The organism is Desulfosarcina cetonica JCM 12296 (genome assembly GCF_001311845.1).
Classification (GTDB): Bacteria; Desulfobacterota; Desulfobacteria; order Desulfobacterales; family Desulfosarcinaceae; genus Desulfosarcina; species Desulfosarcina cetonica.
In genome coordinates this window covers 1-54336 of record NZ_BBCC01000020.1, presented here as the reverse complement: position 1 = coordinate 54336, position 54336 = coordinate 1, and the positions used below count along the sequence as shown (strand labels likewise).

The following is a 54336-nucleotide window of genomic DNA, read 5'->3' as shown; positions in this document are numbered from 1 at the left end:
AGCGCCAGATCGCCAAACGCATGGTCGGACAAGCGCGCCAGGCCATGCTGGACGAAATGGTCATCACCAGCGGCTGCATCGAGGCCGTCAATCTGTGCCTGCGGGCCATTGGTGATGCCGGTGACACCGTGGTGGTGGAATCGCCCACCTACCTGGTTCCTGCAGATCATCGAGGATCAGAACAAGTTCGCCCTGGAGGTGCCCACCGACCCCCAGACCGGCATCGACCTGGATCAGCTGGACCAGGCCATCCGCGACAACGCCGTGGCGGCCTGTCTGATGGTGCCCAATTTTCACAATCCCCTGGGATTTGTCATGCCCGATGAGAAGAAAAAAGCGTTGGTGGCAATGATGGTGGAGAAGAACATTCCCATCATCGAGGATAACATCCACGGCGAACTCTATTTTGGCGGGCAGCGCCCCATGACGCTCAAATCCCTCGATCGCAAGGGCTGGTGCTCCACTGCGCCTCTTTTTCCAAGACCCTCTCACCGGGGTTGCGCGTGGGCTGGACCCTGCCGGGCCGTTATGCGGAGCGCGTCCGTCGCCTGAAGATGGACAGCACCGTGGCCTCGCCCACCCTAAACCAGGCTATCGTCGCCCGGTTTCTCAAGGAGGGCGCTTTCGACCGGCACCTGCGCCGCCTGCGCACGGCCCTGAAAAACCAGGTCACCAACATGGCCCTGGCCGTCGCCCGCTATTTTCCCGAGGGGACCCGAATCACGGCTCCGGCCGGTGGATTGACCCTGTGGGTCGAGCTGGATCGGCGGGTGGACGGCCTTAAGGTCTTTCACGAGGCCCGCAGGCAGAAGATCTCCATCTTTCCCGGCGCCATCTGCTCCACCACCGACCGCTACCGCAACTGCATCCGCATCAGCTGCGGCTATCCGTGGGATGAACACGTCGACGCGGGCATTCGCACCTTGGCCGATATCATCGCCGTCCAGTGCCGCCATTGAGCGGTGTATTTTCCGCTGGCGTCGAAAAGAAACGGCCCAGCACCTGCCCTCCGAAGCGGAAACCAAGACCGGTTGGTATTTTATCCTGTTTTTTCAATAGCTACGACGTATCCAACGACCCGCTGCACACCTATTTTTCTTTTACATGCTGAAAAAAAGATGACAGCTCGAAAGACTCCCCACCGCAGGTCAACGCCGCACCAACCACCCCATAACAGACTATATTTACAATAAATATCGATGTTCAGCCGCCTTTGGCATTAGCATTGCTGAGCATGGGCCAGGTGGCCGCGAACGTTTTGCGGCAATGGCGTCGTCCGTTGGCCTGTCCTGCTGTTGATCTTATTCAAGGAGAAAGCGCTCATGAAAGAATCCATTCAAACCATCTTCAATCCGAAATCGATCGCGATCGTTGGCGCCACCACGCGCCCCAACAGTGTGGGTCAGGCGGTCATGCGCAACCTGACTCGCGGTGAGTATCAGGGCGTGCTTTATCCGGTGCATCCGAAATTGAAATCCATTTACGGGGTCAAGACCTACCCGACATTGAGCGAAATACCGGATTCGATCGATTTGGTATTGATCATCGTCAAACCCAATTTGGTGCCCGCCCTGATTGAAGAAGCCGCCAACAAGGGCGCTTCCGGTGCCGTGATCATCTCTGCCGGTTTCAAGGAGATCGGCGGCGAGGGAGCGGCCCTGGAAAAACAGATCCAGGAAATCGCCGTCCGTCACCAAATCCGCTTGGTGGGCCCCAACTGCCTGGGGGTAATCAACACCGATGCCAATGTTCGCATGAATGCCAGCTTTGCCCGCATCATGCCCAGGCCCGGCAACATCGGCTTCATCTCCCAGTCCGGCGCCTTGTGCACCTCGGTGCTGGATTATGCCGAAGGCGCAAGATCGGCTTTTCCAAGTTCATCAGCTTCGGCAACAAAGCCGATGTCAACGAGATCGATCTATTGCGCTATCTGGGCGATGACCCCCAGACCAAGGTGATCTGCATGTACCTGGAAGATCTTTCCGCCGGCCAGGAATTCATCAAGGTGGCCAGCGATATCTCCTGGAACAAGGGCAAGCCGATTCTGGCCGTGAAGTCCGGCACCTCATCGGAAGGTGCCCGGGCCGCCGCCTCGCACACCGGGGCCCTGGTGGGGTCGGATTCCGCCTACGATGCCATCTTCCTGCAAAGCGGCATCCAGCGCGTGGAGGGCGTCAACGAACTGTTCCATTACGCCATGGCTTTTTCCCGGCAGCCCCTGCCCAAGGCGCCGGATCGCCATCGTCACCAATGCCGGCGGCCCGGGCATCATGGCCACCGATGCGGCGATTCGTTGTGGTCTCAAACTGGCCACGTTTTCTCCCGAAACCGAGGCCCAGCTCAAGGTTCACCTGCCGCCCACGGCCAATATCCACAATCCGGTGGACGTCATCGGTGACGCCACCCATGAGCGATATGAAATCGCCCTGAAAACCGTCATGATGGATGAGAATGTGGATGGCGCCATCGTTCTGCTCACGCCCCAGGCCATGACCGACATCCTCGAAACCGCCAAAATCGTTCCCAATGTGGCCAAACAAGTGGACAAGCCGATCCTCTGCTCGTTCATGGGCATTGTGGACGTTTCCGAGGGCGTGGCTTACCTTGAGAGCCACGGCATTCCCAATTACGTCTTTCCCGAGGCCGCCTCCCGTACCATGGCGGCCATGGTCCGCTTTGGCGAGCGCCTGACCATGGGCAACCGCATTCTGCCCACCCTTACCGTCCAGCGGGAACGGGCCAGTGAATTGATCGCGGCCAAGCTCAAGGGCGAAACAAAACGCTACCTGCCTGAAAGGGAGGCGGCCGAGCTCCTGGGATACTACGATCTGCCGCTGCTATACAGCCGCATGGCGGCGACGCCGGCCGATATCGATGCCGTCGCCGACCAGATTCGCTTCCCCGTGGCCATGAAGGTCGTTTCCCGCGATATTGTCCACAAGGTGGATGCCGGTGGGGTGAAGCTGAACATCACCAATGTGGAGCAGGCCAAGCAAGCCTTTAACGAGATTGTCGAAAATGGTTTGAAGTTCAACCCCGAGGCCAAGATTGACGGCGTCCTGATGCAGCAGATGGCCGGCAAGGGCGTGGAGGTCATCATCGGAAGCGTGCACAATCCCAAATTCGGTCCCATCATCATGTTCGGGCTGGGCGGCACGTTGGTCGAAGCCCTCAAGGATGTCACCTTCCGCCTGGCGCCCATGTTCATTGCCAGTGCAGACAACATGATCCGCGCCATCAAGACCTTCAATGTACTCCAAGGCGTGCGTGGCAATCCGCCGTCGGATCTGTTGGCCATTCGGGATTGCATCCTACGTGTCTCGACCCTGGTGGCCGATCATCCGGAAATCAGCGAGTTGGATATCAACCCCCTGATCGTCTATCCCGAGGGTCAGGGAGCCGTGGTGGCCGACTGCCGAATTTTGCTGAAGAGCACCACGGCCTAACCGGCCGGGCGGCCTCGGCGGTTTGCCGGAAACCCGGTTCGGTCCTTCCCCCCCCTTGTCCGATGCCACCCCACCCATCGGGCAGGGGGCCATTTATTTTGAGCCCGCATCATTTTTCCGAATCCGTCAACCTTCGCTGGTGGCGCCGAAATAGATCGCCGAAATCGCCAAGGCCACGCCGGCCCAGGCCAATGCGGTCGTTTCCCGCGCGAAAAAAGCACATCCCACACAAAGGAAAGCGATGGCTGCAGCAAAAGCAGCAATCCGGCAATGGCCGCCGGAATGCGGGGCAGGGAATGGGTGATCAGCAGCCAGCCCACGGTCTGGCTGAATAGCCCCAGGAGGACGAGGGCCACACCGCTTTGCAAATCCGGAATGGCAAAGGAATCACCGGTCCGCAGCATTTCAACGGCCAAAAAGGCGGCCGTAATAAAGGAAACAATCATCAGGCTGAGCACCGCCGATGGTTTGGAGGGGTGGGACTGGAGCTTGCGCAGCGCCACGAGGAAGCCCGTATAGAAAAATGCCGTTGAGAGTCCGTAAGCGATGCCGATGCGGTAATCCGGGCGCAATTGGTCCCATCGGATACCCACAATCATGAACAGGCCGGCCACCGCCAGGGGAACGGAAAGGATGAAGCGCAAGCGAATCCGTTCACGGTACAGCAACAGGCCGGCCACCGGTACCAGAAAAACCTCGAAATTGGCCAGGATGGTTGCCAGCCCCGGCCCGACGTAGGCGATGGCGCGGTGCCAGGAATAAAGATCAAGCGCGAAAAAAAAACCGGCCACCCCGGCCAGGCAAAGATTTCTCCAGCCCTGCCGTAAAGATTCGCGACGGCCCAGCAAAATCCAAAGCAGAAAGCAGCCCCCCAAAAAACCCGATAAAAGGCGGAGGCGGTGGGCGTGACATGGGACAGTTTGACCCATACCGCCGAGAAGCTGATCATTACCGCCCCCAGGGTGGTTTTCCAGATAGCCCGGTTTGGCGGCGGGCATATGGGCAGAGAAGTCCGCATGCGTCTTTATTTCCTTACGATAATGGGCGATCTGTCGAAATCGGTCCAAATCCGGTGACCGCGCGTCGCTGAACGAGGCTCGCATCTCTATCAGATCCCCTCCTCGCTTAGCAAGTGGCCAATGAACCATCAGCAGGAAGGACTGCCTAGGACATGGCCCCCAAAAGCCGGTCAGCGCATGGCATGCGGCTACCCGGGAGCCCTACCCGTGCCCCCTTGACGGATGAGCGTCGGGGTGGTACGCCTTAGAAACTGAATGCTAATCATTTATTTTTGGTTTATAAAGACGGTGAGATCGACTTTCGCCATTGAACCCTAACACAAAGAGGCAACTTCATGGAACGACCCTGCGGAGTGATTCTGACGTTGGCTGCGGTGTTCGCTATGATTCTGTTCTTTGGGCCTCCGGACACGGCGGCCGCGGACCCCACCATCAACCTCGGATGTGCCATTTCGTTTACCGGCGGGCAAAGCCGGACCGGTAAACTTTACCGCGATTCCTACGATATGGCCGTAGAACAGATCAATAAAACCGGGGGCGTGAACGTCGGCGGCAAGCGTTACCAGATGAAGATCATCTACTACGACGACAAGAGTGACCCCACCGAGAGCTCGAAGTTGGTGGAAAAACTGATTTCCGAGGACAAGGTCAATTTTCTTCTGGGTCCCTATTCCAGCGGCATTACGATCCCCGATAGCATCGTCGCCCAACGTTACCGGGTACCCATGATCGAAGGGGGTGGGGCGTCGGGTAAAATTTTCAGCAGGGGCAACAAGTACATTTTCGGCACCCTGCCGCCGGCCGGGCAGTATTTTAAATCGACCCTCGACATGCTCGAAACCTTGAAGCCGGCACCCAAATCCGTGGCGATCCTTTATTCGGACGACAAGTTCGACGTCAGCGTGGCGGAAGGGACCAAAAAACTGGCCAAAGGGATGGGACTGGACGTGGTGCTGTTCGAAAAATACTCTGAGGGAGCCACTGATTTTACTTCGCTTCTGACCAAGATCAAGTCCAAAAACGCCCAAGTGGTGCTATTGTCAGGCCACACCGAGGAGTCTCTGAATTTCACCCAGCAGGCCAAGGAACTCAACGTCTGTCCGAAGCTGATCGCCATGACGGTCGGGCCGTCGGAGGCCGATTTCCGACATTCGCTGGGAAAAGATGCGGAATACATTTACGGCGTGGCGAGCTGGTCGACCCAGATGAACTTCAAGGGATTGCTGTTCAGCGACACCCAGCAGTTCGTCCAGCAGTTCAAAGCCAAATTCGACTACGACCCCGACTACCACAACGCCAGCGGCATCGCGGATGTGGCGGTCTATAAAAATGCCATCGAGAAGGCCGGGTCCCTGGATCCGCAAAAAGTCAGAGACGCCATCGCGGCGACTGACCTGAACACGATTTACGGACGTGTCCAGTTCAGCCCAAACGGCCAGATCAAGGGAACCAGCGTGGTGCTCCAGATCCAGGGCGGAGAAATCTACCAGGTTTTTCCGACCGGCACAAAAACGCCGGTTTACCCGTTTACGTGTTGGACAGACAGATAATCCACTGTCCGCCGGGCTTCCAAAAGGCGCCTTCCGGGTATTGAATCAAACCGGGTCCTGATTTTCCGGGCCCGGCGCACGAGTGATAGAAATGCTTACGGAGAAACCGGTCCCATGCTGTTGCAGATATTGATCAACGGGCTGCTCAAGGGTGGACTCTATGCTTTGATGGCCATCGGGATGTCGCTGATTTGGGGCGTGATGGATATCATCAACATCGCGCACGGATCATTTATCATGCTTGGCGCATTCGTCACCTACTGGCTCTTTACCCTGCTGGGGATCGACCCGTTCCTGAGTCTGTTTTTCTCCGTCGGCCTGCTTTTCATCCTGGGCTACGGGATCCAACGCTATCTGATCAATTACGTCATCCGGGCCAGTGCATTCATCACCCTGATTCTGGCCTTTGGAATCGAGATCTTCATCAACAACCTGGCCCTGGTCGCTTGGACCGCCGATGTCCGCAAGGTGGAAGTCGCTTATGGCGCGGCCAATTTCAGCATCGGCCATTGGGTCACCATCCCCACCGTACGGCTGGTGGCCTTCGGTCTGGTCATCCTCATCAGCCTCCTGTTTTTCTTCATTCTCAACCGGACCCATCTGGGGCGCTCGATTCGCGCCACATCCCAGGATCTTGACGGGGCACGGCTGGTCGGCGTGGACGTGGCGCACACCTACGCGCTGACCTTTGGGCTTGGCATCGGCGCCGCCGGTGCCGCGGGAACGCTTTGGGCGATCCTGTTTCCGATCAGTCCGATGATGGGCGGGATCCTGACGCTGCGGTCTTTTGTGGTGGTTATCATCGGTGGTCTGGGAAGCATGCTCGGACCGATCATCGGCGGTCTGGCGCTGGGGCTCACCGAGTCTTTCGGCAGTAACTGGTTCGGATCGACCTATTCGGACCTGATCGGTTTTACAATCCTGGTGCTGGTCCTGATCATCCGGCCCAAAGGGATATTGGGGGGCACGGACTGAGGTGAAAACCAAAACGATTAAAATTCTTGTGGGTTGCGGGATCGGCTTGGTGCTCGCCGGTGCCTTTCCACTGGTGGACAATAATTTCGTCATCCGTTTCGGCACCGATATCCTGATGTTCGCCGTGCTGGCCAGCGCCTGGAACATCATCGGCGGCTACACCGGCTACGCCTCGTTCGGCAATGTCGTCTTTTTCGGTATCGGTGCCTATACCACCGCCATCTTGATGGAAAAAGGCGGACTGCCCTTTGCCGTGGCGTATCCGGCCGCAGGTCTTGGCGCGGCCCTCTTCGCCGTGATCATCGGGCTTCCCGTGCTGCGTCTGCGGGGCCACTATTTTGCCATCGCCACCCTCGGGGTTGCAGAGGCCATGAAAGCCCTGGTGCAAAACCTGGAGATCACCGAGGGAAACGCCGGAATTTACCTGCCGATGCTCGACTTATCGGTCCGGCATCAATACTGGTTTTTCTATTACATGATGCTCGCGACAGCGGTTTTGACCCTTTTGGCCACCCATCTGATGCTCAAGGCCAAGTTCGGCTATTCCCTGATTGCCATCCGGGAAAACGAACAAGCCGCCGATTCGGCAGGCATCAACACCACCGTCGCCAAGACCGCCGCCTTTGCCATGAGCGGTTTTTTCACCGGGTTGGCCGGCAGCGTCTACGCGTACCAACAGGCGTTCATTCAACCCGGTCCCGTGTTTAGCGTGGGCATGACCGTCAAGATGATCGTGATGGCCGTGTTCGGGGGGATGGGAAGACTCTTCGGTCCTTTGTTTGGCGCGGTGAGTATCGAGGTGATCTCGGAATTCCTGTCCGACTATTTTCTCGTGGCCCATTCCCTGTTCTTCGGTGCCCTGGTGATCCTGGCCATTGTGTTCACGCCCAAGGGCGTGATCGATATGGTCACCCGTCGCCGGTTCGGCATCGCCTATTTTCTTCAAAACATTCGGGAGCACCGGATCTGATAGAGAGGTGAATCAGGTGGCCGTACTTGAAGGCAACCATCTGACCAAACGGTTTGCAGGGCTCATCGCGGTCAATGCGGTCGACTTTCAAATCGAGGAAGGCGAAATCGTGGGGCTGATCGGGCCGAACGGTGCGGGCAAGACCACTCTGGTCAACGTGATTACCGGGATCTATCCACCCTCGGAAGGCGAAGTCTATTTCCGGGGCGAGCGGATTTCCGGCGAGAAGCCTTACCGGATCGGCCGCAGGGGGATCAGCCGCACCTTTCAGGTCGTCCAGCCTTTTCCCGGCATGACGGTCAAGGAGAATGCAGCCATCGGCGCCATGTTCGGCGCTGGCGGCAAGCAAAAATCGGCGCGCCAGGCCCTGGAACGCGCGGAACAAATTCTGGAATTCGTCGGACTGGCCGACCTGAAAGACAAAAGCTCCGATCAACTCAGTGTGGCATCCCGTAAACGCTTGGAGATGGCCAAGGCCCTGGCCATGGAGCCCCAGGTCGTGTTGTTCGACGAGGTTATGGCCGGTCTGAATTTCGGAGAAATTGACCAGGCCGTGGAACTGATTCGCAAGGTTCGGGACACCGGCAAAACCATCCTGGTGATCGAACACGTGATGCGGGCGATAAAAAGTGTCTGCGACCGCATCTTTGTCCTCCACCATGGTGAAAAGATTGCCGACGGCCCCGTCGACGAGGTGTTGAACAACGAAAACGTCATCCAGGCCTATCTCGGAAAACGCTACCGGCAACTGACCGGACAGGGAGAAGACTGATCGTGCTGCTGCAAGTCAACCGCCTTAGCGCCGGATACGGCGACGTCAAGGTGCTCTGGGATATCAATCTGGAAGTGCGGGAAAAACAGATCGTCTCGCTGGTCGGCGCCAACGGCGCCGGCAAGTCGACGCTGCTCAAGGTGCTCTCCGGCCTTCTGCCACCCGATGAAGGCCAGATCATCTTCCGGGATAAGGATATCACCGGAGCCGCGTCCAAGGCAATTGTCGACCGGGGAATCATCCATGTCCCTGAGGGACGACGGTTGTTTCCCCAGATGACGGTGGAGGAAAATCTCATCATGGGCGCATTCAGTCGCCGTCGATCGGGGGGCATCCAAAAAAGCTTTCCCGTATTTACGATATCTTTCCCCGGCTCAAGGAGCGCGCGAACCAGAGTGCCGGAAGCATGTCGGGTGGCGAGCAGCAAATGTGTGCCATCGCCCGGGGACTTATGGGCGACCCGCAGCTGATCCTCATCGATGAAATGTCCATGGGGCTGGCACCGCTCATCGTGGACAACCTGATCGACGTCGTCAAGTCCATCAACAGTCAGGGCACCGGGGTTTTACTGGTGGAACAAGACGTCCAGCTGGCCTTGGACAATTCCCATTATGGATACGTTCTGTCTACCGGGAAAGTAGCCATGCAGGGCGAGTCGAAACGTCTGCTGAAAAATAAAGAGATCAAAGCCATCTACCTGGGGATGTAGCACCGTCGGACGACGGCCTCTCGCGGTTCCCACCCACCAGCCAAGCTTGACGGCACCAGACAACCCATTCAATGCGGACATCAGGCATCAAGGTAGAGGGTCTGGCTGCCGACCCGGATTTGGTTGGGGGCGAACCGCGCATCCTGGGTAATGACGATCTCTTCCAGATGATAGGCCGCCTGCAAGTGCCGCAAATTGCGTTTGTTCAATCCCTGAACACGGGACACCATTCGGGGGTGAGTCACGATGGATAGGTTTCGGGGAGGATCCTGGCCATGCGCCAGGACGCCCTGAATGGCATCCAGGACAATTTCGCTGTATACCAAATGGCCGAACGCCGGGTGGTAGGGACCGGCCAGCAGGCTTGCCGGGTCGGCCAACCCATCCGATGCCTGCAGCCCCATGCGCACCACGGGAATCCGTTGGGCCTTGAAAATCAAAAAGAGCTGTTTGACCAAGGTGACGCAGGCATCCAGGGCCATGGGATGGTACCGGCCGCAACGAAACAATTCCGCCAGTGGACTGCCCGCCAAGACGAGGGTCGGATAAATCCGCACAAAATCCGGCTTCAGGGCGGCCAGCGCATGGGCGGTAGCGATCGCACCGGCATCGTTATCCCCTGGCAGGCCAACCATCATCTGGAGCCCCAACTGATATCCGCGTGCTTTGATCAGCGCGGCGGCCCTGACCGTGTCCATGGCCCGATGGCCCCGCGCGGCAGCCTTGAGCACGGAATCGTGCATGGATTGAACGCCTAACTCGACCGTTGATACGGGATCGTCGGCAATGGCGGCCAAGCTTGCGGGGTGATCGTATCCGGCCGCGTGGAAAAACGCAGGCTGTCCACCTCACCCCGTCGGACAAAGGGAACCGCCGCATTCAGCAGTGCCTTGATCGTATCGGGTGAAAGCCCAAGGAAGTTACCGCCAAAAAAAGAGATCTGAATGGATGCATACCGCTTTTTGGCATGCTTGAGAAAGCGTTTTACCTCGGTATGCAGGGCTTCCGCCGTCGGTGTCTGCGCCGATTTTCCGGTAATCGTTCGCTGGTTGCAGAAAACGCATTGGTGGGGGCATCCCATGTGGGGGATGAAAAACGGAACGATCAGGTGTCGGTCGAGCGGTGCGCGATTGCCATTGGGTTTCATGCTTGATTGGCAGAGGGTCGATCAAGCTGTTCAAGGCCTGAACGGGCGGCCTCCTGTTCGGCCATTTTTTTGCTTTTGCCATCTCCCTCGGCGGAGATTCCGGCTACCGTCATGCGCACCCTGAAGGTTTTATCGTGATCGGGACCGCTGGAGCCCACCACCTGATAGCGTGGGATCTGTCGATAGATCGATTGGACCCGTTCCTGCAACCGGCTCTTGTAGTCGGTTGCATAACGGCTACGGTTGGTGCTGCGCAGACGCTCGCGAAACCGTTTTTCGACGAAATCAAAGGCGGCATCGAATCCACCATCCAGGTAAATGGCGGCAATCAGTGCCTCCATCGCATCGGCCAGGATCGAGTTCTTCTCCCGCCCTTCGGTCAGGGCTTCGCCCTTACCCAGGAGCAGGTGCGGCCCGATTCCGATTTCCCTGGCAATGGCGGCAAGCCGGGTTTCGTTGACCAAGAGAGCCCGGTTCCTGGAGAGTTCCCCTTCGGTCATCTCCGAATAACGCGCCATCAACAAATGACTGATCACCAGGTTCAAGACGGCATCGCCCAGAAATTCGAGCCGCTCGTTGCTCTGCATGTCCGCTTGCGGTTGCTCATTCACATAGGAGCTGTGGCAAAGGGCGTGCGTCAAGTGCTCCGGGACTTCAAACCGGTAGCCCAGTGCTGCTTCCAGCTCTTCCCGCAAGGCAGTTTCCATGTTGGTAGCGTTCATGCGCATGCTTTCAGACAGGCGACCAGTGATGTATACAAGGCATAGGGCACATGCAGCCGGCCATCACCGACCCCCATGCAAATCCCTGGCGTGGCATCGCCATGAAAATCCGATCCGCCGGTAATCAACAGATCGTGTTTATGGGCCAGGCGGCAGTATTCGGCGGTAAGCGCGGAAGAATGATCGGGATAATAGGCCTCGATCCCCTGCAGGCCCATTGCTTTGAGGGTCAGTAAGAATTTCTCGAAAAGATCCGAATCGGTAATTCCATTGAGAATGGGATGCGCCAGCACGGCAATGCCGCCGGCCTGACGGATGGCATCAATGGCTGCGTCCATCGGCGCTCGGTATTTGTGGACATAGGCCGGTTTGTTTTTGCCCAGAAAACGATCAAAGGCATCATCGATGGACGTGGCGAGTTTCTTTTTGATCATCAGTTGGGCAATGTGCGGTCGTCCGGCCATGGCATCGCCCACCACCGCAGCCAATTCATCCATGCTCAGGTCCATGCCCAGGGCATTGAGCCTTGCAATAATCTGGGGGTTGCGGTCTTCCCTGGCCTGCTGCAATTGATCAAGCAAGCTGCTGAGGACCGGATTGCCAAGCGCGATGCCGTATCCAAGAATATGGACACTACCATTCATCCGGTAACCCGGGGGGGCTGCCGCGCTGATTTCGATGCCGGTCAGGAATTGAAGTGCAGAAGGAATACCGCCGTTTATGGCGGCAGCCGAACCGGAAAGGGTGTCGTGGTCGGTGATGGCAATGGCTTTCAAACCGAGCTTAACCGCCATTGTCAGAATTTCGGATGGCGTCAGGGAACCGTCAGAGGCCGTGGAGTGAATATGTAGATCAATACCGGGCTGTCCGTCAGATGCCAAGGGCTTTCTCAAAAGCCTCCTCTTTGGTCTTGCAGTCAATGCACTGCGTGGTGACCGGTCTTGCCTTGAGCCGCTCAATGGAGATATCCTCGCCGCATTTTTCACAGATTCCAAACGTGCCGTTTTCGATGCGGTCAAGCGCCTTTTTGACTTTATTGATCAACTTGTACTCACGGTCGCGAATCCGTAGCATGAAATTGCGATCCGATTCCAAGGTGGCCCGATCGGTAGGGTCCGGAAAATTTTCCTTCTGTTCCGTCATTCCCGAAACGGTCTCGCCTGCATTACTCAACAGTTCCTGCAACCGCCGATGAAGAAGCTCTTCAAAAAATTTCAGATCTTTTGGGTCCATCGCTCAATCCTGAAACCGTAAAAGTGAGTGTGATTAAGAAATTTAAAAATTAACACAAGGATATGAGCATGTAAAGCAAAATTGTCAATCCGGAAACCAGCTGAAAAAATGATATTTTATTTATAATTCAAGATGTTGCTTTTAAGTCCGGCAGTAGGGGGAAATTCCTCAGGCTAACCGCATTGGGTTTATAGGTAATTTTTTTTCACGGTGGCGACGGGTAAGCATGTCAAATATCCCATGAAAAATGCCAAATGGTGGTATTTCTGACGATTTATAATCGCTATCAGCCTTCCATCTTGGGTCTCAAGCAAGGGCCTTGGACAATGTCTCCAATGATTTCAGGTTGCTGACATTGTAAACCTGGCATGCATAATCCGCCGGAACGATTTTTTTAAGCAGACCGGCCAGCACCTTTCCCGGCCCGACTTCCACGAAAACCGTTACCGCTTCCTCGACCAACCGGCAAACCGTGTCGTACCACCGCACCGGGCTGCACAATTGGCGCGCCATGAGTTGCCGGATCGCGTCGGCATCGCTGCAACTGTCCGCCGTCACATTGTGAATCACCGGGTGCGTCGGCGATGCAAAGGGAATCGTCATCAGAAAAGCGCCGAATTCGGCTTCGGCGCCCTTGATCAGGTCGCTGTGCCAGGCCCCACTCACTTTCAACGGAATCGCCCGCGCCCCTTTGGACTTCGCCGCCGCCGAGACGGCAGCCACGGCCTCGGGCGAACCGGTGATCACGATCTGCTCGGCGGAATTGTGGTTGGCGACGGAAACCACTCCCGATGTCGGGTTTTCTTCCACCAACTGGTTGACCGCTTCGATATCCAGCCCGACAACGGCGCTCATGGCGCCTTTGAAACGGGTCGCCTCACGGTGCATCAGCTCGCCGCGTCGAAACACCAAGCGCAGGGTATCTGCCATGGAAAGGACGTTGGCGGCTTTCAGGGCACTGTATTCCCCCAGGCTGTGGCCAGCCGAGAAGGCACAATCGATACCGGCGCGTTGGATGGCCGTCAGGCAGGCCAGGTTGACCGCCGTCACCGCCGGCTGCAGGTTGACCGTTTCGGTCAGGGTTTCCATGGGACCGTTGAAGCAGTATTTCGAAATGTGGGTGCCGGCAATATCATCGGCGGCATCAAAGATCTCCCGCACGACGTCGTATTCCTGAAACAGATCTTTGCCCATGCCCACTGCCTGGGAGCCCTGCCCGGGAAACAAAAAGGCGATTTTCTTCAAAGCATTCCTCCGTCTGGTCATCGATCCGGCGGCACGGGCCATAGCCCCTTGAAAGCCACGGACGATCCGGGTTCGTCGTAAGGTTGCGGTCAATCCAGATTGAACAATTTACGCGTGAGATCAAGCGAAACCGATTTGTCGCCATAACAGCCATTTTTCTTTAAAAATCGGGTCGGTTCGTGCAGGATTTTGTTGACCAGGGCGTCGGTCATGCGTTTGACCGCCTGTTTGTCCGCATCCGGGAGGTGGTCCAGCGTGGCCAAGGTTTTTTCCAGCTCCTGGCGGGCCAGGGCTTCCACCTTGCCGCGTAGCGAAACGATGGTCGGCACCACGGCCAACGTATCGTACCATTTACGAAAGCCGATCACGGCTTCATCGATGATTCTTTGGGCCTTGACGGCTTCCCGCTGCCGGTCTTCGATGTTGTCGTCAACGATCCCCTTGAGGTCGTCGATGTCGTAAACATAGGCGTTGTTGATCCGGTTGATGGCCGGATCGATGTCCCGCGGAACGGCGATATCGATAAAAAAGAGGCTGCGGTTGCGCCGGTTGCGCATGGCGTCCTTGATCTGTTCCCTGCGCAAGACATATCCCGTAGCACCGGTCGAACTGATCACGATGTCTACGTCTTTGATAAAATCAACGATCTCCTCGAATTTGATCGCCTGGCCGGAAAACCGCTCGGCCAGCTCGACGCCCCGCGCAAAGGTTCGGTTGGCCACCGTAATGGCCCCGACGCGGTTTCGAATCAGGTGCTCGACGGCCAGTTCGGCCATTTCTCCGGCACCGATCAGCATCACCCGCTTGCCGGCCAGATCGCCGAAGATCTTTTTACCCAGCTCGATGGCGGCATAGCTGATGCTCACCGCGTGGTCGCCGATGCCGGTTTCCGTACGGACTTTCTTGGCCACAAAAAATGTGCGGTGGAGCAACTTGTTCAGAATGACGCCGGAAGTCTTCTCCAGGGTGGCCTTGCGATAGGCTTCTTTCATCTGGCCAAGGATCTGCGGTTCCCCCACCACCATGGAATCCAGGCTGGCGGCCACCTGAAAGGTATGCCGCACGGCATCTTCCCCCACGTACTGATAAAGGGAGGATTCGAACTGGGAAAGGGGAACGTCTTTGAATGTCGCCAGGAATTGCTTGGCCGCCGAAATTGCCGACAGCCTTCATCGGCGGCCATCAACAGTTCAATGCGGTTGCATGTGGAAAAAAGAACGGATTCGCCGATGGCCGGATGAGCGCCCAATGCTTTCAACGCCCGTTCGGTTTCCTCGGTCGTGAAGGCAATACACTCCCGAACATCCACGGAAGCGGTTTTATGATTCAGTCCAATCAGTACGATATCACGCATGGTCACGATCGTTAGCGGTCTTCGGCGGGCATTACCAAATGCTTCGGAAAACCGTTTTTACCTTCGTTCGCCTACATGGCCGTAAAAACCCCATGATGGCCTTTAAGCAAAAAGTTCACCCCTAAAAAAGTGAACAACATCACGCCAAAACCGACGATGGCCATGAGGGCGGCCCGCCGGCCACGCCAGCCCACGGTCAGGCGCTCGTGGAGCAGGGCGGCGTAAAAAAGCCAGGTAATGGCCGCCCAGACCTCTTTCGGGTCCCAGCTCCAGAAATGCCCCCAGACCGTCTTGGCATAGATCACACCGGTAATCAAACCCACCGTGATCATCGAAAACCCGGTGACGATGCAGGCATAGCCAACGACATCCAAAAGGTCGAGGGACGGCAGCCGACTGAAGAAAAAGCCCCTGGTTTTCTTTTTGATGGCATTTTCCTGGAGCAGATACAGCAAACCCAGACCGCCGGCCAAGGCAAGTGCCGCGTTGCCCAGGAAGGCGGTGATGATATGGGCCGCGAGCCACCAGCTTTTGAAAAGTTGCGGGTCATGGGCCGCCGGCTGGGGCATCTGGTGGGCGGCGATCATGGTCAGGGTGATGAGGGGCGCGGCATAAATGCCGAGGATCTTCAGCTTGAACCGCCAGGAAAAAACCAAAAAGACCGCGGCAAGCGCCCAGGCGGTCACCGATAGGGTCTCATGCAAATTGTTCACCGGAAAAATACCGGTCCGGACGCCGCAAACCACCAACGATACCGAGTGAAGGAGGAAAGCCGTCAGCATCAGCCCCATGGCCAAGCGGTGCAGGGGTGCCCGCTGAAAAAAAGATAACCGAGGTAACCGGCGCAGCTAAGCAGGTAGAAAACCGTGGCGATGATGAAAACAGGCTCCATGTCACTCCTTGGGCGCCCGATCGGCCATCAACTGGTCGACCGTAAAGCCAGGGCCCAACACATGTGCCAGCAGTTGGTCAATGCGGTCGGTCTTCCCATCCTTGACCCGATTGAGCAGATCTCCGGCGATCAATGCCTCGAATAGGGCTTATGCGCTTCCGGCGCATGGGCCTCGGCCAGCAATTTGGTCCGGATCGCCCCCATCAGCTCCAACAGGGTGCCATATTCGGGACCGAATTCCGATTCCAGGCGCTGGCGGATGTGTTTGGCGAAAGCCGGGCTTTTCCCCGCCGTCGAAACGGCCATCATAAAATCACCCCGCCGGACGATTGCCGGAAGGGTGAAATTGCAAATCGCCGGCCGATCCGCAATATTGCACAAAATGTGAAACCGCTCCGCATCCGCATGGATTCGCCGGTTCAAGGCCTCATCATCCGTGGCCCCGATGACCAGAAATTGGCCCTCCATATCTGAGGAACGATAGGACCGCTGTTTCAGCACAATCTGCCCGTCGGCCGCCAAAGTTGCCAACCCGGCCGTTGCCTCGGGGCTGACCACCGTCACCGCGCCGCCGCATTGGAGCAGGGTCTTTACCTTACGGGCGCCCACACGGCCGCCCCCGACCACGAGGCACGGTCGCCCCTGAATATCAAGATTTATGGGATAATAACGCATTTCCAAAGCTTCCTGGAGTATCGTCCGCAACGGCAATCAAAGCGTCAGGCGCATCAGGTCCCGAGCCAGCACAATCGGACCATTATAGGTGCTTCGGCATTGTTTTTCAATATCAACGGCGTCGCAGGCCGGATAAAAATGGGTCAACACCAGACATCTGACCGCAGCCGCGCGGGCAATCCGGCCTGCCAGGGAGGGGATCAGATGGCCATCCACCTTCTGGCCGTCCGGATAGGCCGCCTCACAGACCAGCATGTCCGCATGGTCGGCGATTTTAATCAGATTGTCACAATCGTCGCTGTCTCCCGAATAGACCAGCACGCGCCCCGCCGCATCCTCCACCCGATAGGCAAGGCTTTCCGGCCGATGGGCGACGGGCAGGGACGTCACCTGGAAAAAAGGCGTGTCGAAATGATCATATCCCGCCGTGTCCAGTTCGACCACCGCCAACCTATCGGGTGGCAAGGTGATCCAATGCCCATAAACGCCCTTGAGTTTTTCAAAAAACCGACTAAAGCCGGTTCCGGCGAAAATGGTCAGCTTCCGCTTTTGGGGCGAAGGCTTCGGATATTTCAGGGCGAACAAAAAGGCCGCCAGCTCTCCGATATGATCGGGATGAAAATGACTGAGGAAAAGGTGGGAAATATCAAAAATGGAAACCCCGGCTTCGAGAAGCCGGCGCATGACACCGGCCCCACAATCGAACAGCAGGTTTTCTTCACGGGTTCGCATCAGAAACGAGCTGGGATTTCGTAAAAGCGAGGGGACGCAGGTACCCGATCCGAGAATGACGATCTGACTTTCCATGGAAAGATTGCTCCTATGTTCGAACAGGATCCGAAGATTGCACAAAATGTAGACGGCGAAAAATGAAAACGACCCTTTCTTGTCGAAATACCCAGAACCGAAAAATGGCGCCTCCCAATGGCGCCTTCCTTTAAAAAGGCATGATACGATGGCGCCTCGCTGAAGACAACCATAAGCGACCAAAGGATTCCGGCGGGTGCCGCCCCCGATGACGAAAGGTGTTCGTTTTTGAACACTTAACCTGTCAAAGCGGTCGAATTGAAATTAAGATACGGACGAACAATCATGACGCTTGACAATACTGAATTCGATTTGCTATTTCTGCGGCTGTCCGAGGAGAGGGTGTTTTTCTAATCACAAGCGGCGCGGTACGTTTCTTCCTTTCGCGCAAAACCGCTTGTGTCCTATTTGTCTCATTCATCAGCATCGTTAATTATATTTGAGCGAATTCGTTCGCCCTCAGGCTGCGTGGCGTTTGGTGAACAAGAGAACCGATGAAAAAAACGGAAACGTGCTTTTTTCGATTACAAGGAAGATCGGGATTGGGTCGAAAACCTGACCGTGGTCATGCAGCTGGGACTGACCATGGCCGGCTGCATTTGTTTTTGTTTCTTCATCGGTCACTACTTGGACAAATTGCTGAAATTTCGGGGCGTGTTTACCACGATATTCATTCTCCTTGGCGTCGCCGGTGGGGCGAATGTCTGCTACCGGCAGATAATTGAGGTGACGGATCCCAAAAAAAAGGAAGATCCCGATGATCCCCGCATCGACCGTTCGTAATCTTCAAAAAAATTATGGGGCTAAATCCCTGGCCCTGGCAATTTTCGTGGGTCTGGGATTTTTGATTCTGGGCTACCCGACGGTTTGCCGGGGCGTGGTGCTGGGGGCCGTATTCAGTACGCTCAATTTCGTCTGGATGTCCCTGACCCTCCACAAGCAAATCAAGGCCGACCGGGTGAAAGCCTCCATCTCATCGTTTATCAACCTCTGCTGTCGTTATGCTTTCATCGCCATTCCGGTGGTGGTTGCCATCAAGTTTCCCAGGTTTAATCTCATTGCAACCATTGCCGGTCTGTTTACGGTTCAAGTGGTTATTCTGGCTGATCATCTCTATCGCAATTTCTTCTTTTCCGGGGAAGGTGAAAAAGGCGCATTCACATGGAAGAATTAGGAAAGGTACACCAGCTCATCGTTCCTTTGCTTGGTCACAAGATGACATTCAATCTAGATGCCATTGCCTACACATGGATCGTCATGATTCTACTCATCTTGTTCGGCATCTTCAGCACCCGCAAGAGGAGCATGGTGCCAAAAACCATGCAGGTGCTTGGCGAACTGTTCGTTTCCAAGCTGTACGATCTGACCGAAGATGCCTTGGGGGAAAAACTGGCGAAAACCTATGCCCCACTGACAATAGCCCTTTTCATGTTTCTGGTGTTGTGTAACTGGATCGGCATCATTCCCCATCTCGAGGAGCCCACCAAGGATCTGAACACCCCACTGAGCCTCGGCGTCTTGGGTTTTGTCATCGCCCATTATGTCGGCATCAAAAGCAAGGGGATCAAGGATTACACCAAGGAGTATTTCGAGCCGTTTTTCATCATGATGCCCCTGAACCTGATCGGGGAGTTGGCAAAGATTGTCTCCATCTCCTTTCGTCTTTTCGGCAACATCATGGGGGGATCCATCATCATCCTGGTGGTTTCCCATCTGTGTTTCAGCATTCTGCTGCCACCGTTTCTCAATGCCTTTTTCGGCCTTTTCGTCGGCGCGATTCAAGCCTTTGTATTTACCATGCTAACGATCGTCTACATCTCGGTACAGGTAAAATAAGACATGACTTTAGATATCGAAATAGGTGTCAAGATAGCGACTTTTGTGGGTGCCGGAATTTCCATGGGGATGGGAGCCATCGGTGCGGCCATCGGCGAAGGGTATACGGCGGCGGCGGCCAATTCCGCCTTATCGCGCAACCCCGACAATGCCGGCGATATACTAAAGAATATGTTGGTGGGTCAGGCTGTTGCGGAATCCGCCGCTATTTTTTCATTGGTCATCGCCATGCTACTCCTTTTCTCTTCCACACCGAATCCCCAGCCCATCACCATCTGGGCCTATTTAGCGGCCGGCCTTTGCATGGGATTCGGCGCCATCGGTTCGGGGGTCGGTTCCGGGTTTCCCGCGGCTTCCGCCTGCGAAGGTATGGCCAGGCAGCCTGCCGCCGGCAGAAGATTGACCACCAGCATGCTGGTGGGGTCTGCCGTGTGCCAGACAACGTCGATTTATGCATTGGTCATCGCCTTGATCCTGATGTTTTTTGATTTCACCAAACAACCTTTCGGGCCGACCTGGGCGGCACTGATGGGTGCGGGCCTGTCCACGGGCATCGCGGCCATCGGTCCGGCCATCGGCGAGGGGAAGGTGGCCGGCGCCTGTTGCGAAGGCATCGCCAGAAATCCATCTTCTGCCGGCCCGATTACCAATTTGATGTTGCTCGGCCAGGCGGTCTCTGAAACCACCGGCATCTATGGGCTCTTAATCAGTTTCATCCTGCTGTTTAAAGGCTTTGCCGCCACACCGGATTTGGCTCCGGCTTTCGGGCTGGTTTCGGCCGGCTTATGCATGGGACTGGGCGCCATCGGGCCCGGCATCGGTGAAGGACTTGCGGCGAGCAGCGCCGTTTCGTGGCTCGGGCGCAATGCGGAAGCCCAGCCCATATTGATTCGCAGCATGCTGGTGGGCCAAGCGGTTTCCGAATCCACCGGTATCTATTCGTTTGTCGTTGCCTTGGTTTTAATTTTTGTGATGTAAATTCGCCGGTGCTAGACGTAGCGGCGGGAACTTATAATGAATTCTTCAACTGGAGGGAAACATGGCTATTGAGGGTGTAGACATCGTAAAAGCAGCTGCATTTTTGGGTGCCGGAATTTCAATGGGTTTAGGCGCCATCGGCCCGGGCGTGGGTGAAGGCATGGCAGCCGCCAAGGCGTGTGAAGCCATCGGGCGCAACCCCCAGGAAGCAGGCCTCTTGACAAGAACCATGCTCGTGGGTCAGGCCGTTTCCGAGTCGACCGGGATTTATTCCCTCGTGGTTGCCTTGCTCCTGCTGTTTGTTGTCTAAATCAAGGCTTTGTGAACGTCTTTCTTTTTCGGATCGTGGGCGTATCTGGATAAGGCCGTCCCAACCTGCACAGATGGAGTAATGGATCATGGAGATCATCAGCGCTACGGCACTGATCAGCATCAATGAAACCTTCTTTATCCAACTGATATCGTTTTTGATTTTTCTGTATGTGATGAACCGGATCATGATTCAGCCGCTGATCAGCATGCGGGATGAGCGGAACACGTACTTCGAAACGATCAGTACGGATATTGAAACGGCGAAGTCGAACCTTGACACGCTGAACAGGGATCTCGATGCTCAGCGGAAAAAACTTCTCAAAGAAGCCAATGAGGTGGTCAGCAAGCTGGAGGAGGAGGCGGATCAAGATGCTTCAACAATCGTCGCATCGGCGCGGACGGATATTACCGATTTACGCAACGCCACCGAGGCGAAGGTCAACGAGCAATTGAAAACGGCCCGCTCGCAGTTGCAAGGAGAAGTTGAGTCACTCACCACCCTGGTCATGGAAAAAGTACTGCATCGGAGGCTGCAATGATCACCTACCGGCGGATTGAGGCGCACGACAACAAAACGTGGCCGGCCATACTCACGTTTCTATCCCTGGTGTTGCTGCCCGGAATAGCCCTGGCAGCCAGCCCGGAATGGCGCGCGCCTTATGATCTGGCAATGAAATGGTTCAATTTCATCCTCCTATCGGCCGTGATCTACAAATACGGCCGGGGGCCCATGAAGCAGTTTCTCAGCGGGCAAAAGGAAGAGACCGCCACCGAACTGAAGGCCCTGGAGGATGAAAAGGCGCGTTACATTGATGAAATCAATGCAGCTCGGCTTCAAACCGAGGAAAACCAGCAGCGGCTGCTTGAAATGAAAGATCGCTTGATCGCCCAGGGCGAAGCCATAAGCAGGCAGTTATCGAGCAGGCCCACAGTCAGAGCGCCGCCATGATCGAAGCGGCCCGCGCCAAAATGGAAACGCGCATCCTCCAGGCAAAAACAAAACTTAAAATGGAGTTGGCCGACATGGCCTTCGAACAGGCCACCACGCGTCTTCCAGGATTGATTACGGATATCGACAATCAAATGTTTCTGGATAATTACATGAAGGGCATGCAAATCGAGCAAGACCAAGTGTAATCCCCCTGCCGCCATGCGCGGTTGGGTTTGATACACGGGTAAAAAGTCGCATTTGCGACGGATGCGTAAAAATTCAAACGAAGCGATCGACGCCAGCAGCTGTAATCCGATGCAGCTACTGGCGTTTTGCTTTTTTCCAAGGAACCGCCCGCCATAGATGGAGATGGATTTAACGCAAAACCATCAATGGGTCTGTGGGGTACTTGGCTTGCCCCAACGGGCATTGAACATATTTTTGTAAACCATCTGGAACATGGTTTCCAGTAGGGTGGACGCCGGCAGCTTACAGGGAGAGACCAGCCTTGCCAGCAGCGCCTGGTGATCGGTCGCTTTTTGTTTAAGACGGTACAGGTCGTTGAGAAAAGCGACCATTTGGGGAGCCAAGTCGCGATGCGCCTCAGAAAGCTCGGCGCCGCGTTGCCAGCGTTCTATCTGCCGGGAAAGCACCGGCCCTTCCGCCGTCAGCAGAAAAGATTTGTTTTTCTCACTCTTAAGAAGTGATGATTCACAAACCGTCCGCGTAATCAGCCGCTCAACGGACAGCGCCTCTCGTTCCACCGCTTCCCGAAACACCGCAACCATCGCATCCGGAATCTGCAATTGAAGTTGGTTCAGTGTTTCGCCGAAAGCGGCCAGTTGCGTTTTGAGATCCATCGTCGCCGCCGACCAGAATTTATGACTCATGGCCTTGACCGTTTCCTCATCGGGATCTGTTTTCGAACGTCCAGACTTGAGAATCTTCAATACTTCCGGGAAGGAACGGGCAGCGCGCGGGAATAGATTTCTTCCCGTAACCGCCTTGAAAATGATCGCCAGGGTGGCAAACCAATCCTGAAAATGAAGGGCTTTGGCCGGACTTCCGAAATAAAGCGCGATGGTATCGTTATTCAGCATATGCAAAGGGGTCGCATAAAGCGGGGTCCCACCGAGAAGCGGTTGGGCAATGTGGCCATCTCTTGTGGGTATCAACGAAACAGCGGTTTCAACATCAATCACACCAATGGTGAAATCATCTGCGTTATTTAAAAAGATGGGATAATTGTCCGGATCGGCAGCCAGAAATAGATTGTCGGGTTTAAGATCGCGCAGGGCGACTTGCTTTTCGGACAAAAGGCAAAGCAGTTGCAACATGTTTGAAGCGATGTTTTCGATCTGAAACCGGCTTTTCAGAAAAACCAGCATCTCCACATGGCGCTTCAGAAGCCGAATCAGATTGTCCGCCGCCTTGGGGTGGCGTTTGAAAATTTGCCCAAAACCTTTTCTGAGTTGTTCGAATAGCGTCGGATCAAGCCCCTTATCATCTCTCGGATCGTCGTCTCCGGCAAGGGTTACGAGAAAGCAGTTTTTAATTTGATAGGGAAGCACCTGTTCCGCCTGATCAGCGTCCCCGATGATCCGTTTTGCCTCCGCCTCGCAGTGTTGATAGAGGGTTTGGAGACTTTCAAAAACAGGCAACGCATCCAAACCATAGCGGCTGGTAAAGGCCTCCTGATCCCAAATCGCATCAGAAATCGCTCGGATTTCATCCCCGATCCTGGCCTTGGAACCGTGCAGTTCATCGATCACGCGACCTAAAAAGAAATTGTTGCTCAATTCCATGAAAAAAGCGAAGTGGCCGCCGATTTTGAGATCGTCCTGGAACTCGGTGTTTCCCTCGATGAGCCGGATATACTGTTTCTCCAATTGTTCGCTGGTCAGGCTCGAGGCATAGGGCAAGGTCTTGATCTTCTTGAGGACGACGGATACCATCGGGACAATGCAAGCGATAGGTGCGAGCTGCGCGGCAATTTGCAGCTCTCGGCGGATAGCGGTTACATATTTTGTAATGTCGGTCACCGGAGATGGGGGTATCTTGACCACCATAGGCGTATCGTAAATCACGTAAAAACATTTGCTTTTACTACCGGACTCCTCCCCCAGCGGGCCGATCGACATGCGCCGGGTCAACCAATCATTCGCGCCTTTTAGACCTAAATCGAACGTTTTCATTTTCCGCTTCGCAGAATCGGGCGTCATTGAAAAACGCGCCGGCGCATCTTTCAAAAATCCATTCTGGATTTTATATAATTCCAAGAAAAACAGCGCGATATCGCGAAGATGGGAGGATTCCTGATTTTTCGGGGAAACGGTGCGGATCATCTCCTCGGTGGATCGGGCGTTCAAACCGACCATCGCCCCCCCAGCCGCTTTTTTACCCATATTGGAAAAAAGGGCGCGACCCAACCGCATGAAAAGGGCAAAGCAGAAAAATATGGCTAAAAAAATAAGGAGGCGGGCATCAATGATGCGGTTTATGCCGTGCGGTGTTCCCAGGGCATTCAGAAATCGTTGCTTGTATTGGTCGACAATCAGGCGTACCGCTGTCCTTTTTTCTACCCGCACCGAGCCGACCGAGGCGACATCACGCTTCAGGAACATGCCGCTCTTGCCGTCGACTTCGTAATAAATGAGTTGACCCGAATCGTTGACGTGATCTACGAGAAACGGTTCCCCTCCCTTAATATAGATCACCCCACGGTCGACCCATTCATTCAACTCCAAAGAAGAGGTCCATAGGGCGCAAAGCATCGCAACCACGACGAGAAAAAACCATTTTTTCATCGCGCTGACGTCCATATCACATGCATGAAGGGTATTTTATCGAACAATGTCCGGGCGACGGGCGACATATTGAAGCACCACCGATCCGATTTTGATAATATCCATGTCTTCCAAACGTACCGGGCCTTGAATGGCCTTCCCGTTGATTTTTGGCCGAATCCACCCGCTGTGGTGAGTGATGTAGTAATGTTGCGGCGTTTTGCTGATCACCGCCGCCGGATCGCCGGCCAGGAAAGAAAAAAAACCACCCATGACGATATCGCAGTGATGGGTCCGGCCGATGGTGATCAGACTTTTTACCAAATCGAAACGGCCACTACCTCCGGCTAAGAACGCCACATACGCCTGCGCCTCAGGTATTTCAGGAATATCGCCACTTTCAGCGAGCATCCGGCGATAAAGTTCCGTATCCATGAACATCGTGTGGTCCGGTCCCGGGTCACCGGGTAAGGCGGTCGTTTTCAAACCGCCATGAAGCAATTGAGGTCTTGGCCGGCCCCGGTCCAGAAAAACCAAGGCATGTTTGCCAATGGTGATAATATCGCCATTCTTCAACGTGGCCTGCTTGACGGTCAGCCCATTCAGGAAGGTTCCATTCTTACTGTAAGTGTCTTTCAGAACATACCGATTGTTTTCCTTGCTGATGACCGCATGATCACCAGAAACGGCATAGTTGTCGATGACCAAATGGTGGGTTGGATTTCGACCAATGGAAAATGTTTCGATATGCTCAAGGTTGAACTCCTTGATGGTTCGGTCTTTGAACTTGACAAGCAATCTGATCATTTGACCGCCTTTTGTTCACCCATACGTTAGACAGCCGTCCGCCACCGTTACGCTTTCGCCATGGACGCCGGTCGATTAGAAAACACGCGTTTGAGGCTCAGGACCGTTTACGGGCACCGAAAAGTGAAGCAATCCATGCCGGGAAGCCTGCAATCCGTTTGATCAGGGAGGGGTTCGAGCCACCCTTTTCCGCAACGACACGAACAACAATGACCGTGATGTTGTCCTCACCACCGCGTTGAAGGGCCAGTTCGGTCATTTTTTGCAGGCCGTTTCAAGGTCGTTTTGATAGACCATGTCCCGGACCTCTTCCCGGGATAATTTTCCGCTGAGGCCATCGCTGCACAGAACGACGATATCGCCGGCAAAACATGGTGTTTCCACCGTGTCCACCTTCACATCCGACCGGATTCCCACGGCTCGGGTCAGGATATGGGCCAATTTTCCGGGAGGATAGCGCCCTTCCAACGATTTGGGGAGTTTCTTATACTCATGAAGCAGGGTGTGAGGGGTGTAGAGATTTTCAATTTGCCCGTTTCTCAGCAGGTAAATGGGGCTATCACCGACATTTGCCGTATACAGGGAGGCGCCAGCGACATAAAGGGCGGAAACGGTTGTCCCCATCCCCCTCAAGGCGGCCTCGGCGACAGATTTGGCATGGATCTTCTGATTGGCCCGTTGGATGCTCTGAAGCAGTCGATCGATGGGTGATGGCAGGTTATTGGCTTGCTCTGCAGGATCCGCTTCATCGGATTTGCCGGCCAACAGGACCATGGACACGTCAATGGTTTCTACCGCGATCCGGCTGGCGACCGCTCCGCCGCGATGCCCCCCATCCCATCCGCCACAACATAAAGCCCCAAAGCTTCATTAAGCAGATAAGAATCTTCATTCGCCTTGCGAACCTTTCCGATGTCACTCCAACCTGCGGCGCTAACCGTAACCATGTTTTGCCCCTTTTTTTCTTAAAGACAATAAATTTGAATGGTTGTCAAGCAAAACAGTGGTATCATAAGAAATCTGATTCAAAGCTAAGTAATATTCATGTTCTGTATTCAATTCATAATTCTTGTTTCCAAGTGTCAGACAGTGGGCTATAATTGCATTAAATGCTCCAGCCGTTATTCGGTCTTGGAGGCTGCCGGTAGGTCGGATTATATTTTCATATAAGTATCCCAAAAGCATTTAAGATCAACCGTATCAACCCGGAGGTGAAAAGATGAAGACCCTTAGCGATACCGTCACGACACGGATCGAAGCGTCGGTTCTGCAGTTTTTTTCACCCTATGGTCTGCTTTGCACCGTCGCCCTGATCCTTTTGAGCGTCCTGATCTTCACCCACAGCACAACCGAGATGCGCACACATGAAGGACCGGCCGTCGAAAGCCGGCAAATCCAATCGCCGATGCTCGAAACGACCCGCTGATCCTCGCCCCTTGACGCAACGATCGCCAGCGCTATTCCTTTTTTCGGCTGAAAGTCAAATTAATCAAGGCCAGAAGTGACGTCCCGACAATCAGTAAAAAAGAAATGGCGTTGATCACCGGCGTGGATCCGTCTCGCACCTGAAGGTAGAGGGTAATGGGCAGGGTGGCTTCGGAGCCGACCAGAAACAGGGTGGTGTTGAAGTTTTCAAAGGACATGAGAAAGGCCACCGCACCAGCACCGATGATGGCCGGTCGCAGAAACTTGAGCGTAATGTGCCAAATCACCTCCAGGCGGTTGGCACCCAGGTTGAGGGCCGCCTCTTCCAGTGTACGATCGAATTTTTTCAAACGCGCCGAAACCACCAAGGTCACCAGGGTGGCGATGAAGGAAAACTGGCCCAACACCACCAGCCAGAATCCGGGCCGAAAGAGGGGTACGTCTAAATTGAAGGTGTTCTCCACGGCCACGCCCAAGGTGTTGGCGAAGAGCAAAATGGAAATACCGAGAATCACGCCGGGAACCACCAGGGGGGCCAACATCAGGAAGTAAAGCGCCTGTTTGAAGCGGAACTGCTCCTGCTCGAACAGAAAAGCGCCGCAGGTACCGACAATGGTGGATAAAAGCGAGACCCAGAAGGCCACCTTGAAACTGACCCAGATGGCCGAGAGGTTGACCGTGTCGTGAAAAATGCCCACTCGTCCGGGCTGATCACCGGTGAACCATGTGAGGGTGAAGCCTTTCCAGGGGAGCGCCGGAAAAGGGGAGTCGTTGAAGGCCAGCACGCAGGTGACCACCAGGGGCAGGAAAAGAAAGCTGAAAAACAACCCCACGTAGATCTTGAAGCCGATCGTGTAGGGCCGGGTATTGGGCAGTGAGCGAATCATTGAACCACCTGGCTGAGTTTCTGGCGGGTCAGCTTGAGCCCCAGCCAGATGATCGATGAAGAGAGCACCAGCAGCAGGAATCCGAAAGCGGCACCCTGGTTCCAATTGAAGCTGGCGATAAACTGGTTGTAAATCTGCTCGGTGAACCAAAGAGAGTTCTTGCCGCCGATGAGGTTGGGGGTCAGATAGTTGCCCAGGGTAAGCATGAAGACAACGATGCCGCCGGACATGATCCCCGGCATGGCATGGGGAATGATGATCCGGGTAACGATGCTAAAGATGCCGCCGCCCAGGTCATAGGCGGCCTCGATCAGGCTGTCGTCCAGGCTCTCCAGCACTGAAATCAGCGGCACCACCATAAAGAGCATGGACGTATAGACCAGCCCCATCACCATGGTCACGTCATTGTAAAGCATCTCCACCGGACGCTGCAGCAACCCGCTCACCATCAAAAAGTGGTTGAGCACCCCACTTTCCCGCAAAAGGATCATCCAGCCATAGACCCGCACCAGCTCACTGACCCAGAAGGGCATCAGGAGCAGCAGGCTGAGAAATCCGCTGAAACGTGGGGAAACCACTTTGGTGATGTAGAAGGCGACCGGCAGGGAAACGGCAAAGGTGATCATCGTCACTAAAATGGCATAGATCGCGGTGCGCATGAACGTACGCCAGTAGACCGGCTCCTGAAAAAAATTGAGGTAGTTGACCAGGCTCCAGACCATGGCGCCGGAATCGTCCTCGGTGTGGAAAGACATCAGCAACAGGTCCACATGCGGCAGCACGATCAGCAGGAACAGCCACAACACGACCGGCGTGATAAAAAGCAAAAAAGTTAGGGAACGTCGACTGCGCATGGCGGTCATCTATCCTTGAAGCAAACGGCCGATCGGGCACTCCAACCGATCGCCACGCGATCGCCGACCTTCAGGTGATCGTACTGACGGTTCTGCGGCAAAGCAATCATCAACTCCGTGGCACCCGCCTCCGGCATTGCCAGCATGCGGCTGTTGGCACCGTCGAACAGGATCGATTGAATCACCGCCGTCATGCGGTTGAAGTTCTCCAGACCGGCATCCGGAGCGATGATGATCGCTTCGGGACGAATGAAAAAGATCACCGGTGTTCCCGGCGGCAGGTCGTCGTGCGTCGCGGCGGAAAACAACTGGTCGTCGTCGGTACGAAGCGTGCACAAACCATCTTGCCGATCGGCGACGACACCCTTCCAGCCGTTGTTCTCACCCACGAAGCGAGCCACAAAGGGCGTTTGCGGCCGGGCATAAAGGTTCCGCGGCGTATCCACCTGCTCGAAACGGCCGCCGTTCATCACCGCCACATGATCCGACATCACCAGGGCTTCGGATTGATCATGGGTGATGTAGATAAAGGTGGTGCCCACTTCGGCCTGCAGTTTCTTGAGCTCCACCTTCATCTGCTCGCGCAGCTTCAGGTCCAGCGCGCCCAGGGGTTCGTCGAGCAGCAGCACGGCCGGGTCGAGGACCAGGCAGCGGGCGATGGCCACCCGCTGTTTTTGTCCGCCAGAGAGCTGGTCGATGCGCTTACCGCCAAAACCGGGCAACCCCACCCGTGCCAGGATATCGTCCACCTTGCGATCGATCTCGGCCCGCGTCTCCCGGCGCCGCTGAAGACCGAAGGCGATATTCTGCGCCACGTTCATCATTGGAAAAAGCGCCAGGTGCTGAAAAATCAGGTTGACCGGCCGGCGGTTGGGCGGAAAACCGGCCATATCCTTACCGCGAATCATAATCCGCCCGACAGTGGGCTCGATGAACCCGGCAATCATTCTGAGAAGGGTGGTCTTACCGCAACCCGATGGGCCCAGGATGGAAAAAAAGCGCCCCTTTTCCACCGCGAACGAAACCTCGCGAACGGCTGTAAAGTCGCCGAAGGTCTTGCTGACGTTTTCAACATTCAGGTCAATGGCCATTGATCAATCGTCCATCTTATTTCACTCAGACTTATTTCGCTCAGAGGCCGGAACCGATTCATTGGAAGCTTTTACCTTGTCCAGAATCAAGCCTTCGATGGATTCCAGTTTGGCCGGCACCGGTGGGTACCATTTGATATTGTCAATGTCGGCCTGGGAAAAGGAACGCTGGAAATTGGATTTGACCTCGGGATCGTAAAATTCGATGGCACCGGCCGAAGCGGTGCCGTACTTCTCCGCATTGGTGAAAACCGCCGCATTTTCGGGCTTCAGCATGAAGTTGATCCACTTGTAGGCCGCACTCACGTTTTTCGCCTTGGCCGGTATGGCAAAGGTGTCGATCCATCCCAGGGCACCGCTTTTGGGTGCCACGAAATCGATGTCCGAATTTTCGGCGTGCAACTTCCAACCGCCATTGTCCCAAGCCATGGCCACATATACCTCGCCGGAGCGCATGCTTTGCAGGAGAGCATCCCCATTGGTCCAATAATTTTTTACCAGGTACTTACCATCGATCAGCTTCTGTCCCACCTGCTCCATCAGTTTTTGGTAGCGATCCGGGTTGCCGTAAAGCGCAAAGGGGTCCTGGTGCATGGAAAAGGCGACGCCGATCAGCGTCGGGCGCTTGAGCCGGTAACTGATCCGGCCGTTGTAGGCGGGGTTGAGCAGATCACTGTAATCGGCGGCTTCGGGGGCGAATTTGCGGTTCACGATCAATCCCGAGGTACCGTAGATATGAGGCAAGGCATAACTCTTGCCGCCCACCAGGGTATTTTTCTTCACCGCCTTGAGCATGGACGGAACGATCTGGGCCGTATCGACCTTGGAATAATCGATGGGCTGATAGAGCTTGAACTTTTCCTGGACGGAGGCGATCCGGTCCTGACTGGGCTGGGCCAGGTCAAAACCGGCACCGCGGGTGGCCCGCAGTTTGGCGATCATCTCTTCGTTGTTCGAATAGGTGGGTTTTACCGTGATGCCCGTCTCTTGCTCGAATTTGTCCATCAGGGCTTTGGGTGCATAACCTTCCCAGGTCAACAGTTCAAGGGTTTCCGCCGCACATGGCAGAGAAAAAGCCACCACCAGCGAAACGGCCAAACATAAAAATGTCAGTTTTTTCATTTTGCACTCCTTCGGTTGGTTGGAACGTACATGATGGGTAGCAATACCCCGCTTCCCGGAAACCGGTAGGGGGTCGAATGGGAAATGGCGGTATGGTGTCGGCAAAGAATTATTTTTTCACTGTATGGCCACTTGTTCCGCGCGTCAAGCTGAAACCCGCCACCATCCAAGGCAATCGCATTTGGATTTCATCCTCCTTGTCAGTGTGACCAGCGACCCGGTGTTTGGGATCAACCAATGCCAAATGCAAAAATCCAAATGTCGATTGAAGGCTTATATCGATGATAACGGTTAGGATTCGATGAGCTCGGCGGACAAGCCTTGAGCGGAGCATAAGGTTTGCAATAAATACGGCTTTACCGTATGAGACGCATGAGGCATTCACACGAGACAAGATGTTGTTTGATACGTCGGGCGAAAAGCGCCGCTACCCGGTGGTGGCCCGCCCGTCGGTAGTCCGTTAACCCTTCGTTTTACAATCACAATCAGAATGGCAAGGAGGTTGAGCATGCTCAAATTAGGTGAAAAAGGCGCAATCCTGCAACGGGACAAGGAAACATACGCCATTGCCCCCCATATCCCTGTGGTGTCGTAACGCCTCAATTGCTGCGCACCATCGCCGATGTGGCCGAAAAATATGGCGCCCAGGCGATCAAGCTGACCGGCGCCACCCGAATGACCATCGTGGGCCTCAAAGAGGAGGATATCGATGGGGTCTGGAACGACCTGCAGTTGGACAAGGGCGCGGCCGTCGGACTCTGTGTACGCAGCGTGCGGGCCTGCCCGGGAACCACCTTCTGCCGGCTTGGCAAACAGGATGCGCTGGGAATGGGAATGGCGCTGGATAAAAAATATCATAGCATGGAACTGCCCGGAAAATTCAAGATGTCCGTAAGCGGTTGTCATCTGGCCTGCTCCGAATCCTGGGTCCGGGATATCGGCTTGATCGGCCAGAAAGAGGGCTGGCAGATGGTTATCGGTGGTAATGTCGGAGCCGAGCCACGGATTGCCCAGGAGCTGGTCAACGGTCTGGATGATCAGCAGGTGATGACGGCCATCGAAAAGACCATTCAATACTACATCGCCAATGCCAATAAGGGCGAGCGCCTGGGCAAAGTGATCAATCGATTGGGATTGAAACCGTTTCAGGACGCTTTGGTCTGATCAGTCGGACCACTGAAATAAAAAAGGGGAGACCGCTGTCTGAAAACGGTCGCCCCTAATTTTATTGGAGGGTTTTTTACCGTCGGGTCGATGGCTGTTCCCGACGGCTGTTTATCAACATAAGTCTCAAGGCCCTTTGTTCAAGGCCGTGCCTGATAATTTATTTGATTTTTCTCAGCCCGGACCCAAACCCGACCAGGGTGGCGCCAAAAAGGAGCATTACCAGCGGTTCGGAGAACACATGCAGCGGCAGCGATCCGCTGCCGACAAAATCGGCGAAAGCATCCGATCCCAGGAAGGGAAAAATCACCAAGAGAAGAATCAGGGCGATGGCGGCGGTGGTCTTTTTCATGTTCAATCTCCTGCTATAAATTCGGGTAACCGTAGCGTCTTTGAAAAATTTTTGCGTCAGTACTTGCCTTAAAAAGCAATAGAAGTGCCAATCCAAAGACAATCCCCATAAAAATCGACAACCAAAAAATATTCATTTTAATTCAATAGGTTATTGTTTTACGAGCCTTTGACGACAAGCGTTGGCGAGAAAAAAGCGAAGAGTTTTGCGGTTGGTTATGAAGCGGACTTCCTAAATATTAGGAGAATAAGAAATTAATTTCACAACTGCTCAGGGCTTCCGGCAGCGGCACCCCCCAGCTGGCCGCAAGCCGCCATGATGCGCCCCCCCTTTTCACCCCGTCTTCTCACGAAGATCTTTTCCGCCACCAACCGATCACGAAAACGGGTGTACGATTCCGTCGAGGGCGCCTTCCAGGCATCACCGGGTGCCGGATTGTAGGCAATCAGGTTCAATTTAACCGGCAGCGGCGCCAGGTAGCGCGCAACGGCCAGGGCGTGCTCCGGGCGGTCGTTGACGCCGTCAATCAACACATATTCCACGAAAATGGCGCTTTTCCTGGCCAGCGGATAGCGCAACAGGGCCTCTCGCAAGGGTGCCATGGGCATGGCCCGATTCACCGGCATGAGCCGGGAGCGAAGCGTATCATCCGGCGCGTTCAAGGAAATCGCCAAGTTCACGGGTGTACCGTCCATGCCGGCCAGGCGATCGATTCCCCCAATCAGACCGACGGTGGAGACGGTGATGTAGCGCCGGGCGATATCCATGCCGCGTTGGTCACTCAACACCCGGATCGCCTGCATCACGTTATCCAGATTATCCAGCGGCTCGCCCATGCCCATGAAAACCACATTCCGCACGTCGACGCCCAACCGGTGGCGGGCCGTATGGACCTGGCCGACGATCTCCGCCGTGGTCAGGCTGCGCAAGAGCCCCATGCGACCCGTCCGGCAGAAGCGGCAGCCCATCCGGCAACCCACCTGGCTGGAGACACACAGGGTAAATCGCCGGAACATGGGAATGATGACCGACTCGATATCCAGGCCGTCGGCCAGACGGGTGATGAATTTGACCACCCCATGGTCCTTGGCCTGGGCCACCACCCGCCCCGTGTCCAGCACCAAGTCACGTCGCAACTGTCCGGCCAACGCCGGCAAACGGGAAAAACAACTCAGCCGGTCCAGGTCGACGCTTCCGCAATGCATCACCTGATGGTAAACGGGCGTGCTGTAGAAGGTCCGCTTCCCATAACGCTGGAAAAAGGATTCGGCAAATTGATCGTGGGTCTGGTCGAGAATGTTCATTAAATGTTCATTACCGGATTCTCAGGGTTCGGCGTTGTCGGCATGCGTTCGGTTTTCAGCCTTGACAGGGTACCCCAACCGAGCAAAAAATCAATGTGAAGTTGCCGGCCGGCACCCGTGGACAGGTGGTCGCCGCTTTTCCCATTTCCGCTGATTATATCGGTTTGACACCCTTCTGGGTTTTTGCCATATTCAGGTCCGCCCGGCGCCGTCATGATCGGCGAGGCCGCCCCAGACAACCCTTTCCGGCACCCATAGCGTGCCAGAGGAACGATACGATGACCGACAACGCCTCTTCATCGGGAAGCCATTTTATCCAGGCCATTATCGAAGCGGATTTGAAAGCCCATAAAAACGACGGACGGGTGGCCACCCGATTTCCGCCCGAACCCAACGGATACCTGCACATCGGCCATGCCAAATCGATCTGCCTGAACTTCGGCATGGCCGAGACCTATCATGGGACTTGCAACCTGCGCTTCGACGACACCAACCCCACCAAGGAAGACGTGGAATATGTGGACGCCATCATGGAGGATGTCCACTGGCTGGGCTTTGACTGGGATACGCGGCTTTACTATGCATCGGATTATTTCGAACGGCTCTATGAATTCGCCGTCGAGCTGATCCGTGCCGGCAAGGCTTATGTGGACGATTTGAGCGCCGACGAGATCCGTAACCATCGCGGCACGCTGACCGAACCGGGCAAGGACAGCCCCTGGCGCAACCGCACGATCGAAGAGAACCTGGATCTCTTCCAGCGCATGCGCGCCGGCGAATTCGACGACGGCACCCACGTCCTGCGCGCCAAGATCGACATGGCCCACCCGAATCTGATCATGCGCGACCCGACCCTCTACCGCATCCGCAAGACCCGTCACCACCGCACCGGCGACGTCTGGTGCATTTACCCCATGTATGATTTCACCCATTGCTTGTCGGACAGCCTGGAGGGCATCACCCACAGCCTGTGCACCCTGGAGTTCGAAAACAACCGGCCGCTCTATGACTGGGTGCTGGACAACGTCACGGCGCCCTGCCATCCCCAGCAGATCGAATTCGCCCGCCTGAACCTGAACTACACCGTGCTGAGCAAGCGCAAGCTGATCCAGCTCGTCGCGGAAGGCCATGTGAGCGGCTGGGACGATCCGCGCATGCCCACCATCTGTGGCCTGCGGCGACGGGGCTTCACCCCCGAGTCGATTCGCAACTTCTGCGATCGCATCGGCCTGGCCAAACGCGACAGCGTGGTGGACATGGCCCTTCTCGAGTACAGCATCCGTGAGGATCTCAACCTGCGCGCCCCCCGGGTGATGGGCGTCCTGAAGCCCCTCAAAGTGGTCATCGAAAACTATCCCGAAGACCAAACCGAGGAACTGGAGGCGATCAACAATCCCGAGGATCCCGGTGCCGGTGTCCGCCAGCTCCCCTTCTCCCGCGAGCTTTACATCGAACGCGACGACTTCATGGAAAATCCGCCCAAGAAATTCTTCCGGCTGGCACCCGGCCGGGAAGTACGGCTGCGCTACGCCTACTTCATCACCTGCAGGGAGGCGATCAAGGATCCTGATAGCGGCGAGGTGGTCGAATTGCGCTGCACTTATGATCCGGCCACCCGCGGCGGTGATGCGCCGGACGGCCGCAAGGTGAAGGCCACCTTGCACTGGGTATCGGCGCCCCATGCGGTGGATGCCGAAGTGAGACTTTACGACCGCCTTTTCAACAAGGCCAACCCCGACGAGAAAGCGGAAGGCAAAACCTACAAGGATTTTCTCAATCCCAAGGCCTTGGAAATCCTCACGGGCTGCAAGCTCGAACCCTGCCTGGCCGGCGTCGGTCCGGGATACTTCTGCCAGTTCGAACGCATGGGGTATTTTTGCGTGGATGCCAAGGATTCCAAACCCGGGGGCCTGGTGTTCAACCGCACGGTGACCCTGAGGGATGCCTGGGCCAAACTGCAGAAAAAGGGCGCCTGATTCATTATTTCTTCTTTTCTATGGATGGTCGGCGGCGAGAAGCCCAATTAGCAGCGTGAGCTTCAAGCCGCCATGCAGCAGCGGCCATTGTTGCGCCGGAAAAGGCAAATGCCGGAGCAGCTCCTTCCGGGGCGCGATCAGGGCCACATGCCACCCTTTGAAATGCCGCGTAAGATGGGCACAGATCGCCCGGAACAGATCCGCTGACCGCCGGGCGGATCCCAACCGGATGCCATAGGGCGGATTGATCACCACCCATCCGGGACAATCGCCGTACTGGTCGCCGCGGCAATCGAAAAAATTCTGTTGAGAAACCCGGACGGCATCGGCCAAGTCACTTCCGGCAACGGCATCACGCAGCCGGCCACAGCGTCCGCATCCAAATCCGAAGCAAAAATCCGCGGCCGATCCAACACCACCATCTGGCGATGGGCCTGCCGCTTGAGGAACGCCCAAGGGTTGGCCGCAAACGCCGGCCAGCCCATGAAAGCAAAATCACGGTTTGCCCCCGGGGCCACATGCTTGGCCATCATCGCCGCTTCAAGGGAGAAGGTACCGGCCCCGCACATGGGATCCACCAGCGGTCTGGCCGGGTCGTACCCTGCCGTCATGAGGATCGCCGCCGCCAGCGTTTCCCGGATGGGTGCCCGTGCCGCCCCGGTCTTGTAGCCGCGTTTGTAAAGGGCCGGTCCGCTGCTGTCCAGGGAGAGACTGAAGCGATCCTCCACGACACGCACAAAAAGGGTCTGGGAAGGGGTCTCCGGCTGCAGCGGTCCGTTCAACCGCCGTGCCATGCCCGCCTGAATCGTCTGTGCAATGGCGGCGGTATGGTACAATCGTGATTGATGGCTGCTCGCCCTCACCCTTGGCATCGCATGGGGCGCCAGGAACAGCTCCCAGGCGATGCCGGCCGTTTTTTTTTTCCAGCTGCCGCAGGTTGGTGGCCGTGAAGGTATCGATGCGCATGAGAATACGCGTGGCCGTGCGCAGGTGCAGGTTGGCCCGCTGGCAATCCACCAGACGCCCGCTGAACCCCACACCGCCCGGCGCGATGGTCATTGCCTCCGGATCCATGCCCAGGTCGACCAGTTCCCGGCGGCACAGTCGCTCGAATCCGGGCGGCGTGACCGCAAAATAATCCCGTATCCGGCCGGTCACATGCCGACGAAGCCGTTTATCGATACTTTCGGGTTGGGGTCGCCGGTTTTCGTGTTTTGTTGGCACAAACTCGGTCATCGGATGGCCACCATGACGGACAGCGGTCCTGATTGGTCTTGATTAAGCACGGCATCGATACTAAGTTGCCAGCCATGCGCATCCGGGTCCATCGACCCTGCGCGAATTCATTGCACCCCTGGCAACCAAACGATTGTCGCCAGGGCCGACTGCAATGCAGCGGGTCTGACGGCAAATGGAAAGCATCGGAGCATGTCCAGCGTTTTAATTCGACCGGCAGTTTACGACATCCAGGCCATTCGCGCAATCGTCTCCGAGATGCTTTCCCCGGAGGCGGTGCCGGCCCTTACGACCGGCAGCCGGGTGTTGCTGAAACCCAATTTTTTACAGCCGGCGGCGCCCGACAAAGCCTTGACCACCCATCCGTTGATCCTGCGTGCCGTTGCCGAGATCGCCCTGGATAGCGGAGCGCACGTGCAAATCTCGGACAGTCCGGCCATCGGCAGCTTCGCCAGACTGCTGAAAAAGGGCGGGTACGCGGAAGCCCTCCAGGGGCTCGACGTAACGCTCCGCCCCTTTGAAGAGACGATTCCGGTGGATGTGGGCGAACCCTTCGGTACCATCGATGTGGCCAGGGACGCCATGGAAGCCGATGTGGTGATCAACCTGGCAAAGCTCAAAACCCACGCCCAGATGACGCTTACCCTGGGGGTCAAGAATCTTTTCGGTTGCATTGTGGGGCTGGAAAAGCCCAAATGGCACATGCGCGCCGGCGTTGACCGGCACCTGTTCGGCCGCCTGATTGTCAGCATCTTCGAAGCGATCCGGCCGGCCTATACCATCGTGGATGGCATCCTGGCCATGGAAGGCCAGGGACCGGGGAAAAGCGGCACCCCACGGGCGCTTGGCCTACTTTTCGGCGGGAAGAACGGCCATGCGGTGGATCAAGTGATCTGCCGGTATGTGGGCCTGGCGCCCGAGGCCCTCGAAACCCAGCGCAATGCCATGGAACTGAGCGTTTACGATGGTCAGGCGGAAGTTGATGGCGATTTCGCCGGGATCAACGATTTTCAGTTTCCGGAGATGGGTTCCCTGACCATGGGGCCGGAATTCCTGGGCCGCTTCATGCGCCGGTTCGTCATCCAGCGGCCGACGGTCGACCCCCGCATCTGCAAACTGTGCGGAGAATGCTGGCAATACTGCCCGGCTGATGCCATTACGCATGCCGATAGCAGCATTTCGTTCAACACCGACACCTGCATCCGCTGCTACTGCTGTTTGGAGGTATGCCCCCATGCGGCCATCCGGGCGAAAACGCCGCTGGTCGGCGGCATCATCGAGTGGATGCGCAGCAAACGCTAACACGCAACAACGGGCCGAAGGCGCGGCCCATGAAAGGAAGGAGATGCATGGCAGGAATCAATAAAGTCATTCTGGTGGGAAGGCTGGGGCAGGATCCAGAAATCCGGTATACGGCCGATGGCCGGCCGATCGCCACTTTTTCGGTGGCCACATCGGAAACCTGGACGGATAAAAACAGTGGCGAACGCCGGGAAAAAACCGAATGGCACCGGGTGGTGGTGTTCGGCAAGCTGGCCGAGATCTGCGGGGAATATCTTTCCAAAGGCCGCCAAGTTTACATCGAGGGCAAACTCCAGACCCGCAAGTGGCAAGGCCAGGACGGCCAGGATCGTTACACCACCGAAGTCGTCGTCGACATACGCGGAACCCTGCAGATGCTCGGTTCCAAAGAGGGGGGCGGTGCCCGGGGTGGCGGCTACAGCGGTGGCCCCCCACAGGGCCGCGGTCGCGGTGCGAACAGCGGCGGCGGCAGTAACGATGGCTTCCAGGATCAAGGCTACCCATCGCCGCCCTACCCCAACGACCAAGAAGATGACATCCCGTTCTGACTCGGTCGATAACTTCTCCCATGGAATGAAAAGCCCTGTTTAGCGGGGCTTTTTTTCAAAATCGGCGTTCCCCGCCCATGGCAGCCTTCATCTTGGGAACGTTGCATCGGCGGCACCCGAAATCACGGGTATACCAGGGCTTGCAATTCATGCGGATATATGAGACATTTCTCTATACCAGCCCCATCGATTGCGCCTGTCCATGTCCAGACGGCTTTGCATCGTACCTCCGCAAAACGTGACCGATGCCTTGAAACGTTCGCCTTCGTCGATCGTTTTTTTATCCGCCCACCGCAACGCTGACATCGCCTATCCGCTTCTGTGCCGCTCACTTGCCGTTGATGCCCATGATGCCCGGTTTCCGCCATCGATGGCCGGCATTCTTCCAATTTTTCCCTATCCCAAAGGAGGTCGCCATGGAAAAACCGATTATCAACTACGAAAGCCTGGTCCGCATCACCCGTTCCATTTCGATGATTCGTGATCCCGAGGAGATCGTGCTGATTTCGGTCGAAGGGATCACCAGCGCCCTGCGCGTAAAAGGCTGTGCCCTGTTTCTGTTCGACCGCAAAAGCGAGGCGCTGTCCCTGGCCGGCAGTTTCGGCCTCAGCCGCGAATACCTGGACAAGGGGCCGGTGAGCGCACTCAAATCGATTTCGTCGTCCCTTGAGGATGGCCAGCCGGTCGCCATCTTCGACGTCAGCGACGACCCGCGGATTCAGTATCCGGATGCCGCGCAAAAAGAGGGCATCGCTTCGATCCTCTCGGTGCCGATCCTGATCGGTGATCACATTATGGGGTGTCTGCGGGTCTATACGGCCGAGCCTTGGGAATTCGGGCTGAACGACGTGAATTTTGTCCAGGCCGTGGCCCAGGTGGTCGGCATGGCCATGGAACTGTGCCGCGTCAACAAGGGCTACAAGGACAGCATCGATATTCTCAAGAGCATGCGTGACCCCCGAACGTTGAAGTTCAAACGACGAACACCCTACGAGGGCGTGCCCAAAAGTTTTTCCAACGATGAGATGGCCCACCAGGCCGAGGCATAGCGGTTTCACGCATTACCGAGGTCGTCTTTTTCACGCGGCCGGAGACAAAACCGAAGCGTTTGTGCTTCGGCCGCAGCCCATCCCATTTCCTCCGGATTCTCTCTTATGGCCATCTTTCGCTTAAGAAACGCGCCCTCGTACCGATAGGTCTGATGGTTCCATGTTCCATTGAAGCATAACCGTTGACGAACAGCGAAACGATGAAATCAATCATGTCCGAGACCGTCCTGACCGAAGCATGCCCGATCGAGGAGCGCAGGCAACAACAAGGAACCCGGTGCTGGGTCATCCTGAATTTGTTTCTGTTTCCCATATCCGCCTATTTCGCCCTTTTACGGGTCAGGCGGTTCACATTGAAAAAAGGATTTCTCCATCTGGGTGTCATCCTGCTCTTGTTGGGAATCCTGCTCGTCTCCGCGGTCCTTCAAGTCCTGCTCCCGATGGCCGGCCGTCTGTGGATGCTGCTGCCGATGGCCTCGGGGGTTGTTGTCATCCTGCTCAACCGCGGTCACATCGCTCGTTTTCAACCCTTCTGCCGGACCCGCCGGCTGGCCCCCCGACAGATCAGGCTTCTGCTGTTTCTGGTGGCCCTTCTGACGTTGATCAGCGTGCTGCCGGAAATCGCCCTGATGGCAATGAAGGACGCCCCGACCGCCGCCACGGCAGGCATGGCCATTGTGCCCTTGTGGCAGCGGATCGCCATCCTGGTCATCGGCACCCTGGCGGTCTTTGCCGGCTATGCCACCAACACGGCAAAGGATATTTCATTGAACCGGCTGGTCATCCTGTATGCCTGCTTTTTCGTCATCGTCACCCAGATCAACATCCTGCTCTTTATCGCCGGCAAATGGCTCGGTCTTTCAGGGGGCGTCGTCATGGAAGCGGTCGCGGTCCTGTTGGCCGCCATCCTGGCCCTGGATTATTGGGATGCCATCTCCTTCGGCCAGTTCACGCGGCGCTATGCCCTTTTGACCTGCACCAAGATGCTCTCCTTCCTCTTTCTCTGGCTCTGCTTCTGGGGGCTCCCCCAGAAAACCGCGGCAGCCTACCTGGCCCACTATTACGACCATGGAAAACGCCCGCCCCTGGCACTTCCCGCCGACAACCTGCTCTTTCCGGATCAGGGTGTGTTCAAGAGTGGTCACACGACCCTGCGCCGCCTCCGGACCCTGGCGTCCGAGGCCTTGATCGGCGGCCGGCCCGAAATGCTTTCGCAGATCATGACCGGTATGGAAAAAAACGGAGCCATGCTCTGTATGGCCGGCGACGATGTTTGCCGCCTGAAGGCCCAGTTGTCCCGTGGAAATACGGGGGCAAGCGGCCCCGCGCCACCAAAACTGCCCTTTTTTCGGCCGATGGACGAAGACTGGGATGTGTTTTTCAGCGCCCTGATCCAGCAGGAACGCCTGCAGACATCGGATCTCTCCGAAATCGTCGCCGCGTTCAAGGCCCGGCTGCCCAAGTCGGCGTCCGGCCGCCTGCCCGCAATGGACACGCCCTACGACGCGCAGTATGTGGCCCTGGCCACCAACCACCGACTCGATTTCGTCCCGCCGTCCATGGAGACCATCGATGCGCTGCTCCGGAAAGGACGGGTTCCGATCCTGCGCCTGCCCCTGGCCGGCAGCATCCGATGGAGCGCCCTGCTCTTCCGTGACGATGCGTTAGGGATCGCCTGGTTCCGGGTCGAGGTCGGCGGACCGATGCAAACGGCGATTCAGACCCTTTTCGACGCCGGAGAGGCCCGGCATTTTCGCGAAACCATCCTGGCCTGCCAGATGGTCCCGCTCGCGTTGGACTACCTGGCCACCCTGGTTCCCCAAATCGGTGAACCGATGCTCGTGATGACCCCGAGCGGCCTGGAACCGGACCTGATGGACCGTTTGGGCAAAACATCCCTTCGGGAAATAAAAACCGCCACCGCCAGGGTTTCCCAATCCTCCCGACGCCCGAGACGCTTGACGAAAGTCCTGCCAGCGTCCCTGAATCGGCATTTGCCCGCTATCTGCTCAGCGTTGTCCGGCTCTACGATCAAATCACGCCCAAGGCCCTGGACGAGCGCCTGTTCCCCAACCCGAAAGACTTCAATTCGGCGGAAAGTTGGGCCGCGCGGCTCGACGGCGCCCAGGCCATCCTCCGCGAAACCGGACCGCTGAGGGATTGGGACCGCATCGCCCTGGCCCACAGCTTGGAAGAGAACCACCTGGCCGTCACACGGCCGCAACTCTTTCTCGACCTGGCCCTCCCGCGTCCCGTATCCACCAACATGGTCGCATGCCAGGAAGCCCTCCAGATCGGTCGTCGATTGTATCTCATGGGACATTACGCGGATGCGGAATATTACTTGGGCATTGCCCATGCCCGGCATCCATTCAATTCTAAATATGAACTCTGGCATCGAGTGGCCCAATTGAAACTGGACCGCAAGCCTGCGCCCCTACGCGTGCCGCCCAGTCGGCAGGCCGGGCTGTGGGTCTATGCCCAGACGTTAGAGGACATCAAAAACGGCCGGGACGAAGCCGCCCGCAAACGTCTCGAGGCCGTTCTCGATCGGGACAGCCATGATTGCATGGCCAATCACCTGCTCTCGACCTATTTTCAAAAACCATTGAACGAAGCGTATTTTTATCCGTCACCGGAGGGTTTATAGTGAAGACCAGCCATCCTCTCAGCGGCTGGAAGCTGGCCATCTATGCGATTGTTCTCGGGCCGGCGTTCCTGTTCATCCATCTTTGGTCGCATCGCCGAACCTACCCGCTGATCCGCATCCTGGCCTTTCTTCCGCTGATACTCTTACTGCTTTGTGCCGGATTGAGCCTGAGTCTTGCGGCCAATCCCATCTGGACCCGGATTTTCTATGGCGTGTTGATGGCCTGATCATCGCCGGCGTGATCACCCTCAACTGGTCCACCACGGCGGCCACCCGATCCGGCCAACCCACGCCCCGCCCCAAAATCCGTTTTTCTCGCGGTCTGGCCTGGATGATCTTCATGGGAATCGTCTTTTTCGGTCTTTCCAAGGGCGTCCAGGCCATCAATTATTGGCTTTTCGGTGAGTATGTGATGGTCTACTTCTCATCGGCGGCCAGCACCTTCACCATGTGGCTTCCGGTCGGTGCCATTTTCGGTTTTTTTACGGGATTGGCGGCAGCAACTATTTCGATCGCGACCTGGGCGCCTTCAACCGGTCCCTGGCCATGGCGATTTATCTGATCATCATCGCCAGCCTCATGATCCTGACGCTGATTGTCTACCCCCTGCAGCGCCTGACCCCCATCGCCTATACACCGCAATTGGCCGATCTGCTCTTTTACACCTTCACCGCTCTGGCAGTACTGCTTGCAGCACTGTTTTTCATACCCGGCGGTGTCGCGCATGGCCTGCCCAGAAGCATGGCCGCCGTCACCCTGGCCATGCCGCTGATCATGCTGCACGCCATGCTCATGTCCGGCTACACGACCACCCTGAACCTGACCGCCGCATCGCTTCTGGAGGGCGGCGGCAATATCGACGCGGCTAAACGCTGGTATGCCAAGGCGGCACCCTATATCGACCATGATCCGCTGCTGGCAGCCCTTAACCATCGCCAAGGCGTTCTTAACGTTCTCGACGGGAATTACGAGGCGGCCATCACGGCCTTCAAAAAAGTAATCAGCGACTACTCGGAGGATTTCGCCGTCTACGCAAAAGCCCGTCGCTATGTGGAGAGTTACCGGAAGAACCAAACACTGCCGGTCCGTGGAAGAAAAATACTCTCGGTCAGGCATCGCACCTTCGAGCAGGCGGCCTCCTGCTTTCCCAACTCACTGGCCGTGATTTTAAGCTTTTATGAAAAACAGGCCACCCCTACCCGGGCACTCAGCTATGCCATCAAGGAAGGCTTTGACAAAGGGACCTTCATCTGGAAGGCCGACACCTTTTTGAACCGCCGCGGCTATCAGCTGATCACCACCTTCTGGCAGACCCGCCAGACCCTGATCCGCCTGCTGGAGGCGGGCTATCCGGTGCTGATCTACATCCCCGGCCATGTCTACACGCTGTACGGCTATGATGCCAAGATGGACATCTTTTTCTGCTACAACACCGCCAAGCTGAACCGCTGGGACGATGCACCCTTTTTTGACTTCCAGCAGGAGTGGCTGCGCAACGGCTTTCTGATGAGCGTTGTGGTCAAAAGCGGCGATGTGGAAAAGGTGCGGACCGTGGCACCGGCCCTCTTCGACCACCAGAGGGCCTACCAGGACTATCAAAAAACGGTGCTCAACCGTTATTACGCGTCCAGGAAGAACTACTGGCCGGACGGCAACCGGCAACACGCGGCCGAAGCGGCCGGTTTGGACGCCCTTGTTTTCAACGACGACATCTTCCACGAGAACGGTTTTTCTTCTCTTCCCTGGCATCCGGAAGCATGGGATCAAACGGTCGCACCGCTCTTGAACCAACCCTGGTCCACGTCATGGGGCGTCACGGAACGCCAGGTGGTCTACCTGTTGTTCCACCACCAACCGGAAAGGGCCCGCCAGCTCCTTCAGCACTATCAGCACCACATCGAGGAGGAAAACTTCTGGATCCATGACCGGCTGGTGAGAATGCGCCTGGCGACGGCCCTCCAGGCCGGTGACCCGGCGGAAGTGCGATCCATTGCCGACAACCTCATCGGTATCGCAAACAACGATGATGGGGGCTCCTACTGGGGATACTACTTCAAAGCCGTCGGCCTGGTGGATGCGGGCGATCCCGCTCGCGCCGCGCAGCTGCTGCTACCGCTGTTGAACAAATCCACGCTTGAATTTAGCGGCGCCGAAGCCGATTTTTGGCATATTGTGCGCCTTTTGGCGGATATCCAAGCCCGCGATCCGGCCCTGATCCCCGCCGACAAGGCCAAGGTCCTGGATCTTTATCGGATCCGTTTGGCCATGGATCCGTAACGCAGCACCGGGACTATGCATCCTCCGGAGGGACAAACCATTCTTTTTTCGGTAAACCAGATCCTGGCTGCGGGCAATCAGGGTGCCGCGCGTTTCTTCCACCACGGTGATCTCGTAAAGCCCGGTCCGACCGGCCAGATGGCACTCCCGGGCCTCGGCCACCAAACGATCGCCAAGGGTTGATGCACTTAAAAAGGTAATGCTCACGTTGAGCGCCACGGCGGTCTGGCCGCGGGAGTTACTGGCCGCGGCAAAGGCCAGATCCCCCAGTGCGAAGATGATGCCGCCATGGGTGATACCGTGAAAATTGGTCATCTGATCGGTGACCGTCAGGGCCGCGCGGCTGTGTCCCGGCGCGAGAATGGTGACTTCGGCCCCCAGCAAACGCATGAAGGCATCGCTTTGAACATGCGCATCGATGGCGGCTTCGCGGTTTTTTCCGGCATTTAACGTCTCCTTGGTCAGTCAGATGTATTCTATTGGCGCCAACCCCTCATACAGCCGCACCGCTTCCAAAAGACCGACCGTCCCGGTCATCATGTTGTCACCCCATGGCGCGCCCAGCGTAATCGGCAATCTCGAGGCAGCCATCAGCCGCCGCCGGGGACCGGTGGCCAGGATCATCTGCACCCCGGCATAACCGAAGGCCCGGCGCGTATAGGCACCGTGGCCGCCTTGATCCAGGACTTGACGATGGGAGAGGCGCCCCTCGGGCAAATCCTGCAGCAGCCGATCCAAAAGCTCGGCGGAGATATCCTTGGTGTGGTATTCAAAAAAGCCGCACAGCACCCCGGCTTCAACGGCCGCCCCCACCGTATGCGAGGTGGCGATATCCAGCACCAAGAGGCGCTCTTTGTCGCGCGCCTGCCGATCCAGGGATGCGCCCAGAATGGCCGCCATGCCCGAATCCATCACATAGACCCGCTCGGTGGGCAGGGCCGCGGCGTCCCGGGCGATGGTCGTCAGGCGGTTCATGGTCGCCGGAACCTGATCGGAACGGTAGAGCAGGGCCTGGGGGACGGGGTTCTTTTCCAGGGCCGCGGTAAACAGGTTGTGACGAAAATCGAGGTGTGAAACGCCGGCGGGTGCCGCGCCGTGATCCTGGGCACAGATCGCCACGGCATCGAAAGCGAAAGGCACGCCAAACCCCTCGACGAGCGATTTGAGTCGCTCGGGTTGCAGGTCGGCGCTGTGGACATGCCCAAAGCGGGGATCGTTTTTCAGACGGTCGGCCTCGGCGGAGTCGACCACCGTGATGCCATGGGCCAAAACCCGCTGACGGTCGTGGTGGATGGTTGCCGCGGCCGACGCGGCCATGACCACCCGGTTGATTTCGGCCCGCTCGATCAGGGCCTGGGACACCGCGCCCCCGCCCATCTCACCGCCCGTCACGATCAGGTCGCCAGGGATCTGCCGGATGGCATCGCCCAGCACCCGCACCGGTGATCGGACCACGGCCTTGTAATGCAACGCACTCTCGGTGTCGTAGTACAGGATATCCAGGGTGCCGGCACCGATATCCAACAGTAAATAGCGTCCCATGGGCTATTCCTTTCGTGTCAGGGTAAACCGGTCGATCTGCTCCTTGAGAAATTGCTTGAAGCCGCGGCGCTCGGTATCCAGGGCTTTCTCCAGGGGGTCGCGGTTGCAATTTTCGATCAACGTCTTGATGGTCACCAGCAGCTCAGGGTCGGCCTGGACGATCTGGGCGGCAATGGCCTTGGCCCGATCAAGCAATAGTTCCCGGGGCAGGACCTCATTGACCAGGCCCCAGGCCAGCGCCGTATGGGCGAAAACCGGCTGGCAGGAGAAGGAGATCTGCTTGGCCCGGCGCTGGCCGACGGTCTGCTGCAAAAGCTGGGTGATGCCCCAGCCCGGATGGATACCCACACGCACATAGTTGTCCGAGAACTGGGCATTTTCAGCGGCAATGATAAAATCGCAGTTCAAGGCCAGTTCGAATCCGCGATTGACGGCGTGGCCACTGACGGCGGCAATGACGGGTTTCTTACAGGCCCGCATCAATTCCGGAAGATCCCGGCCGTCCCCACGGGGGTCGAACAGATTTTCCCGGCCGACGGCGTCGAGGTCCAGGCCGGCACAAAAAGAGGGACCGTTGCCGGTGACAATGATCACGCGGATCGCCTCGGCGGCAGCCACCGTTTCCAGCATGCCGTAAAGATCCACCAACATCTGCTGGTTGATGGCGTTGCGCCGTTCGGGGCGATTGAGCGTGATGGTCGCCACCGGACCGTTCACATCCAACAATACGGGAGGTGCCATGGCGAAGTTCCTTCCAGTTGGCAAAACAGGCAAAGCTTAAAAAACGGGCGGCAAGCACATCAGGCCACCCGCATCTGATCGGGGTCGTCGGTGATCAGCCCGTCGACGCCCATGGCCAACAGTCCCCGGGTGTCGATGCGTCCATTCACGGCATAGGGGAACACCCATGCGCCCATGGCGTGGACGGCGTCCACCTGGGGCCGGGTCAGAACCCGGTAATCCGGGTGCCAGGAAAAGGCGCCAAGGCGTTTCTGCCAGTATCCCAGATGCTCATCCGCGGGACCTTCCGAAAGCAGGCCGATGGCGATCCGGGCATCCAGAAGACGCAGTCTTTCCAATACCCGCCATTCAAAACTGGATATCAGAACCGCATCGCGCATCCTTTTGGCGACCACGAGATCACAGACCTGTCGCTCCACCGCATCGATGGGGCCCTCTTTTTCAAAGGCCTCCGGCTTGATCTCGATGTTCACCCAAAGATGGCCTTTGACGGCGTCCAGGACCTGGGCCAGGGTCGGCAGGCGTTCGCCGGCAAAGCGCGAATCAAACCAGCTGCCGGCATCCAGTTGTTGGAGCCGGGTAAGCGTCAGGGCGTTGACCGCGCCCTGGCCGTTGGTGGTGCGGTCGACCGTCTCGTCGTGAATGACCACCAGCCGGCGATCCTTGGAGAGGGTGACATCCAGCTCGATCATATGGGCGCCGGCGTCGATGGCGCCCCTGAAAGCGGCAAGCGTGTTTTCCGGGTAGCGCGCGCAAACGCCCCGGTGGGCAATATACAACGGCCTGGGAATGTGATCGATATTCATCGATATGCCATGAAACGCATTGATTATCTTGATTCAAGCGAAAAATGAGTGTACCTAATATCCAGAATTTGTTCTACCATTAACTTTCTCAAACAATTTTAATATATTTAAATTCCTGAAATCCGGAAACCGGATCGAGAGCGTGTCACGCACCGAGGAGAACCCCAAATGCAAGTCACCATCAAAAAAGCGGAGCAGCTGAAAACCAAACCGGATGAAAACAAGCTGGGATTCGGCACCATCTTCACCGATCATATGTTCAACATGGATTACAGTATCGAAAAGGGATGGTACGACCCGCGTATCGAGCCCTACGCGCCGCTGGTCATGGACCCCTCCACCATGGTTCTGCACTATGGCCAGGGGGTCTTCGAAGGACTCAAGGCCTATCGCAACCCAAAAGGTGGCATCCAGCTGTTCCGGCCACGCGAAAACTTCAAACGCCTGAACCACTCCAACCACAAGCTCTGCATCCCCGAAATCGACGAAGATTTCCTTTTGGACAGCCTCAAGCAGCTGGTCACGGTGGAAAAAGACTGGGTTCCCTCGGCGCCGGGCACCTCGCTCTACATTCGACCGACCGTGATCGCCACCGACCCCTTCCTGGGCGTTCGGGCGTCCCACACCTACCGCTATTTCGTGATTCTCTCCCCGGTGGGCGCCTACTATGCGGAGGGCTTCAACCCGGTCAAAATCCTGGTCACCAAGGACCATGTGCGGGCCGTGCGGGGCGGTGTCGGCGACACCAAAACCATGGGTAACTACGCCGCCAGCCTGTACGCCGGCGAGGAGGCCCACAAGGCCGGCTACACCCAGGTGCTCTGGCTGGACGGGGTGGAGCTGAAATACATCGAAGAAGTCGGCGCCATGAACATCTTCTTCGTCATCGACGACGAACTGATCACCCCCGCCCTGTCCGGTAGCATCCTGCCGGGCATCACCCGTGACTCGGTGCTGGCCCTGGGCCGTTCCTGGGGGCTCAAGGTCTCCGAAAAACGGATCACCATCGACGAGGTGGTCAACGCCCACGCCTCCGGCCATCTGAAGGAGATCTTCGGTTCCGGAACCGCTGCGGTCATCTCCCCCGTCGGTGAGCTGAAATACGGCGACACGGTGCTGCGCGTGGCTGACGGCCAGGTCGGGCCGTTGGCGCATAAACTCTTCGAAACCATTCAAAATATCCAGTACGGCCTCGCCGAGGGCCCCCAGGGCTGGATCGAAACCGTTTGACGGTTTTAAAAGCGAATCGATGATACAAACCTTATTGCGTAAGGAGGCTCCATGAAAGTCAGAAAAGCCGTATTTCCCGTGGCTGGCCTGGGGACCCGGTTTCTACCGGCCACCAAGGCCATGGCCAAGGAAATGCTTCCGATCGTGGACAAACCCCTGATCCAATATGCGGTTGAAGAAGCCTATGCCTCGGGTATCAGCGAAATCATCTTCATTACCGGCGCCGGCAAACAGGCCATCGAAAACCACTTCGACCACTCCTGCGAACTGGAGCACATGCTCATGGCCCGGGGCAAGGATTCCGAGCTGAAGGCGATCCATGCGTTGATCCCTGACTCGGGCTCGATCATCTACACCCGCCAGAACCAACCCCTGGGGCTGGGGCACGCCATCTGGTGCGCCCGCAACATCGTCGGCCGGGAACCGTTCGCCGTCCTTTTGGCCGACGATCTGATCAAGGCCGACAAACCCGTCCTCAAGCAGATGATCGAAAAATTCGACGAATTGCAGTCCTCCATCGTTTCCGTCGTAGAGGTCGCCAAGGAAGACACCAGCAAGTACGGCATTCTGGATGCGCCGCCCCTGACCGATGGGGTCACCAAGATTCGCGGTTTGGTGGAAAAGCCCAAGCCCGATGAAGCGCCATCCAACCTGGCCATCATCGGCCGTTACATTTTGACCCCGGAAATTTTCGACATCCTGGAAGGTAAGGAAGTGGGTGCCGGCGGCGAGATCCAGATCACCGATGCCATGGCCCGCCTGCTCGAAAGCCAGGCCATCTATGGTTATCGCTATTCGGGAAGCCGGTTTGACTGTGGCAACAAGGCCGGCTTTCAGATGGCCAACCTGGCCTTTTCCATGGAACGGCCGGAGATACGCGAACAACTGCTGCCCTTTCTCAAGGATCTGCTCAAGACCGTGTAACCGTTCTCACCCCCGGTGCGCCCGGAAAAATCTTTCGGGCGCGCTGCAAAAACCGCCGCGTACCACCCAGCATCCATTCCCTCCGGCTAAAATTCTCCACCTCCACCCATCTTTATTGTGAAATGGCATATGGATTGCTTTCTTGTTTTAACGAGCAAGGCAATCAAAACCTCCATTTGATTCACTCAACCTATGCTCACTTCCTCGCGCCCCGGCATGGCGTCCCATGCCTGCCATGCCGGGGCCCTCATCTGACTTCGTTGGATAGACCAACCTTATCGGATGAAAAACCAACCATCGCCATGAGGAGGATCTGAATCATGTCCGAAGCCATCGTTGAAATTCAGGAAAATCAGTTCGACCAGCAGGTACTTCAGCAATCCAAACCCGTTATCATCGATTTCTGGGCGCCCTGGTGCGGCCCCTGCAAGGCCATGACGCCGGTATTCACCGATCTGGCCGCCACATACGGCCCTCAAATCATCTTCGCCAAGTGCAATGTCGATGAAAATCAATCCATTGCCATGCGTTACGGCATCAAGGCGATTCCGACCCTGATGCTTTTCCAGGCCGGCCAGCCGGTCGATACCATCACCGGCCTGGCCTCCCGCGCAACGGTGGAGGAGGCGATCAATCGTGCACTGGCCGGCGAAACCCCGAAAACCCCGTTCATCGTGAATTGATGGGCAAAAATAAAGAAAGGAAGCATGCATGAAATCTCTCGTGGTTTATTCAAGCCAAAGTGGAAACACCCGTAAACTCGCCGAAGCCGTTTACCAGTCCCTGCCCCCGGGCGCCTCGCTGAGCAGCGTCGACGAGGCGCCGGATCCCGGCGATTATGACTTTGTCGCCCTCGGCTTCTGGCTGCAGGCCGGCCAACCGGACCCCAAATCCCAGGCCTATTTGAAAAAACTCAACGGCCATGCGCGCGTCTTTCTGTTCGCCACCCATGGCGCCAACCCGGATTCCGAGCATGCGCGATCCGCCATGACGGCAGCGCAGGCCATGGCCGATGGCGCCACGTTCGCCGGAAGCTTCGACTGCTATGGCGAGGTGAATCCCAAGGTTCTCGAAAAAGTAAGGGCCAGACCCGACGCGCCGGCCTGGATCGCCGACGCGGACAAGGCCGTGGGACACCCCGACAGCGCCGATATCGAGCATCTCAAGGCTGCGTTGGGACAACTATTGGCATAAGGGCTGCTGAAACCGTAACGTTACCATAAGGGGGCACCATGACCCAGAAACGATTCGAAGATATTTCCATTGTATCCTGCGGCACGCTGAGCCTGGAGTTGAACCACCTGAAAAAGGAGGGGTTTCTGGACACGCCCCAGATTCTGTACACAACCCCCGGACTGCACCAGGACATTCCGGAACTGGAGCGTCAGCTGGTCCGGCAAATCGAGCGCGCCCGGCAAAAGACCCCCTATGTGATCGTGGTCTATGGCGGAAAGTTCTGCTACGTAAACGTGGATCAGCCCACGCGATTGATGCAGACCATCATTGCCGAACAGGGACCGTCGGTGGCGCGCATCGAAGCGACGCACTGCATGGACATGATTGCCAGTGAGGCCGAACGGGAGCGGATCGCGGCCGAGGCCGCCGGCGGAGAACCCGTCTGGTGGATGACCCCCGGATGGATCAAGTTTCGCAAGGAGGTGTTCAAGGGTTGGGACAAGGGCCTGGCCAATGAAAATTTTCCCAAGCATACCGGCGGCGCCATCATCCTCGACGGCGTGGGCTATATGGACACCTACATGGCCGAAAAGCCTGAGGATTTCCTTGAATATGCCGACTGGATGGGGATTCCGATCATCCCCTGGCCGGTCAGCCTCGACCGGTTTAAAAAGTTGCTGCTGGACCAGGCTGACAAGCTTCACGCAGCCGCTTAGAACCACTCAGGGTCACAGCCAGGTGTCGATTTTGGATGCCGGACCTGATCCGGCATCCAAAACCCACGGCAGGGATGAAACCTGCCCAAGCCGCCTGCAACGCATAACGTTACCGGTATTCAGGGCAAATGCTTATTCGGTGGGTCGTTTTAAAGGAATATCCCATTTTTTCATGTACTTCCATATGGCAGTATGACTCAGCCCGACCCGGCGGCCGACCTCGGCCTTGTTCCAGCCGCATTCCTCGAGCAGTGCCAGCAGTTCCGGTTTGGTCAGCGGTCCGCTTTTGGGGGGACTTGCCGTCGTTGGCGGGCAGCAAGCCGCTGCCGTAAGGGGCTGACGGATTTCGATGGGCAGGTCCGAGGCTTCGATCTGCTCGCGGTCGCACAGCACGAAAGCATGCTCGATGGCGTTTTCCAGCTCACGCACATTCCCCGGCCAGGGTGATCCATGAAAATGCGCAGGGCTTCGTGGGAGATGCGCGCCACCTTTTTTCCGGTCTTGCGATTCATGCGTTGGATAAAGTGGTCGACCAGCAGCGGAATGTCCTCGCGGCGCTCCCGCAGGGGCGGCAGATGAACCGGAAATACCTTCAGGCGGTAATAGAGGTCTTCCCGGAAATGTCCTTCGCGCACCCGGCGATAAAGATCCTTGTGGGTCGCCGTGATGATGCGGATATCGATTTTGCGTTTGCGCGAATCGCCCACCCGCTCGATCTCGCGCTCCTGTAGCACACGCAGGAGCTTGACTTGAATGAAGGGGCTCAACTCTCCGATTTCATCAAGAAAAATCGTTCCGCCGGAAGCTTCCTCGAAGCGTCCCATGCGATCGCGGTTGGCGCCGGTAAAGGCCCCCCGGACATGGCCGAACAGTTCGCTTTCCAGGAGGTTTTCGGACAGCGCGCTGCAGTTCACCGTAATCATCGGCCCCTCGTGCCGGTCACTGTTGAAATGGATCGCCCCGGCCACAAGCTCCTTGCCGGTACCGCTCTCCCCCAGGATCAGGACGGTCGCCTCGCTGGCCGCGGCCATGCGGATGGCACTGAAGACCTGCTGCATGGCGTGGCTGCGGCCGATGATGTTGTTCATCTGGTGAACTTCGGCCAGTCGCAGGGCGGCGGCCTCGGCCCGCTCCCGGGCACGGTTCAGTTCGGTCATGTCGGTCACCGTCTCGACGATCCCGATGAAATGCCCGGCATCGTCCTTGACGACGCTGGCATTCTTGATCACCGGCACATCGTGGCCGTCCTTATGGCGCAGCAGGCACTCCTTGGCTTCCGACTGACCGATTTCGAGAATGCGGCAATGCGCGATGCTGGTCGGGCAGTTCTTCCCGAAACAACGGCTGCACTGGAGGATCTGACAGGTCTTGCCCAATGCCTCCTCGGCGGCATAACCGCTGATGCGTTCCATGGCCGGATTCCAGGAGGAGATCCGGCCCTGATCGTCCATGGTGAAGACGCCATCGGCCATGGCGTCGATAATGCGATTGATGAAACGGGCATTCCAGAGTTCATGTGTCTTTGGGCTCATGGGCGGTCCTGGGAGTGGGTTGCGTTACGTTGGCGTTACCGGGCGTTACCCTTTTTGTGTAGCCTCAAATTCACCATCGGGTCAAGCCCTTGCCGCCCATCTTGACCGGAAGGGGGTCGCCAACGTATAACATCCGCGTGTTTCAACACAGAAAAAAAACCAAGGGAGAACCCATGAAATTCGTCATCATCGGAGGAGATGCCGCCGGAATGAGTGCGGCAAGCCGGGCCAAGCGCAGTCGCCCGGAGATGGAGGTCATCGTTCTGGAACAAACCGAGGATGTCTCCTACAGCGCCTGCGGCATGCCATATAACATCGCCGACGCGGACCGTGAAATGGAGGACCTGGTGGTCCGCCGGGCGGACGTGTTTCGCCAAAAGCAGGGGATCGATCTGTTTACCGGTTACGTGGTCGAGACCATCGATCGGCAAAACCGGACGGTTTCCGGAACCATTGGCCACAACCGCGAACCGTTTCGCTTCGTTTACGATCAGCTGCTCATCGCCACGGGAGGCGTCCCATCCTCCCCGACCTGCCGGGATTCGATTTGCCCGGCGTCGTGGCCCTGAAAAGCCTGGCCGACGGCAAGCGCATCAAAGCCTACCTGAAAGCCCAAACGGTGCAAAAAGCGGTCATCATCGGCATGGGCTATATCGGCCTGGAGATGGCCGAGGCCCTGCGCGAACGCCATATCGCGGTCGATATGGTCAAGCCCGGTCCCGACCTTTTGCCCTGGATGCCGCGGGAACTGGCCGGCGTCGTCCAGGCCGAACTCGCGGCCCATGGCGTCGGCCTGCATGCCGGCCATGCCGTCAAGGCCATTGAACCCGCCGACAGCGCCTATACCGTGGTCTGCGAGGACAAAACGCTTTCGGCCGACATGGTCCTGGTGGCCATCGGCATCCATCCCAACAGCGAACTGGCCGAAGCGGCCGGCATCGAACTTGGACCGGCGCATGCCATTGCCGTCGACCGGCGGCTGCGCACATCGGATCCGTCGGTTTTCGCCGCCGGTGACTGCGCCGATGCCGTTCACGTGGTAACCGGTGAGAAGACCTGGATTCCCCTGGCCTTGCGAGCCAACCGGGCCGGTTGGGCCGTGGCCGACAATGTCTGCGGCACGCCCGCCGAGCTGGACGGGGTGGCCGGCACGGCCGTTTTCAAGGTCTTCGATCTGGAAGTGGCCCGTAGCGGCCTCAGCATCGCCGAAGCCGAACGGGCCGGTTTCGATGCGGTGGCGGTCACCATCAAGAGCCGTTCCCGGGC

Annotated in this window: 62 protein-coding genes and 8 pseudogenes (1 of these 70 only partly in view); 38 read left to right on the top strand and 32 right to left on the bottom strand. The window is 56.9% G+C overall.

Annotated elements, in window-relative coordinates; all coding sequences use genetic code 11:
* The 6 genes and pseudogenes from JCM12296_RS47160 to JCM12296_RS43710 all read left to right on the top strand — a co-directional run.
* Positions 1-326, top strand: partial view of an aminotransferase class I/II-fold pyridoxal phosphate-dependent enzyme gene (locus tag JCM12296_RS47160; RefSeq protein ID WP_054691257.1) — the 3' end only. Its footprint begins 481 nt before the window's first position; 326 of the gene's 807 nt are visible here — the last part of the coding sequence; the start codon falls outside the window, past its left edge; its stop codon occupies positions 324-326.
* Complete coding sequence (locus tag JCM12296_RS47155) at positions 265-552, top strand: aminotransferase class I/II-fold pyridoxal phosphate-dependent enzyme (protein WP_281491944.1); 288 nt, start codon at positions 265-267, stop codon at positions 550-552. The genes JCM12296_RS47160 and JCM12296_RS47155 overlap by 62 nt, the downstream gene beginning before the upstream one ends.
* The gene (locus JCM12296_RS47150; RefSeq protein WP_281491943.1) at positions 504-959 is read left to right on the top strand and encodes an aminotransferase-like domain-containing protein; all 456 of its coding nucleotides are present in this window, start codon (positions 504-506) and stop codon (positions 957-959) included. The genes JCM12296_RS47155 and JCM12296_RS47150 overlap by 49 nt, the downstream gene beginning before the upstream one ends.
* A gap of 363 nt (positions 960-1322) precedes the next feature.
* Positions 1323-1958: a CoA-binding protein gene (locus JCM12296_RS43720; protein WP_246804048.1), complete on the top strand. Its 636-nt coding sequence runs from the start codon at positions 1323-1325 to the stop codon at positions 1956-1958.
* Positions 1862-2146 (top strand): annotated as a pseudogene (locus JCM12296_RS43715) (CoA-binding protein); the annotation flags it as partial. The gene JCM12296_RS43720 and the pseudogene JCM12296_RS43715, both read left to right, overlap by 97 nt.
* Positions 2147-2270: 124 nt before the next feature.
* Positions 2271-3446, top strand: a complete 1176-nt coding sequence (locus JCM12296_RS43710) for an acetate--CoA ligase family protein (protein ID WP_246804047.1) — start codon at positions 2271-2273, stop codon at positions 3444-3446.
* Here the strand turns inward: JCM12296_RS43710 and JCM12296_RS06995 are convergent.
* Positions 3443-4549: a DMT family transporter gene (locus JCM12296_RS06995; RefSeq protein ID WP_246804046.1), complete on the bottom strand. Its 1107-nt coding sequence runs from the start codon at positions 4547-4549 to the stop codon at positions 3443-3445. The genes JCM12296_RS43710 and JCM12296_RS06995 overlap by 4 nt on opposite strands.
* Before the next feature lie 251 nt (positions 4550-4800).
* Here JCM12296_RS06995 and JCM12296_RS06990 point away from each other — a divergent pair, with 251 nt between their 5' ends.
* From JCM12296_RS06990 to JCM12296_RS41475, 6 genes are all read left to right on the top strand, one after another.
* The gene (locus tag JCM12296_RS06990) at positions 4801-6015 is read left to right on the top strand and encodes an amino acid ABC transporter substrate-binding protein (RefSeq protein ID WP_054691254.1); all 1215 of its coding nucleotides are present in this window, start codon (positions 4801-4803) and stop codon (positions 6013-6015) included.
* Positions 6016-6129: 114 nt separating this feature from the next.
* The gene (locus tag JCM12296_RS06985) at positions 6130-6990 is read left to right on the top strand and encodes a branched-chain amino acid ABC transporter permease (RefSeq protein ID WP_054691253.1); all 861 of its coding nucleotides are present in this window, start codon (positions 6130-6132) and stop codon (positions 6988-6990) included.
* A gap of 1 nt (position 6991) precedes the next feature.
* Complete coding sequence (locus JCM12296_RS06980; protein WP_054691252.1) at positions 6992-7960, top strand: branched-chain amino acid ABC transporter permease; 969 nt, start codon at positions 6992-6994, stop codon at positions 7958-7960.
* A gap of 16 nt (positions 7961-7976) precedes the next feature.
* A complete protein-coding gene (locus JCM12296_RS06975) occupies positions 7977-8732 on the top strand; it encodes an ABC transporter ATP-binding protein (RefSeq protein WP_054691263.1) in 756 nt (251 codons plus the stop codon).
* A gap of 2 nt (positions 8733-8734) precedes the next feature.
* Positions 8735-9202: an ATP-binding cassette domain-containing protein gene (locus JCM12296_RS06970; protein WP_218187996.1), complete on the top strand. Its 468-nt coding sequence runs from the start codon at positions 8735-8737 to the stop codon at positions 9200-9202.
* Entirely contained in the window at positions 9139-9441 is a 303-nt protein-coding gene (locus tag JCM12296_RS41475; protein ID WP_218187995.1) for an ATP-binding cassette domain-containing protein, read from the top strand. The genes JCM12296_RS06970 and JCM12296_RS41475 overlap by 64 nt, the downstream gene beginning before the upstream one ends.
* Positions 9442-9521: 80 nt before the next feature.
* On the opposite strand, the gene JCM12296_RS06965 is transcribed toward JCM12296_RS41475, so the two are convergent.
* From JCM12296_RS06965 to JCM12296_RS06920, 12 genes and pseudogenes are all read right to left on the bottom strand, one after another.
* Positions 9522-10238, bottom strand: a complete 717-nt coding sequence (locus JCM12296_RS06965) for an ELP3 family radical SAM protein (protein ID WP_340147741.1) — start codon at positions 10236-10238, stop codon at positions 9522-9524.
* Entirely contained in the window at positions 10196-10588 is a 393-nt protein-coding gene (locus JCM12296_RS06960; protein ID WP_054691250.1) for an ELP3 family radical SAM protein, read from the bottom strand. Before JCM12296_RS06960 ends, JCM12296_RS06965 begins: the two co-directional genes overlap by 43 nt.
* Positions 10585-11310: a ribonuclease III gene (gene rnc, locus JCM12296_RS06955; RefSeq protein ID WP_054691249.1), complete on the bottom strand. Its 726-nt coding sequence runs from the start codon at positions 11308-11310 to the stop codon at positions 10585-10587. Before rnc ends, JCM12296_RS06960 begins: the two co-directional genes overlap by 4 nt.
* Positions 11307-12191, bottom strand: a complete 885-nt coding sequence (locus JCM12296_RS06950) for a PHP domain-containing protein (RefSeq protein WP_054691248.1) — start codon at positions 12189-12191, stop codon at positions 11307-11309. The genes rnc and JCM12296_RS06950 overlap by 4 nt, the downstream gene beginning before the upstream one ends.
* The gene (gene dksA, locus JCM12296_RS06945; RefSeq protein WP_054691247.1) at positions 12181-12543 is read right to left on the bottom strand and encodes an RNA polymerase-binding protein DksA; all 363 of its coding nucleotides are present in this window, start codon (positions 12541-12543) and stop codon (positions 12181-12183) included. The genes JCM12296_RS06950 and dksA overlap by 11 nt, the downstream gene beginning before the upstream one ends.
* A gap of 306 nt (positions 12544-12849) precedes the next feature.
* Positions 12850-13788 (bottom strand): ACP S-malonyltransferase, encoded by a 939-nt coding sequence (gene fabD, locus JCM12296_RS06940; protein ID WP_083455918.1) that lies wholly within the window; start codon positions 13786-13788, stop codon positions 12850-12852.
* An 89-nt stretch (positions 13789-13877) separates the two neighbouring features.
* Positions 13878-14924 carry a glutamyl-tRNA reductase gene (gene hemA / locus JCM12296_RS06935; protein WP_306303977.1) on the bottom strand — a complete coding sequence of 349 codons (1047 nt, stop codon included), beginning with the start codon at positions 14922-14924 and terminating at the stop codon, positions 13878-13880.
* Between the two features lie 92 nt (positions 14925-15016).
* Positions 15017-15142: pseudogene (locus JCM12296_RS48920) on the bottom strand (hypothetical protein); the annotation flags it as partial.
* A gap of 71 nt (positions 15143-15213) precedes the next feature.
* Positions 15214-15924 (bottom strand): c-type cytochrome biogenesis protein CcsB, encoded by a 711-nt coding sequence (ccsB, locus tag JCM12296_RS06930; RefSeq protein ID WP_246804043.1) that lies wholly within the window; start codon positions 15922-15924, stop codon positions 15214-15216.
* 111 nt (positions 15925-16035) lie between these two features.
* Positions 16036-16167 carry a hypothetical protein gene (locus tag JCM12296_RS47145; protein WP_281491942.1) on the bottom strand — a complete coding sequence of 44 codons (132 nt, stop codon included), beginning with the start codon at positions 16165-16167 and terminating at the stop codon, positions 16036-16038.
* Positions 16164-16709, bottom strand: coding sequence for a precorrin-2 dehydrogenase/sirohydrochlorin ferrochelatase family protein (locus JCM12296_RS06925; protein WP_157067423.1), 546 nt, complete (start codon positions 16707-16709; stop codon positions 16164-16166). The genes JCM12296_RS47145 and JCM12296_RS06925 overlap by 4 nt, the downstream gene beginning before the upstream one ends.
* A gap of 36 nt (positions 16710-16745) precedes the next feature.
* The gene (locus tag JCM12296_RS06920) at positions 16746-17516 is read right to left on the bottom strand and encodes an MBL fold metallo-hydrolase (RefSeq protein WP_054691261.1); all 771 of its coding nucleotides are present in this window, start codon (positions 17514-17516) and stop codon (positions 16746-16748) included.
* Positions 17517-18083: 567 nt separating this feature from the next.
* On the opposite strand from JCM12296_RS06920, the gene JCM12296_RS06915 reads away from it, so the two are divergent.
* The 8 genes from JCM12296_RS06915 to JCM12296_RS06880 all read left to right on the top strand — a co-directional run bounded on the left by JCM12296_RS06915 (position 18084) and on the right by JCM12296_RS06880 (position 21779).
* On the top strand, positions 18084-18299 hold the full coding sequence (locus tag JCM12296_RS06915) for an AtpZ/AtpI family protein (protein ID WP_083455915.1): 216 nt from the start codon (positions 18084-18086) through the stop codon (positions 18297-18299).
* The gene (locus JCM12296_RS06910) at positions 18274-18690 is read left to right on the top strand and encodes an ATP synthase subunit I (protein ID WP_054691245.1); all 417 of its coding nucleotides are present in this window, start codon (positions 18274-18276) and stop codon (positions 18688-18690) included. Before JCM12296_RS06915 ends, JCM12296_RS06910 begins: the two co-directional genes overlap by 26 nt.
* A 41-nt stretch (positions 18691-18731) precedes the next feature.
* Positions 18732-19352 (top strand): F0F1 ATP synthase subunit A, encoded by a 621-nt coding sequence (atpB, locus tag JCM12296_RS06905; protein ID WP_246804042.1) that lies wholly within the window; start codon positions 18732-18734, stop codon positions 19350-19352.
* A gap of 3 nt (positions 19353-19355) precedes the next feature.
* Positions 19356-20330 carry an ATP synthase F0 subunit C gene (atpE, locus tag JCM12296_RS06900; protein ID WP_054691243.1) on the top strand — a complete coding sequence of 325 codons (975 nt, stop codon included), beginning with the start codon at positions 19356-19358 and terminating at the stop codon, positions 20328-20330.
* A 61-nt stretch (positions 20331-20391) separates the two neighbouring features.
* A complete protein-coding gene (gene atpE / locus JCM12296_RS06895; RefSeq protein ID WP_054691242.1) occupies positions 20392-20640 on the top strand; it encodes an ATP synthase F0 subunit C in 249 nt (82 codons plus the stop codon).
* 88 nt (positions 20641-20728) lie between these two features.
* Positions 20729-21181, top strand: coding sequence for a F0F1 ATP synthase subunit B family protein (locus tag JCM12296_RS06890; RefSeq protein ID WP_054691241.1), 453 nt, complete (start codon positions 20729-20731; stop codon positions 21179-21181).
* Entirely contained in the window at positions 21178-21591 is a 414-nt protein-coding gene (locus JCM12296_RS06885) for an ATP synthase subunit B family protein (protein ID WP_054691240.1), read from the top strand. The genes JCM12296_RS06890 and JCM12296_RS06885 overlap by 4 nt, the downstream gene beginning before the upstream one ends.
* On the top strand, positions 21588-21779 hold the full coding sequence (locus tag JCM12296_RS06880; protein WP_054691239.1) for a hypothetical protein: 192 nt from the start codon (positions 21588-21590) through the stop codon (positions 21777-21779). The genes JCM12296_RS06885 and JCM12296_RS06880 overlap by 4 nt, the downstream gene beginning before the upstream one ends.
* Positions 21780-21962: 183 nt before the next feature.
* Here the strand turns inward: JCM12296_RS06880 and JCM12296_RS06875 are convergent, their stop codons facing one another.
* The 5 genes and pseudogenes from JCM12296_RS06875 to JCM12296_RS06865 all read right to left on the bottom strand — a co-directional run.
* Positions 21963-24380, bottom strand: a complete 2418-nt coding sequence (locus JCM12296_RS06875) for a protein kinase family protein (protein ID WP_054691238.1) — start codon at positions 24378-24380, stop codon at positions 21963-21965.
* A 36-nt stretch (positions 24381-24416) separates the two neighbouring features.
* Positions 24417-24794, bottom strand: a complete 378-nt coding sequence (locus JCM12296_RS43705) for an FHA domain-containing protein (protein WP_246804041.1) — start codon at positions 24792-24794, stop codon at positions 24417-24419.
* 147 nt (positions 24795-24941) lie between these two features.
* Positions 24942-25166: pseudogene (locus tag JCM12296_RS50250) on the bottom strand (FHA domain-containing protein); the annotation flags it as partial.
* Between the two features lie 97 nt (positions 25167-25263).
* Positions 25264-25425, bottom strand: a complete 162-nt coding sequence (locus tag JCM12296_RS37915; protein ID WP_157067422.1) for a hypothetical protein — start codon at positions 25423-25425, stop codon at positions 25264-25266.
* A pseudogene (locus JCM12296_RS06865) lies at positions 25422-25985 on the bottom strand (protein phosphatase 2C domain-containing protein); the annotation flags it as partial. The gene JCM12296_RS37915 and the pseudogene JCM12296_RS06865, both read right to left, overlap by 4 nt.
* Before the next feature lie 400 nt (positions 25986-26385).
* Between JCM12296_RS06865 and JCM12296_RS06860 the strand changes: the two are divergent.
* Entirely contained in the window at positions 26386-26592 is a 207-nt protein-coding gene (locus JCM12296_RS06860) for a hypothetical protein (RefSeq protein ID WP_054691235.1), read from the top strand.
* A gap of 31 nt (positions 26593-26623) precedes the next feature.
* On the opposite strand, the gene JCM12296_RS06855 is transcribed toward JCM12296_RS06860, so the two are convergent.
* From JCM12296_RS06855 to JCM12296_RS06840, 4 genes are read right to left on the bottom strand one after another with little or no spacing between them, the layout of a single operon-like run.
* Entirely contained in the window at positions 26624-27478 is an 855-nt protein-coding gene (locus JCM12296_RS06855) for an ABC transporter permease (RefSeq protein WP_054691234.1), read from the bottom strand.
* Entirely contained in the window at positions 27475-28332 is an 858-nt protein-coding gene (locus JCM12296_RS06850) for an ABC transporter permease (protein ID WP_054691260.1), read from the bottom strand. Before JCM12296_RS06850 ends, JCM12296_RS06855 begins: the two co-directional genes overlap by 4 nt.
* 5 nt (positions 28333-28337) lie before the next feature.
* Entirely contained in the window at positions 28338-29423 is a 1086-nt protein-coding gene (locus JCM12296_RS06845) for an ABC transporter ATP-binding protein (RefSeq protein ID WP_054691233.1), read from the bottom strand.
* A gap of 21 nt (positions 29424-29444) precedes the next feature.
* Entirely contained in the window at positions 29445-30545 is a 1101-nt protein-coding gene (locus tag JCM12296_RS06840; protein WP_054691232.1) for an extracellular solute-binding protein, read from the bottom strand.
* A 603-nt stretch (positions 30546-31148) separates the two neighbouring features.
* On the opposite strand from JCM12296_RS06840, the gene JCM12296_RS06835 reads away from it, so the two are divergent.
* Entirely contained in the window at positions 31149-31709 is a 561-nt protein-coding gene (locus JCM12296_RS06835) for a nitrite/sulfite reductase domain-containing protein (protein WP_306303976.1), read from the top strand.
* Positions 31710-31869: 160 nt separating this feature from the next.
* Here JCM12296_RS06835 and JCM12296_RS06830 read toward each other — a convergent pair whose 3' ends face one another.
* Positions 31870-32061, bottom strand: a complete 192-nt coding sequence (locus tag JCM12296_RS06830; RefSeq protein WP_054691231.1) for a hypothetical protein — start codon at positions 32059-32061, stop codon at positions 31870-31872.
* Positions 32062-32321: 260 nt separating this feature from the next.
* On the bottom strand, positions 32322-33365 hold the full coding sequence (rlmN, locus tag JCM12296_RS06825) for a 23S rRNA (adenine(2503)-C(2))-methyltransferase RlmN (protein ID WP_054691230.1): 1044 nt from the start codon (positions 33363-33365) through the stop codon (positions 32322-32324).
* A gap of 278 nt (positions 33366-33643) precedes the next feature.
* On the opposite strand from rlmN, the gene JCM12296_RS06815 reads away from it, so the two are divergent.
* Positions 33644-35341, top strand: a complete 1698-nt coding sequence (locus JCM12296_RS06815) for a glutamine--tRNA ligase/YqeY domain fusion protein (RefSeq protein ID WP_054691228.1) — start codon at positions 33644-33646, stop codon at positions 35339-35341.
* A gap of 18 nt (positions 35342-35359) precedes the next feature.
* Here the strand turns inward: JCM12296_RS06815 and JCM12296_RS47140 are convergent, their stop codons facing one another.
* From JCM12296_RS47140 to JCM12296_RS50245, 3 genes and pseudogenes are all read right to left on the bottom strand, one after another.
* A complete protein-coding gene (locus JCM12296_RS47140; RefSeq protein ID WP_172683791.1) occupies positions 35360-35674 on the bottom strand; it encodes a hypothetical protein in 315 nt (104 codons plus the stop codon).
* Positions 35590-36135: a hypothetical protein gene (locus JCM12296_RS06805; RefSeq protein ID WP_172683790.1), complete on the bottom strand. Its 546-nt coding sequence runs from the start codon at positions 36133-36135 to the stop codon at positions 35590-35592. The genes JCM12296_RS47140 and JCM12296_RS06805 overlap by 85 nt, the downstream gene beginning before the upstream one ends.
* Positions 36136-36367: 232 nt before the next feature.
* Positions 36368-36577 (bottom strand): annotated as a pseudogene (locus JCM12296_RS50245) (hypothetical protein); the annotation flags it as partial.
* 192 nt (positions 36578-36769) lie between these two features.
* On the opposite strand from JCM12296_RS50245, the gene JCM12296_RS06795 reads away from it, so the two are divergent.
* The 8 genes from JCM12296_RS06795 (at position 36770) to JCM12296_RS43695 (ending at position 44403) form a co-directional block, all read left to right on the top strand.
* Positions 36770-37879 (top strand): DUF362 domain-containing protein, encoded by a 1110-nt coding sequence (locus tag JCM12296_RS06795; RefSeq protein ID WP_054691224.1) that lies wholly within the window; start codon positions 36770-36772, stop codon positions 37877-37879.
* Between the two features lie 47 nt (positions 37880-37926).
* Positions 37927-38427, top strand: a complete 501-nt coding sequence (gene ssb, locus JCM12296_RS06790) for a single-stranded DNA-binding protein (protein WP_054691223.1) — start codon at positions 37927-37929, stop codon at positions 38425-38427.
* A 416-nt stretch (positions 38428-38843) separates the two neighbouring features.
* Entirely contained in the window at positions 38844-39476 is a 633-nt protein-coding gene (locus JCM12296_RS06785) for a GAF domain-containing protein (protein ID WP_054691222.1), read from the top strand.
* A 212-nt stretch (positions 39477-39688) separates the two neighbouring features.
* Positions 39689-41632 (top strand): hypothetical protein, encoded by a 1944-nt coding sequence (locus tag JCM12296_RS06780; RefSeq protein WP_157067421.1) that lies wholly within the window; start codon positions 39689-39691, stop codon positions 41630-41632.
* A 32-nt stretch (positions 41633-41664) separates the two neighbouring features.
* A complete protein-coding gene (locus JCM12296_RS06775) occupies positions 41665-42126 on the top strand; it encodes a hypothetical protein (RefSeq protein WP_054691220.1) in 462 nt (153 codons plus the stop codon).
* Complete coding sequence (locus JCM12296_RS06770; RefSeq protein ID WP_054691219.1) at positions 42126-42353, top strand: hypothetical protein; 228 nt, start codon at positions 42126-42128, stop codon at positions 42351-42353. The genes JCM12296_RS06775 and JCM12296_RS06770 overlap by 1 nt, the downstream gene beginning before the upstream one ends.
* Positions 42354-42364: 11 nt before the next feature.
* Positions 42365-42688 (top strand): hypothetical protein, encoded by a 324-nt coding sequence (locus tag JCM12296_RS06765; RefSeq protein WP_054691218.1) that lies wholly within the window; start codon positions 42365-42367, stop codon positions 42686-42688.
* On the top strand, positions 42577-44403 hold the full coding sequence (locus JCM12296_RS43695) for a cysteine peptidase family C39 domain-containing protein (protein WP_246804039.1): 1827 nt from the start codon (positions 42577-42579) through the stop codon (positions 44401-44403). Before JCM12296_RS06765 ends, JCM12296_RS43695 begins: the two co-directional genes overlap by 112 nt.
* Positions 44404-44523: 120 nt before the next feature.
* On the opposite strand, the pseudogene JCM12296_RS43690 reads toward JCM12296_RS43695, so the two are convergent.
* Positions 44524-44736: pseudogene (locus tag JCM12296_RS43690) on the bottom strand (hotdog fold thioesterase); the annotation flags it as partial.
* Here JCM12296_RS43690 and JCM12296_RS43685 point away from each other — a divergent pair.
* Entirely contained in the window at positions 44692-44853 is a 162-nt protein-coding gene (locus JCM12296_RS43685; RefSeq protein ID WP_246804049.1) for a hypothetical protein, read from the top strand. The pseudogene JCM12296_RS43690 and the gene JCM12296_RS43685 overlap by 45 nt on opposite strands.
* A gap of 15 nt (positions 44854-44868) precedes the next feature.
* On the opposite strand, the gene JCM12296_RS06755 is transcribed toward JCM12296_RS43685, so the two are convergent.
* From JCM12296_RS06755 to JCM12296_RS06745, 3 genes are read right to left on the bottom strand one after another with little or no spacing between them, the layout of a single operon-like run.
* Positions 44869-45945, bottom strand: a complete 1077-nt coding sequence (locus JCM12296_RS06755; RefSeq protein WP_054691216.1) for a DUF1786 family protein — start codon at positions 45943-45945, stop codon at positions 44869-44871.
* Positions 45946-45948: 3 nt separating this feature from the next.
* On the bottom strand, positions 45949-46686 hold the full coding sequence (locus JCM12296_RS06750) for an enoyl-CoA hydratase/isomerase family protein (RefSeq protein WP_054691215.1): 738 nt from the start codon (positions 46684-46686) through the stop codon (positions 45949-45951).
* Positions 46687-46745: 59 nt separating this feature from the next.
* On the bottom strand, positions 46746-47492 hold the full coding sequence (locus JCM12296_RS06745; RefSeq protein ID WP_054691214.1) for a glycerophosphodiester phosphodiesterase: 747 nt from the start codon (positions 47490-47492) through the stop codon (positions 46746-46748).
* Between the two features lie 168 nt (positions 47493-47660).
* Between JCM12296_RS06745 and JCM12296_RS06740 the strand changes: the two genes are divergently transcribed.
* The 5 genes from JCM12296_RS06740 (at position 47661) to JCM12296_RS06720 (ending at position 51538) form a co-directional block, all read left to right on the top strand.
* The gene (locus JCM12296_RS06740) at positions 47661-48722 is read left to right on the top strand and encodes a branched-chain amino acid aminotransferase (RefSeq protein ID WP_054691213.1); all 1062 of its coding nucleotides are present in this window, start codon (positions 47661-47663) and stop codon (positions 48720-48722) included.
* A gap of 51 nt (positions 48723-48773) precedes the next feature.
* Positions 48774-49646, top strand: a complete 873-nt coding sequence (gene galU, locus JCM12296_RS06735; protein WP_054691212.1) for a UTP--glucose-1-phosphate uridylyltransferase GalU — start codon at positions 48774-48776, stop codon at positions 49644-49646.
* Between the two features lie 320 nt (positions 49647-49966).
* Positions 49967-50329 carry a thioredoxin gene (gene trxA / locus JCM12296_RS06730; RefSeq protein WP_054691211.1) on the top strand — a complete coding sequence of 121 codons (363 nt, stop codon included), beginning with the start codon at positions 49967-49969 and terminating at the stop codon, positions 50327-50329.
* A 28-nt stretch (positions 50330-50357) separates the two neighbouring features.
* Positions 50358-50840 carry a flavodoxin family protein gene (locus JCM12296_RS06725; RefSeq protein WP_054691210.1) on the top strand — a complete coding sequence of 161 codons (483 nt, stop codon included), beginning with the start codon at positions 50358-50360 and terminating at the stop codon, positions 50838-50840.
* 38 nt (positions 50841-50878) lie between these two features.
* Positions 50879-51538 (top strand): DUF1638 domain-containing protein, encoded by a 660-nt coding sequence (locus tag JCM12296_RS06720; RefSeq protein ID WP_054691209.1) that lies wholly within the window; start codon positions 50879-50881, stop codon positions 51536-51538.
* A 132-nt stretch (positions 51539-51670) separates the two neighbouring features.
* On the opposite strand, the pseudogene JCM12296_RS06715 reads toward JCM12296_RS06720, so the two are convergent.
* Positions 51671-52989 (bottom strand): annotated as a pseudogene (locus tag JCM12296_RS06715) (sigma-54 interaction domain-containing protein).
* Between the two features lie 254 nt (positions 52990-53243).
* Here JCM12296_RS06715 and JCM12296_RS06705 point away from each other — a divergent pair.
* A pseudogene (locus tag JCM12296_RS06705) lies at positions 53244-54336 on the top strand (NAD(P)/FAD-dependent oxidoreductase); the annotation flags it as partial.

What these genes read in the sequence shown, in the direction of transcription:
- JCM12296_RS43720 (WP_246804048.1), top strand. Translation starts at nt 1,323, where the DNA reads ATGAAAGAATCCATTCAAACCATCTTCAATCCGAAATCGATCGCGATC.
- JCM12296_RS43710 (WP_246804047.1), top strand. Translation starts at nt 2,271, where the DNA reads ATGGCCACCGATGCGGCGATTCGTTGTGGTCTCAAACTGGCCACGTTT.
- JCM12296_RS06995 (WP_246804046.1), bottom strand. Translation starts at nt 4,549, where the DNA reads ATGCGAGCCTCGTTCAGCGACGCGCGGTCACCGGATTTGGACCGATTT.
- JCM12296_RS06990 (WP_054691254.1), top strand. Translation starts at nt 4,801, where the DNA reads ATGGAACGACCCTGCGGAGTGATTCTGACGTTGGCTGCGGTGTTCGCT.
- JCM12296_RS06985 (WP_054691253.1), top strand. Translation starts at nt 6,130, where the DNA reads ATGCTGTTGCAGATATTGATCAACGGGCTGCTCAAGGGTGGACTCTAT.
- JCM12296_RS41475 (WP_218187995.1), top strand. Translation starts at nt 9,139, where the DNA reads ATGTCGGGTGGCGAGCAGCAAATGTGTGCCATCGCCCGGGGACTTATG.
- JCM12296_RS06960 (WP_054691250.1), bottom strand. Translation starts at nt 10,588, where the DNA reads ATGAAACCCAATGGCAATCGCGCACCGCTCGACCGACACCTGATCGTT.
- rnc (WP_054691249.1), bottom strand. Translation starts at nt 11,310, where the DNA reads ATGAACGCTACCAACATGGAAACTGCCTTGCGGGAAGAGCTGGAAGCA.
- dksA (WP_054691247.1), bottom strand. Translation starts at nt 12,543, where the DNA reads ATGGACCCAAAAGATCTGAAATTTTTTGAAGAGCTTCTTCATCGGCGG.
- ccsB (WP_246804043.1), bottom strand. Translation starts at nt 15,924, where the DNA reads ATGCTGACGGCTTTCCTCCTTCACTCGGTATCGTTGGTGGTTTGCGGC.
- JCM12296_RS06925 (WP_157067423.1), bottom strand. Translation starts at nt 16,709, where the DNA reads ATGCGTTATTATCCCATAAATCTTGATATTCAGGGGCGACCGTGCCTC.
- JCM12296_RS06920 (WP_054691261.1), bottom strand. Translation starts at nt 17,516, where the DNA reads ATGGAAAGTCAGATCGTCATTCTCGGATCGGGTACCTGCGTCCCCTCG.
- JCM12296_RS06915 (WP_083455915.1), top strand. Translation starts at nt 18,084, where the DNA reads ATGCAGCTGGGACTGACCATGGCCGGCTGCATTTGTTTTTGTTTCTTC.
- JCM12296_RS06910 (WP_054691245.1), top strand. Translation starts at nt 18,274, where the DNA reads ATGATCCCCGCATCGACCGTTCGTAATCTTCAAAAAAATTATGGGGCT.
- atpB (WP_246804042.1), top strand. Translation starts at nt 18,732, where the DNA reads ATGACATTCAATCTAGATGCCATTGCCTACACATGGATCGTCATGATT.
- atpE (WP_054691243.1), top strand. Translation starts at nt 19,356, where the DNA reads ATGACTTTAGATATCGAAATAGGTGTCAAGATAGCGACTTTTGTGGGT.
- atpE (WP_054691242.1), top strand. Translation starts at nt 20,392, where the DNA reads ATGGCTATTGAGGGTGTAGACATCGTAAAAGCAGCTGCATTTTTGGGT.
- JCM12296_RS06890 (WP_054691241.1), top strand. Translation starts at nt 20,729, where the DNA reads ATGGAGATCATCAGCGCTACGGCACTGATCAGCATCAATGAAACCTTC.
- JCM12296_RS06885 (WP_054691240.1), top strand. Translation starts at nt 21,178, where the DNA reads ATGATCACCTACCGGCGGATTGAGGCGCACGACAACAAAACGTGGCCG.
- JCM12296_RS06880 (WP_054691239.1), top strand. Translation starts at nt 21,588, where the DNA reads ATGATCGAAGCGGCCCGCGCCAAAATGGAAACGCGCATCCTCCAGGCA.
- JCM12296_RS06875 (WP_054691238.1), bottom strand. Translation starts at nt 24,380, where the DNA reads ATGAAAAAATGGTTTTTTCTCGTCGTGGTTGCGATGCTTTGCGCCCTA.
- JCM12296_RS43705 (WP_246804041.1), bottom strand. Translation starts at nt 24,794, where the DNA reads ATGGATACGGAACTTTATCGCCGGATGCTCGCTGAAAGTGGCGATATT.
- JCM12296_RS37915 (WP_157067422.1), bottom strand. Translation starts at nt 25,425, where the DNA reads ATGACCGAACTGGCCCTTCAACGCGGTGGTGAGGACAACATCACGGTC.
- JCM12296_RS06860 (WP_054691235.1), top strand. Translation starts at nt 26,386, where the DNA reads ATGAAGACCCTTAGCGATACCGTCACGACACGGATCGAAGCGTCGGTT.
- JCM12296_RS06855 (WP_054691234.1), bottom strand. Translation starts at nt 27,478, where the DNA reads ATGATTCGCTCACTGCCCAATACCCGGCCCTACACGATCGGCTTCAAG.
- JCM12296_RS06850 (WP_054691260.1), bottom strand. Translation starts at nt 28,332, where the DNA reads ATGCGCAGTCGACGTTCCCTAACTTTTTTGCTTTTTATCACGCCGGTC.
- JCM12296_RS06845 (WP_054691233.1), bottom strand. Translation starts at nt 29,423, where the DNA reads ATGGCCATTGACCTGAATGTTGAAAACGTCAGCAAGACCTTCGGCGAC.
- JCM12296_RS06840 (WP_054691232.1), bottom strand. Translation starts at nt 30,545, where the DNA reads ATGAAAAAACTGACATTTTTATGTTTGGCCGTTTCGCTGGTGGTGGCT.
- JCM12296_RS06830 (WP_054691231.1), bottom strand. Translation starts at nt 32,061, where the DNA reads ATGAAAAAGACCACCGCCGCCATCGCCCTGATTCTTCTCTTGGTGATT.
- rlmN (WP_054691230.1), bottom strand. Translation starts at nt 33,365, where the DNA reads ATGAACATTCTCGACCAGACCCACGATCAATTTGCCGAATCCTTTTTC.
- JCM12296_RS06815 (WP_054691228.1), top strand. Translation starts at nt 33,644, where the DNA reads ATGACCGACAACGCCTCTTCATCGGGAAGCCATTTTATCCAGGCCATT.
- JCM12296_RS06805 (WP_172683790.1), bottom strand. Translation starts at nt 36,135, where the DNA reads ATGGCACGGCGGTTGAACGGACCGCTGCAGCCGGAGACCCCTTCCCAG.
- JCM12296_RS06795 (WP_054691224.1), top strand. Translation starts at nt 36,770, where the DNA reads ATGTCCAGCGTTTTAATTCGACCGGCAGTTTACGACATCCAGGCCATT.
- ssb (WP_054691223.1), top strand. Translation starts at nt 37,927, where the DNA reads ATGGCAGGAATCAATAAAGTCATTCTGGTGGGAAGGCTGGGGCAGGAT.
- JCM12296_RS06785 (WP_054691222.1), top strand. Translation starts at nt 38,844, where the DNA reads ATGGAAAAACCGATTATCAACTACGAAAGCCTGGTCCGCATCACCCGT.
- JCM12296_RS06780 (WP_157067421.1), top strand. Translation starts at nt 39,689, where the DNA reads ATGTCCGAGACCGTCCTGACCGAAGCATGCCCGATCGAGGAGCGCAGG.
- JCM12296_RS43685 (WP_246804049.1), top strand. Translation starts at nt 44,692, where the DNA reads ATGGGTGATACCGTGAAAATTGGTCATCTGATCGGTGACCGTCAGGGC.
- JCM12296_RS06755 (WP_054691216.1), bottom strand. Translation starts at nt 45,945, where the DNA reads ATGGGACGCTATTTACTGTTGGATATCGGTGCCGGCACCCTGGATATC.
- JCM12296_RS06750 (WP_054691215.1), bottom strand. Translation starts at nt 46,686, where the DNA reads ATGGCACCTCCCGTATTGTTGGATGTGAACGGTCCGGTGGCGACCATC.
- JCM12296_RS06745 (WP_054691214.1), bottom strand. Translation starts at nt 47,492, where the DNA reads ATGAATATCGATCACATTCCCAGGCCGTTGTATATTGCCCACCGGGGC.
- JCM12296_RS06740 (WP_054691213.1), top strand. Translation starts at nt 47,661, where the DNA reads ATGCAAGTCACCATCAAAAAAGCGGAGCAGCTGAAAACCAAACCGGAT.
- galU (WP_054691212.1), top strand. Translation starts at nt 48,774, where the DNA reads ATGAAAGTCAGAAAAGCCGTATTTCCCGTGGCTGGCCTGGGGACCCGG.
- trxA (WP_054691211.1), top strand. Translation starts at nt 49,967, where the DNA reads ATGTCCGAAGCCATCGTTGAAATTCAGGAAAATCAGTTCGACCAGCAG.
- JCM12296_RS06725 (WP_054691210.1), top strand. Translation starts at nt 50,358, where the DNA reads ATGAAATCTCTCGTGGTTTATTCAAGCCAAAGTGGAAACACCCGTAAA.
- JCM12296_RS06720 (WP_054691209.1), top strand. Translation starts at nt 50,879, where the DNA reads ATGACCCAGAAACGATTCGAAGATATTTCCATTGTATCCTGCGGCACG.